The 56673-nt window shown below is 56.4% G+C and carries 57 protein-coding genes (2 of these 57 only partly in view); 14 read left to right on the plus strand and 43 right to left on the minus strand.

Features of this window, described 5'->3' with window-relative positions; all coding sequences use genetic code 11:
• Both ACTJJA_RS13745 and tctD read right to left on the minus strand, forming a co-directional pair.
• Positions 1-945: the 5' portion of a sensor histidine kinase gene (locus ACTJJA_RS13745; protein ID WP_440668465.1), read on the minus strand. 465 nt of this gene lie to the left of the window's left edge; the window shows 945 of its 1410 coding nt (coding positions 1-945); the start codon lies at positions 943-945; the stop codon falls past the left edge of the window.
• Positions 932-1606 carry a transcriptional regulator TctD gene (gene tctD, locus ACTJJA_RS13750; RefSeq protein WP_440668466.1) on the minus strand — a complete coding sequence of 225 codons (675 nt, stop codon included), beginning with the start codon at positions 1604-1606 and terminating at the stop codon, positions 932-934. Before tctD ends, ACTJJA_RS13745 begins: the two co-directional genes overlap by 14 nt.
• Positions 1607-1757: 151 nt before the next feature.
• Here tctD and ACTJJA_RS13755 point away from each other — a divergent pair, with 151 nt between their 5' ends.
• Genes ACTJJA_RS13755 through ACTJJA_RS13765 form a run of 3 tightly spaced genes read left to right on the plus strand, consistent with a single transcriptional unit; the run spans position 1758 to position 4707 of the window.
• Entirely contained in the window at positions 1758-2738 is a 981-nt protein-coding gene (locus ACTJJA_RS13755; protein WP_440668467.1) for a Bug family tripartite tricarboxylate transporter substrate binding protein, read from the plus strand.
• 11 nt (positions 2739-2749) lie between these two features.
• On the plus strand, positions 2750-3181 hold the full coding sequence (locus tag ACTJJA_RS13760) for a tripartite tricarboxylate transporter TctB family protein (protein ID WP_440668468.1): 432 nt from the start codon (positions 2750-2752) through the stop codon (positions 3179-3181).
• Between the two features lie 11 nt (positions 3182-3192).
• On the plus strand, positions 3193-4707 hold the full coding sequence (locus ACTJJA_RS13765; protein ID WP_100165837.1) for a tripartite tricarboxylate transporter permease: 1515 nt from the start codon (positions 3193-3195) through the stop codon (positions 4705-4707).
• On the opposite strand, the gene menE is transcribed toward ACTJJA_RS13765, so the two are convergent.
• The 8 genes from menE to ACTJJA_RS13805 form a co-directional block, all read right to left on the minus strand.
• Entirely contained in the window at positions 4708-6069 is a 1362-nt protein-coding gene (gene menE, locus ACTJJA_RS13770) for an o-succinylbenzoate--CoA ligase (RefSeq protein ID WP_440668469.1), read from the minus strand. It abuts the gene before it with no gap.
• On the minus strand, positions 6066-7031 hold the full coding sequence (menC, locus tag ACTJJA_RS13775) for an o-succinylbenzoate synthase (protein ID WP_440668470.1): 966 nt from the start codon (positions 7029-7031) through the stop codon (positions 6066-6068). The genes menE and menC overlap by 4 nt, the downstream gene beginning before the upstream one ends.
• The gene (gene menB / locus ACTJJA_RS13780) at positions 7031-7888 is read right to left on the minus strand and encodes a 1,4-dihydroxy-2-naphthoyl-CoA synthase (protein ID WP_010433380.1); all 858 of its coding nucleotides are present in this window, start codon (positions 7886-7888) and stop codon (positions 7031-7033) included. The genes menC and menB overlap by 1 nt, the downstream gene beginning before the upstream one ends.
• Positions 7885-8661, minus strand: coding sequence for a 2-succinyl-6-hydroxy-2,4-cyclohexadiene-1-carboxylate synthase (gene menH / locus ACTJJA_RS13785; protein WP_440668471.1), 777 nt, complete (start codon positions 8659-8661; stop codon positions 7885-7887). Before menH ends, menB begins: the two co-directional genes overlap by 4 nt.
• Entirely contained in the window at positions 8658-10328 is a 1671-nt protein-coding gene (menD, locus tag ACTJJA_RS13790; protein ID WP_440668472.1) for a 2-succinyl-5-enolpyruvyl-6-hydroxy-3-cyclohexene-1-carboxylic-acid synthase, read from the minus strand. Before menD ends, menH begins: the two co-directional genes overlap by 4 nt.
• Before the next feature lie 88 nt (positions 10329-10416).
• Positions 10417-11712, minus strand: a complete 1296-nt coding sequence (menF, locus tag ACTJJA_RS13795; RefSeq protein ID WP_440668473.1) for an isochorismate synthase MenF — start codon at positions 11710-11712, stop codon at positions 10417-10419.
• A 95-nt stretch (positions 11713-11807) separates the two neighbouring features.
• Complete coding sequence (gene elaB / locus ACTJJA_RS13800; protein WP_029485146.1) at positions 11808-12113, minus strand: stress response protein ElaB; 306 nt, start codon at positions 12111-12113, stop codon at positions 11808-11810.
• A 53-nt stretch (positions 12114-12166) separates the two neighbouring features.
• Complete coding sequence (locus ACTJJA_RS13805) at positions 12167-12628, minus strand: GNAT family N-acetyltransferase (RefSeq protein WP_010433368.1); 462 nt, start codon at positions 12626-12628, stop codon at positions 12167-12169.
• Between the two features lie 71 nt (positions 12629-12699).
• Here ACTJJA_RS13805 and rbn point away from each other — a divergent pair, with 71 nt between their 5' ends.
• A complete protein-coding gene (gene rbn / locus ACTJJA_RS13810; protein ID WP_420984936.1) occupies positions 12700-13617 on the plus strand; it encodes a ribonuclease BN in 918 nt (305 codons plus the stop codon).
• Between the two features lie 64 nt (positions 13618-13681).
• A complete protein-coding gene (locus ACTJJA_RS13815; protein WP_440668474.1) occupies positions 13682-14686 on the plus strand; it encodes a chemotaxis protein in 1005 nt (334 codons plus the stop codon).
• 92 nt (positions 14687-14778) lie between these two features.
• Here the strand turns inward: ACTJJA_RS13815 and nuoN are convergent, their stop codons facing one another.
• From nuoN to lrhA, 14 genes are all read right to left on the minus strand, one after another.
• Positions 14779-16236, minus strand: a complete 1458-nt coding sequence (gene nuoN / locus ACTJJA_RS13820; RefSeq protein ID WP_010433361.1) for an NADH-quinone oxidoreductase subunit NuoN — start codon at positions 16234-16236, stop codon at positions 14779-14781.
• A 6-nt stretch (positions 16237-16242) separates the two neighbouring features.
• The gene (gene nuoM / locus ACTJJA_RS13825) at positions 16243-17772 is read right to left on the minus strand and encodes an NADH-quinone oxidoreductase subunit M (protein ID WP_089597916.1); all 1530 of its coding nucleotides are present in this window, start codon (positions 17770-17772) and stop codon (positions 16243-16245) included.
• A gap of 159 nt (positions 17773-17931) precedes the next feature.
• Positions 17932-19773, minus strand: coding sequence for an NADH-quinone oxidoreductase subunit L (gene nuoL / locus ACTJJA_RS13830; protein WP_440668475.1), 1842 nt, complete (start codon positions 19771-19773; stop codon positions 17932-17934).
• The gene (gene nuoK / locus ACTJJA_RS13835; RefSeq protein ID WP_006176506.1) at positions 19770-20072 is read right to left on the minus strand and encodes an NADH-quinone oxidoreductase subunit NuoK; all 303 of its coding nucleotides are present in this window, start codon (positions 20070-20072) and stop codon (positions 19770-19772) included. Before nuoK ends, nuoL begins: the two co-directional genes overlap by 4 nt.
• A complete protein-coding gene (gene nuoJ, locus ACTJJA_RS13840; RefSeq protein WP_010433354.1) occupies positions 20069-20623 on the minus strand; it encodes an NADH-quinone oxidoreductase subunit J in 555 nt (184 codons plus the stop codon). The genes nuoK and nuoJ overlap by 4 nt, the downstream gene beginning before the upstream one ends.
• Positions 20624-20633: 10 nt before the next feature.
• Positions 20634-21176, minus strand: coding sequence for an NADH-quinone oxidoreductase subunit NuoI (gene nuoI / locus ACTJJA_RS13845; RefSeq protein ID WP_010433353.1), 543 nt, complete (start codon positions 21174-21176; stop codon positions 20634-20636).
• Between the two features lie 13 nt (positions 21177-21189).
• Entirely contained in the window at positions 21190-22167 is a 978-nt protein-coding gene (gene nuoH / locus ACTJJA_RS13850; RefSeq protein WP_010433351.1) for an NADH-quinone oxidoreductase subunit NuoH, read from the minus strand.
• Positions 22164-24887 (minus strand): NADH-quinone oxidoreductase subunit NuoG, encoded by a 2724-nt coding sequence (nuoG, locus tag ACTJJA_RS13855; protein WP_126816631.1) that lies wholly within the window; start codon positions 24885-24887, stop codon positions 22164-22166. Before nuoG ends, nuoH begins: the two co-directional genes overlap by 4 nt.
• Positions 24888-24941: 54 nt before the next feature.
• On the minus strand, positions 24942-26279 hold the full coding sequence (gene nuoF, locus ACTJJA_RS13860) for an NADH-quinone oxidoreductase subunit NuoF (RefSeq protein ID WP_089597913.1): 1338 nt from the start codon (positions 26277-26279) through the stop codon (positions 24942-24944).
• Positions 26276-26776, minus strand: coding sequence for an NADH-quinone oxidoreductase subunit NuoE (nuoE, locus tag ACTJJA_RS13865; RefSeq protein ID WP_006176513.1), 501 nt, complete (start codon positions 26774-26776; stop codon positions 26276-26278). Before nuoE ends, nuoF begins: the two co-directional genes overlap by 4 nt.
• Positions 26777-26778: 2 nt before the next feature.
• Positions 26779-28581, minus strand: coding sequence for an NADH-quinone oxidoreductase subunit C/D (gene nuoC / locus ACTJJA_RS13870; protein ID WP_089597912.1), 1803 nt, complete (start codon positions 28579-28581; stop codon positions 26779-26781).
• Positions 28582-28670: 89 nt separating this feature from the next.
• Complete coding sequence (gene nuoB, locus ACTJJA_RS13875; protein ID WP_003861482.1) at positions 28671-29345, minus strand: NADH-quinone oxidoreductase subunit NuoB; 675 nt, start codon at positions 29343-29345, stop codon at positions 28671-28673.
• 15 nt (positions 29346-29360) lie between these two features.
• The gene (gene nuoA, locus ACTJJA_RS13880) at positions 29361-29801 is read right to left on the minus strand and encodes an NADH-quinone oxidoreductase subunit NuoA (protein ID WP_010433335.1); all 441 of its coding nucleotides are present in this window, start codon (positions 29799-29801) and stop codon (positions 29361-29363) included.
• 631 nt (positions 29802-30432) lie between these two features.
• Positions 30433-31371, minus strand: coding sequence for a transcriptional regulator LrhA (gene lrhA, locus ACTJJA_RS13885; protein WP_089597911.1), 939 nt, complete (start codon positions 31369-31371; stop codon positions 30433-30435).
• 938 nt (positions 31372-32309) lie between these two features.
• Between lrhA and alaA the strand changes: the two genes are divergently transcribed.
• Positions 32310-33524 (plus strand): alanine transaminase AlaA, encoded by a 1215-nt coding sequence (gene alaA / locus ACTJJA_RS13890; RefSeq protein WP_008500204.1) that lies wholly within the window; start codon positions 32310-32312, stop codon positions 33522-33524.
• A 118-nt stretch (positions 33525-33642) separates the two neighbouring features.
• Positions 33643-34242, plus strand: a complete 600-nt coding sequence (yfbR, locus tag ACTJJA_RS13895) for a 5'-deoxynucleotidase (RefSeq protein ID WP_010433329.1) — start codon at positions 33643-33645, stop codon at positions 34240-34242.
• A gap of 79 nt (positions 34243-34321) precedes the next feature.
• Here the strand turns inward: yfbR and ACTJJA_RS13900 are convergent, their stop codons facing one another.
• The 4 genes from ACTJJA_RS13900 to yfbV all read right to left on the minus strand — a co-directional run bounded on the left by ACTJJA_RS13900 (position 34322) and on the right by yfbV (position 37943).
• Positions 34322-36154, minus strand: coding sequence for an SLC13 family permease (locus tag ACTJJA_RS13900; RefSeq protein WP_440668476.1), 1833 nt, complete (start codon positions 36152-36154; stop codon positions 34322-34324).
• A 75-nt stretch (positions 36155-36229) separates the two neighbouring features.
• Positions 36230-36889: a sugar phosphatase gene (locus tag ACTJJA_RS13905; RefSeq protein WP_440668477.1), complete on the minus strand. Its 660-nt coding sequence runs from the start codon at positions 36887-36889 to the stop codon at positions 36230-36232.
• Between the two features lie 11 nt (positions 36890-36900).
• Positions 36901-37395: a YfbU family protein gene (locus tag ACTJJA_RS13910; protein WP_010433320.1), complete on the minus strand. Its 495-nt coding sequence runs from the start codon at positions 37393-37395 to the stop codon at positions 36901-36903.
• A 92-nt stretch (positions 37396-37487) separates the two neighbouring features.
• Positions 37488-37943 (minus strand): terminus macrodomain insulation protein YfbV, encoded by a 456-nt coding sequence (yfbV, locus tag ACTJJA_RS13915; protein WP_010433317.1) that lies wholly within the window; start codon positions 37941-37943, stop codon positions 37488-37490.
• A 337-nt stretch (positions 37944-38280) separates the two neighbouring features.
• Here yfbV and ackA point away from each other — a divergent pair, with 337 nt between their 5' ends.
• On the plus strand, positions 38281-39483 hold the full coding sequence (ackA, locus tag ACTJJA_RS13920; protein WP_010433314.1) for an acetate kinase: 1203 nt from the start codon (positions 38281-38283) through the stop codon (positions 39481-39483).
• A gap of 76 nt (positions 39484-39559) precedes the next feature.
• Complete coding sequence (pta, locus tag ACTJJA_RS13925) at positions 39560-41701, plus strand: phosphate acetyltransferase (RefSeq protein WP_440668478.1); 2142 nt, start codon at positions 39560-39562, stop codon at positions 41699-41701.
• Positions 41702-41806: 105 nt separating this feature from the next.
• Here the strand turns inward: pta and ACTJJA_RS13930 are convergent, their stop codons facing one another.
• From ACTJJA_RS13930 to ACTJJA_RS13950, 5 genes are all read right to left on the minus strand, one after another.
• The gene (locus tag ACTJJA_RS13930; protein WP_440668479.1) at positions 41807-42760 is read right to left on the minus strand and encodes a transketolase family protein; all 954 of its coding nucleotides are present in this window, start codon (positions 42758-42760) and stop codon (positions 41807-41809) included.
• Complete coding sequence (locus ACTJJA_RS13935; protein ID WP_262186786.1) at positions 42753-43583, minus strand: transketolase; 831 nt, start codon at positions 43581-43583, stop codon at positions 42753-42755. The genes ACTJJA_RS13930 and ACTJJA_RS13935 overlap by 8 nt, the downstream gene beginning before the upstream one ends.
• Entirely contained in the window at positions 43580-44971 is a 1392-nt protein-coding gene (locus tag ACTJJA_RS13940; RefSeq protein WP_089597908.1) for a PTS ascorbate transporter subunit IIC, read from the minus strand. Before ACTJJA_RS13940 ends, ACTJJA_RS13935 begins: the two co-directional genes overlap by 4 nt.
• Positions 44972-44992: 21 nt before the next feature.
• On the minus strand, positions 44993-45265 hold the full coding sequence (locus ACTJJA_RS13945) for a PTS sugar transporter subunit IIB (protein ID WP_003861447.1): 273 nt from the start codon (positions 45263-45265) through the stop codon (positions 44993-44995).
• Between the two features lie 80 nt (positions 45266-45345).
• Complete coding sequence (locus ACTJJA_RS13950; RefSeq protein WP_010433295.1) at positions 45346-45789, minus strand: PTS sugar transporter subunit IIA; 444 nt, start codon at positions 45787-45789, stop codon at positions 45346-45348.
• Positions 45790-46025: 236 nt separating this feature from the next.
• Here ACTJJA_RS13950 and ACTJJA_RS13955 point away from each other — a divergent pair, with 236 nt between their 5' ends.
• Positions 46026-47045, plus strand: coding sequence for a LacI family DNA-binding transcriptional regulator (locus ACTJJA_RS13955; protein ID WP_010433293.1), 1020 nt, complete (start codon positions 46026-46028; stop codon positions 47043-47045).
• Positions 47046-47048: 3 nt separating this feature from the next.
• Here ACTJJA_RS13955 and yfcD read toward each other — a convergent pair whose 3' ends face one another.
• The 3 genes from yfcD to yfcF are packed head-to-tail and all read right to left on the minus strand — an operon-like array spanning position 47049 to position 48923.
• Entirely contained in the window at positions 47049-47615 is a 567-nt protein-coding gene (yfcD, locus tag ACTJJA_RS13960) for an NUDIX hydrolase YfcD (RefSeq protein ID WP_010433290.1), read from the minus strand.
• 55 nt (positions 47616-47670) lie between these two features.
• Entirely contained in the window at positions 47671-48222 is a 552-nt protein-coding gene (yfcE, locus tag ACTJJA_RS13965; protein ID WP_440668480.1) for a phosphodiesterase, read from the minus strand.
• A gap of 56 nt (positions 48223-48278) precedes the next feature.
• The gene (yfcF, locus tag ACTJJA_RS13970; RefSeq protein WP_420984932.1) at positions 48279-48923 is read right to left on the minus strand and encodes a glutathione transferase; all 645 of its coding nucleotides are present in this window, start codon (positions 48921-48923) and stop codon (positions 48279-48281) included.
• Positions 48924-49062: 139 nt separating this feature from the next.
• Between yfcF and yfcG the strand changes: the two genes are divergently transcribed.
• The 4 genes from yfcG to ACTJJA_RS13990 all read left to right on the plus strand — a co-directional run bounded on the left by yfcG (position 49063) and on the right by ACTJJA_RS13990 (position 51591).
• Positions 49063-49692 (plus strand): GSH-dependent disulfide bond oxidoreductase, encoded by a 630-nt coding sequence (gene yfcG / locus ACTJJA_RS13975; RefSeq protein WP_440668481.1) that lies wholly within the window; start codon positions 49063-49065, stop codon positions 49690-49692.
• 75 nt (positions 49693-49767) lie between these two features.
• Positions 49768-50136, plus strand: a complete 369-nt coding sequence (gene folX, locus ACTJJA_RS13980) for a dihydroneopterin triphosphate 2'-epimerase (protein ID WP_010433280.1) — start codon at positions 49768-49770, stop codon at positions 50134-50136.
• A gap of 13 nt (positions 50137-50149) precedes the next feature.
• Positions 50150-51037, plus strand: a complete 888-nt coding sequence (locus tag ACTJJA_RS13985; RefSeq protein ID WP_440668482.1) for a TIGR01777 family oxidoreductase — start codon at positions 50150-50152, stop codon at positions 51035-51037.
• A gap of 44 nt (positions 51038-51081) precedes the next feature.
• A complete protein-coding gene (locus tag ACTJJA_RS13990) occupies positions 51082-51591 on the plus strand; it encodes a GNAT family N-acetyltransferase (RefSeq protein ID WP_440668483.1) in 510 nt (169 codons plus the stop codon).
• Between the two features lie 48 nt (positions 51592-51639).
• On the opposite strand, the gene hisP is transcribed toward ACTJJA_RS13990, so the two are convergent.
• From hisP to purF, 7 genes are all read right to left on the minus strand, one after another.
• Positions 51640-52413: a histidine ABC transporter ATP-binding protein HisP gene (gene hisP, locus ACTJJA_RS13995; protein ID WP_010433274.1), complete on the minus strand. Its 774-nt coding sequence runs from the start codon at positions 52411-52413 to the stop codon at positions 51640-51642.
• Positions 52414-52421: 8 nt separating this feature from the next.
• Positions 52422-53135 (minus strand): ABC transporter permease, encoded by a 714-nt coding sequence (locus ACTJJA_RS14000; protein ID WP_010433272.1) that lies wholly within the window; start codon positions 53133-53135, stop codon positions 52422-52424.
• Entirely contained in the window at positions 53132-53818 is a 687-nt protein-coding gene (locus ACTJJA_RS14005; protein ID WP_440668484.1) for a histidine ABC transporter permease HisQ, read from the minus strand. The genes ACTJJA_RS14000 and ACTJJA_RS14005 overlap by 4 nt, the downstream gene beginning before the upstream one ends.
• Positions 53819-53906: 88 nt before the next feature.
• Complete coding sequence (gene hisJ / locus ACTJJA_RS14010; RefSeq protein WP_010433264.1) at positions 53907-54689, minus strand: histidine ABC transporter substrate-binding protein HisJ; 783 nt, start codon at positions 54687-54689, stop codon at positions 53907-53909.
• Positions 54690-54914: 225 nt separating this feature from the next.
• Positions 54915-55697, minus strand: coding sequence for a lysine/arginine/ornithine ABC transporter substrate-binding protein ArgT (gene argT / locus ACTJJA_RS14015; RefSeq protein ID WP_440668485.1), 783 nt, complete (start codon positions 55695-55697; stop codon positions 54915-54917).
• A 290-nt stretch (positions 55698-55987) separates the two neighbouring features.
• Positions 55988-56557: a UbiX family flavin prenyltransferase gene (locus ACTJJA_RS14020; RefSeq protein ID WP_220119642.1), complete on the minus strand. Its 570-nt coding sequence runs from the start codon at positions 56555-56557 to the stop codon at positions 55988-55990.
• Between the two features lie 89 nt (positions 56558-56646).
• Positions 56647-56673, minus strand: the 3' end of a protein-coding gene (gene purF / locus ACTJJA_RS14025; RefSeq protein WP_010433256.1) for an amidophosphoribosyltransferase. Its footprint extends 1491 nt past the window's final position; only the last 27 of its 1518 coding nucleotides appear in the window; its start codon lies off the right edge, out of view; its stop codon occupies positions 56647-56649.

Here is a 56673-nt window from a genome sequence, read left to right on the forward strand (position 1 = left end):
CTCCCCCTGCTCTTTTCGCTTCACCGCCGAAAGCTGAAGCAGGCGTTCAGTCAGCACAATGGTGTTATCCAGCGTCACATTCATCGCCCGTAAACTCTCCTGCCACAGCGCCGGATCGTCCCGCGTCAGGGCTACCGAGACCTGCGTTTTCAGCACCGCAAGCGGGGTTTTAAGCTGGTGAGAGGCATCGGCATTAAAGCGCTCCTGCCGCGACAGCACTCCACGCAGTCGGTCAATATAGCGGTTGAAGGCCACAATCAGCAGACGCGTTTCTGACCAGGGCAGCAGCTCGGGCAGCGGAGACAGCAGCCCCGGCTCCCGACGCACCATGAGCGAGGAAAGCTGGCGCATCGGGCGCAGCACGCGACGCAACAGCCAGGCGGTTAAGATCAGCGTCAGCAGGACCAGCAGCCCCTGAGATACCCATGACGAAAAAAGCAGCTGGCTGGCAAGATAGCGACGGGACTGCAGCGTTTCAGCAACATAGATCTCCGCCATCCCGACGACGTTATCTTCGTTGATGGGCTGAAGCAGCTTCGCCACGCGAATCGCCTGCCCGCGATACTCGGTGTGATAAAACCATGCCAGCGCCGGGTAGAGCGTGGTGCGCGAGGTTGAAGGGGGCATCTTCGGCAGGTCGTCGTAGCCGGAAATCACCCGCCCGGTGGGGTCGACCACCTTGTAATACAGCCTGTCATTCATGTTGAGCTCAAAGCTGTCGAGCACCACCCAGGGCACATTCACCTGCAGCTTGCCGTTATGCACTTCAAGCCGCTCAGAGACCGTACGCGCCGACGATAACAGCGTGCGGTCGTAAGCCTGCGTCGCCGCCTGCAGGGCGCTGACGTAGCTATTAAACGCTGATAATCCCCATAACAGCAGCAGCGGTAACCCCAGAAACAGCAGAAGTTGCAGATAAAGGGACTGCGGTTTAGCCCACTTCATCGCCACACTCCAGCACGTAACCCAGCCCGCGCAGGGTGGTAATCTTCACCCCGCTGCCGCTCAGTTTTTTGCGCAGACGATGGATGTAGAGATCGATGCTCTCCGGGCTCACGTCGTCGTTCAGGCTAAACACCTGGTCGAACAGCTGCTGGCGGGAAACGGGCCGGGTCCGGCGGTGCATCAGCACCTTCAGCAGGGAAAGCTCGCGCGGCGTCAGGGAGAGCGGTTCATCGTGCAGCAGAAAAAAACCGTCATCGTCGTATTCCAGCTCGCCCAAAAGCTGACGCTCCTTGGTTCGCCCTTCGCTTCTGCGCAGCAGCGCGCGCAGCCGCGCATCAAGTTCTTCCAGTTCAAACGGCTTCGGCAGATAGTCATCCGCCCCGGCGTTCAGTCCTTTCACCCTGTCCGCCACGTTGCTGCGGGCAGTGAGAAACAGCACGGGAAGCGTCTGCCCGCGCTTTCGCAGGCGATGGACCACCTCCAGCCCGTCAAATCCGGGCATACCGATGTCCAGAATAGCGACGGCATAGTTTTCACCCTGCAACAGATGATCGGCCGCCCGCCCGTCGTTAACGCAGTCCACGGCAAAACCTCCCTGCACCAGCGCTTTCTCCAGCCAGTGAGCCAGCTCACGATTATCTTCCGCCAGTAAGAGACGCATATCACATCCTGTAAAGTTCGTGTCGCAGTGAAAGGGAAATGAAAGGTTAATGTTTTAACAATCACGCAACGGAACCGCTACAAGGTGGTTCACATAATCAGAAAAAAAGCCCCGTACCCGTACTCCCGGTTCTCCGGCGTGAGGATAAACGATGAAAAAACAATTACTTTCGACCCTTGCTGCAAGCGTATTGATGTTGAGTGCCTCTGTCGTCCAGGCGCAGGATGTCCCGTCCCGCACCGAATGTATCGCCCCGGCCAAACCGGGCGGCGGCTTTGACCTGACCTGTAAGCTGATTCAGGTCAGCCTGCTGGAGACAAAAGCCATCGAAAAACCGATGCGCGTCACCTACATGCCGGGCGGCGTGGGGGCGGTAGCGTATAACGCCATTGTGGCGCAGCGCCCTGCCGAAGCGGGCACCGTGGTGGCCTTCTCCGGCGGCTCGCTGCTGAACCTGTCGCAGGGCAAGTTTGGCCGCTACGGCGTGGACGATGTGCGCTGGCTCGCGACCGTTGGAACGGATTACGGCATGATCGCCGTTCGCGCTGATTCCCCGTGGAAATCGCTGAAAGACCTGCTGACTGCGATGGAAAAAGACCCGAACAGCGTGGTGATTGGCGCCGGTGCGTCGATCGGCAGCCAGGACTGGATGAAAGCCGCTCTGCTGGCGCAGCAGGCAAAAGTGGACCCACACAAGATGCGCTACGTCGCCTTTGAAGGCGGCGGCGAGCCGGTCACGGCGCTGATGGGCAATCACGTGCAGGCCGTCTCCGGCGATCTCAGTGAAATGGTGCCTTACCTGAGCGGGGATAAAATCCGCGTGCTGGCGGTCTTCTCGGAAAACCGTCTGCCGGGCCAGCTGGCGAACGTCCCTACCGCCAAAGAGCAAGGCTACAACCTGATCTGGCCGATTATTCGCGGCTTCTTCGTTGGGCCGAAAGTGACCGACGCCGAATACCAGTGGTGGGTGGATGCCTTCGCCAAACTCCAGCAAACCGATGAGTTCAAAAAGCAGCGCGATCTGCGCGGCCTGTTTGAGTTCAACCTCAACGGTAAGCAGCTGGACGAGTATGTCAAAAAACAGGTGAATGACTACCGCGAACAGGCGAAAGCCTTCGGTCTGGCGAAGTAAACGGAGGCGCTATGAGCGATCGTATTTTTGCCGGGATATGGCTGCTGCTCTGCATTGGCGGGTTGTTCGTCGCCTGGCAGATCCACAGCGAATACAGCTATGAACCGGTGGGGCCACGCCCCTTTCCGATGGGCATCATCGGCCTGATGCTGCTTTGCTCAGTGGCCCTGCTGCTGCGCCATCCGGATACCGTGGAGTGGCCGCCCAGACGCATTCTGCAACGTCTGCTGGTAATGGTAATTGTGTTGCTGATGTACGCGTGGGGATTTGAGTGGCTTGGCTTCCCGATTGCCACCGCTATCCTGACGATGGTGATCGGCATGTTGTTTAACGCCACGCTGCCCACAGCGGGGCTCTCGGGTGCGGTACTGGGCATTTTACTCTGGTACGCCTTCGACCGCCTGCTGGACGTGACCTTACCCCTTGGCGCATGGTTTAACTAACGGAGCACGCTATGGATACCTGGATTTACCTCTCTCAGGGGTTCGCGGTAGCGATGACCCCGGAAAACCTGGTGATCGCCCTGATCGGCTGCTTCGTGGGCACGATCGTCGGCCTGCTGCCCGGTCTTGGTCCGATTAACGGCGTGGCGATACTTCTGCCGCTAGCCTTTGCCCTGCACCTGCCAGCTGAATCCGCCCTGATCTTACTGGCGACGGTGTATATCGGCTGCGAGTACGGCGGACGCATCTCCTCCATACTGCTGAACGTGCCCGGCGATGCCGCCGCCATTATGACCGCGCTCGACGGTTATCCCATGGCGCAACAGGGACGCGGCGGCGTGGCGCTCTCCATTTCTGCCGTCAGCTCGTTCTTCGGTTCGCTGATTGCCATTGGCGGCATCATTCTGTTCGCCCCTGCGCTGGCCCAGTGGTCGCTGGCGTTTGGCCCGGCGGAGTATTTTGCACTGATGGTGTTCGCTATTGCCTGCCTCGGCAGCATGATGGCGCAAAACCCGCTCAAATCGTTTTTGTCCGCGCTGATTGGCTTAGGGTTAGCCACCGTCGGTGTGGATGCCAACACCGGTGTTTATCGCTTTACCTTCGACAGCGTTCACCTGTCCGACGGCGTGCAGTTTATCGTCGTCGTGATTGGCCTGTTCTCTGTCTCAGAAATCTTACTGATGCTGGAACATACCAGCAGCGGGCAGACGCTGGTGCGCAAAACCGGCCGCATGCTCTTTAATGCCAAAGAGGGGGCGCAGTGTGTAGGTGCTACCCTGCGTTCGTCGGTGATTGGTTTCTTCGTCGGCATCCTGCCCGGCGCGGGGGCGACCATCGCCAGCGCCATCACCTACATGACCGAGAAAAAGCTGAGCGGCAACAGCGACAGCTTCGGTAAGGGCGATATACGCGGCGTGGCGGCGCCAGAGGCGGCCAATAACGCCTCGGCCTGCGGCTCGTTTATCCCGATGCTAACGCTCGGCGTGCCCGGCTCCGGCACCACGGCGGTGATGATGGGCGCGCTGACGCTCTATAACATCACCCCGGGTCCGGCGATGTTCACCGAGCAGCCGGACATCGTCTGGGGCCTGATTGCGGCACTGCTGATCGCCAACGTGATGCTGCTGGTGATGAACATCCCGCTGATCGGTCTGTTTACCCGCATGCTGACCATTCCCCTTTGGTTCCTGGTGCCCGCCATTGCGGCGGTCTCTGCGGTTGGGGTGTACGCGGTGCACAGCACCACCTTCGACCTGGTGCTGATGGTGCTGCTCGGCGTACTGGGGTATATCCTGCGCAAGATGCACTTCCCGATGTCGCCGCTGATTTTAGGCTTTGTGTTGGGCGAAATGCTGGAGCAGAACCTGCGCCGCGCCCTCTCCATTAGCAATGGCAATATGTCGATACTGTGGGAGAGCAGCGTGACGAAGATCCTGCTGGCCATGGCGATCATGGTGATTGTGGTGCCGCCGGTTCTGCGCCTGCTGCGTCGACGCCAGCGCAAGCCTCAGCCGGACGTCGGCTAATTAGCCCCTCAGCAGGGCATTGACCCACTGTTTTAACGCCTGGCGGGAGATTTTTATCCCGCCATTTTTTAGCTCTGCGGGCAGCACCAGCCAGTGTACCGGCTGTTCAAAACGCGCCAGCCTGCCCTGGATCCAGTCAGGGAATTGCGCGATATCCGTTCCCGGCTCGCACTCCACCACCGCCACCGGACGCTGTCCGAACTCGGCGTCGTCCAGCGGGACGATAAACACCTGGCTTATCTGCGGATGCGTGGCGATAACGCGCTCCAGCGATTCGGGTTGGATCCCCTCTCCTCCGCTGAAAAAGAGGTTGTCCATACGACCTAAAATCGTCAGACGACCGTTGCGCCATTCCCCGCGATCGCGGGTGGCAAACCAGCCCTGCGCGTTAGTGAGCGGAAGAAGCGCACCGTCTCGCCAGTAGCCCGCCGCCATGCTTTGCGCTTTGATCCAGATTTCCCCCTCAACCAGCTTCACTTCCCGACCCGGCAGGGCGGTTCCCACATCCGGCTCGCCGTCCGCCGCTTTCGCGCAAACGGTAGAGGCGAACTCCGTCAGGCCGTAACCGCAGAAGGTACGAATGTCCTGCTCCCGCGCCTTTTCGGTCAGTTCAACGGGAATTGCCGCTCCGCCGAGCAGAACGGCTTTCAGCGCAACGTGGTGTTGAGTATGAAGCAAACGCCACAGCTGGGTCGGCACCAGCGACGCGTGCGTGCAGCCCTCCAACGCCTGCTCCAGCGGCTGCTTCTTGCGCACGGTCAAGCGCCCGCCCGCCAGCAGCCAGCGCCACAGAATCCCCTGACCAGAAACGTGAAACAGCGGCAGCGACAGCAGCCAGTCGTCGTCCCCGCCGTAAGGCATCAGCGCCAGCACGCCTTGCGCGCTCGCAAGATGCGCCGCGCAGGTGTGAACCGCCGCTTTTGGCAACCCCGTCGAGCCAGAGGTTAACGTCATGGAAGCCAGGCGATCCGGCTGCCACGCGGCCGCATATTCCCCTGCGAGTTCTGACAGGCTAAGGGCAGAGAGCCCGTCAAACGCGCCGTCCAGCACCAGCGCATGGCGCAGCGTCATCTGCGGGAGCAGGACGTCCAGCAAGGGGCGCGGAAGCTGGGGATTGACCGGCAGAATGCGCGCACCGCACTGCAGCAGCGCAAGCCACACCAGCAGCGTTTGCGGGTGGTTATGGGCGAGCAGCATAACGCCGTCGCCCTCCTGCACGCCCTGACGATGGAACCCGGCGGCAAGGCTATCGATGCGCGCACAAAGCTGTTGCCAGGTGAGAACATCGTCGTCCAGGCGCAGCGCGGGTTTTTCCGCACGCTGCGTGCGCCAGTGCCGCCACGGCCAGTCGGTAAAACTCATAGCAGCGGCTCCAGCGCCTCAACGTCGAGACACGGCAGTATGCTGTCCGGCCACTGACGAATAAGCTGCGTTTGCATCAAGCTTAACGTGTCGAGGCCAGGGATGGTCTGCGGCGTGAGCCAGGCCGCTATGCGCGCCAGCTGCATCAGCCCAAGGCTGGACTCAATGGACGAACTGATCACCGCCGTCAGCCCCAGGGCGTGCGCAGCCGCGACCTGCTCACGCACCTTGTCCAGGCTGCCGGTCAGCGTCGGCTTAATGACCACCGCATTCACGCCCGGCTCGGCGACAAATTCAAAATCGGCTTCGCGCAGGCTTTCATCCCAGGCAATCGCGATGCCCGTTTCACGGGCAAAGGCGCGGGAGTCATCCCGCGTTTTGCACGGTTCTTCCAGAAACGCGATGCGGTTGCGGTAGGCCGGGTTGACGTACTTCGCGAACTGCTGCGCCTTAAGCGGCGTCCAGGCGCGGTTGGCATCCAGCCGCAGGCGCAGGTCCGGTATCGCTTCCAGCAGCAGGTTGGCGACCATCCCGTCACGCACCGCTTCGTAAAGGCCAACTTTGATTTTCGCCACTTTCTCGCCGGGCATGGCGGAGAGCAGCGCGAACAGTTCGTCCGGATCGCCGGTACAGAGCGGCGCCGCGCGGTAGTTAGCTTCCTGAGGCAAGCTGCCGTCAAGCTCCGCCAGCGCACAGCTGATGCCGAATGCAGCGGAAGGCAGGTCCGGCAGGGCCGGATTAGCGCCTTCACGCCACGCGCGCGCCCAGGCCAGCAGCGCCGCCTGCGCGTCATCCAGCGACTCCAGGCTAAAGCCCGGCAGAGGTGAAATCTCGCCCCAGCCTTCCCGCTCGCCCTGCCGGAGATGCACGAAGAGTCCGTCACGGGTTTTTAACCGCCGCTCGCGCAGCACCACGCCCGCGTCCATCGGTATCTGCCAGCGGTAAACCTGAGCGCGACGCATTAAGGGTTCCGTTTGTATTTGCTGAAGTCCGGCTGGCGTTTTTCGTTAAACGCGTTGCGTCCTTCCTGACCCTCTTCGGTCATGTAGAACAGCATGGTGGCGTTACCCGCCAGCTCCTGCAGACCCGCCTGTCCGTCACAATCGGCGTTGAGGGCCGCCTTCAGGCAGCGCAGCGCCATTGGGCTGTTTTGCAGCATTTCGCGGCACCAGCGCACGGTCTCTTTTTCCAGATCGGCAATTGGCACCACGGTATTCACCAGGCCCATATCCAGCGCTTCCTGCGCGTTGTACTGACGGCACAGGAACCAGATTTCACGCGCTTTTTTCTGCCCAACGATGCGTGCCATGTAGGACGCACCCCAGCCGCCGTCGAAGGAGCCGACTTTCGGGCCAGTCTGGCCGAAGATGGCGTTTTCAGCGGCAATGGTCAGGTCGCACATCATGTGCAGCACGTGGCCGCCGCCGATGGAGTAACCAGCCACCATCGCGACAACCGGTTTTGGACAGGTACGGATCTGGCGCTGGAAATCGAGGACGTTCAGGTGGTGCGTACCCGCATCATCCTGGTATCCGCCGTAGTCGCCACGCACTTTCTGATCGCCGCCGGAGCAGAACGCTTTGTCACCTTCACCGGTCAGGACAATCACGCCGATGTTGTCGTCATAGCGCGCGTCGGCCAGCGCCTGAATCATCTCTTTCACGGTCAGCGGACGGAACGCGTTACGTACCTGCGGACGGTTGATGGTGATTTTGGCGATGCCGTCGGTGGACTTGTGGTAACGAATGTCGGTGTAGCCTTCGGAGCAGTCCTGCCATTCAACCGGGGCGTAGAGCATGTGTTCATCAGGATAGATCATAGAGTGTCCTTTGTTCGAAGACGCAGTATCTGAGCCAGACTCGCGGCAACCGCGCCGGGGTTTTCCCGGTGGGCGTTGTGTCCGGCGTGAGGAATAACCTGGCGTTCGGCGTTCAGTTCGGCGGCGATGGCCGAAAACTTCTCGTCGCGTTCACCATAGAGATAATAAAAAGGGGCGTTGCACGCGCTCAGCGCAGAACGCAGGTCGGGCTGCACGGCCAGCGAGGTGGCTTCAAGCATTGCAGCCAGATTCACACCGTTGTTCCGGCTACGCAGGGCAATCAGTTCGCCGCGCTGCGCATCCGTAAGAGAGGCAAACACCGGCTGCTGATACCAGTCGGCAAAGACGTCAGGGAGCGGTTCATCACGAAAACGCGTCGCCCAGCGGCGATCGGACGCCAGCCGCGCCTCTCGCGAGCCCGCATCCTGCAGCCCAGGATGACCGCCTTCTACGACAATGCCGCATAAGCCCTTTGGCTGCTGGCAAGCATGAAACATCGCAATGCGGCCGCCGAGAGAGTACCCCACCAGCCAGTAGTTAAGTATGTTGTAACTAAGTAAGGTGCTGGCAAGTAAATTGCTGAGATCGTTAAACCCGGCGACGCTGACACCGGCAGATTCGCCGTGTCCCGGCAGGTCGAGATACAGCCGGGGATATTCGCGCAATGACTCCCCGACAGCCTGCCACTCGCGGCAATCGCCGGAAAAGCCGTGCAGAAAGACAAGCCAGGGGTAACCCGGCTTACCGTTATGCTGCACGCCAGCCAGGGTCACAGGTGGCTCACCTGCGCCAGCAGATTTTGCAGCTTCTGCGCGCCGTCAGCATCGTTCACCACCAGCTCAATAAGCGTGGTGCCCGGCTGCCGCCAGGCGCTGCTTAACGCCGTATCCAGCTGTTCCCAGTTTTCAGGACGATGATACTTGAGGCTGAACATGGCGGCGGCATGCTCGAACTGCACGTTTTGCGGCATCAGGTAGAAGCGTTCGCGCTCGCTCTGCGGCGTCGGCAGCAGGGAGAAAATCTGCCCGCCGTTGTTGTTCACCACAATCAGCACAAAGGGCGCGGAGACCTGACGCAGCAGCGCCAGCGCGTTGAGGTCATACAGTGCAGAGAGGTCGCCCACAATCGTCAGCGTCGATTTCGCACTGGCGCGCTGCACGCCTGCCGCCGTGGAAATCAGCCCGTCGATGCCGCTGGCTCCGCGGTTGCTGTAAACCGGATAGCCTGCGGGCAGCTTAGAGAAGGCATCAATGAGGCGGACTACCAGGCTGTTGCCGACAAACAGCTGCCCCTGCTCGGGCAGATAGTGGCGAATACGGTGCGCAAGCTCGGCTTCACCAAAACCTTCGCACTGCGCGTTGGTGAGCTCCCACGCCTGGCGCGAGAGTTCCGGGATCGCCACCGCCCAGGGTTTACGCTTTTCTGCCGGATGCAGTTCCAGCCAGCTATCAATCTCGCTCACCAGACGACGACCGCGATGGTGCGCCGGGTCGAGCCGCCCCTCCAGCGGATCCACCAGCCAGTACTCTTCCGGTGTGCAGGTAGCCTGCCACTGCAACAGACGCTTCCCGGTGAGGCTGGAGCCGATCTGGACCACAATCTGTGCCTGCGCCAGTTCGGTGACCGCTTTGGCATTACCCAGCCAGAGATCGGCGCACGGCAGCGGCTGACCGGTCTGGGAAAGCACGTCGCCAATCAACGGCCAGCCGAGAGTTTGCGCCCATTCGGCGACCAGCTTGCCTTCAGCCGCGCTCATGCGACCGGCAATCACCACGCCGCGCTTCTGTCGCCAGAAGAACCAGTCGCGCTGTTTCGCGCTTTCCAGGTGCGTCTGCTCGCGCAGCCAGGGTTTTTCGCTCTCCCACCAGTCGCCGAGCTGCTGCTGCCAGGCCAAACCGGTGTCATTCAGTTCACCGTAGAGCGGCTCGGCAAACGGGCAGTTGATATGCAGCGCGCCGCTGCGCAGCGAGCCCATCGCGTGGTCAAGGGTCGAAACCAGCCAGCTTGCCGGAATATCCTGAGTTGGACGCGGCAACGAGACCGTCTGCGAAGGATGAGATGCGAAAATACCCGGCTGGCGGATCGCCTGATTGGCACCGCAGTCGATAAGTTCAGGGGGACGATCGGCCGTCAGCAGGATCAATTTTTCACCGGTTAACCCGGCTTCGATGAGCGCCGGATAGAGGTTCGCTACCGCGGTTCCGGAGGTGACAATCACCGCGACGGGGGCGCTGCTGGCTTTCGCCAGCCCTAAGGCCAGATGACCCAGACCGCGCTCGTCAAAATGGGTGTGGTGAATAAAGGCCCGGTTTTCAGCCGCCGCCAGCGTCAGCGGCGTGGAGCGGGAGCCCGGTGCAATACACACGTGCCTGACGCCATGGCGGGTCAGGGCTTCGAGGATCACCGTCGCCCAGCGTCGGTTAAAAGAACTTACTGACATGAGTTTGTCCGGTATCAAGAATGCGACACAGTATAAATAATAGAAAAATTTGGAATTTTGATATGAATCGGGAATGCGCGAATCAGTATTAATCCCTAAGGAGCAGAGAACGCAGCCCGGCGGCTTTGTTTTCTATCTCCTGCCACTCCTGTTCCGGGTCAGACCCGCTGACGATACCCGCCCCGGCGTAGAGCCGCAGCGCCGCGCCGTGGACGCGTGCAGAGCGCAGCGCCACGCAGAATTCGCTTTGCTCAGGCGATAAATACCCGGCCGATCCGGCATACCACTCGCGGTCAAAAGGTTCCACATTCTGGATAAACGCACGCGCCGCCTGGCGCGGTAGCCCGGCCACCGCCGCCGTCGGCTGCAGAACGTGCAGGCACTGTTCATCGTCAGCGTGTTTGAGCTCGGTCCAGATACAGCGCCGCAGATGCTGCACCTTCCGCAACCGCACGACCTGCGCTGGCAGCACCTCCAGCGTTTGAGTGTGATGCTGCAAGCGCTCGCAGATGTCCTCTACAACCAGCATATTCTCACGCTGATTTTTATCGTCTTTCATCAGCCAGTCGCCCAGACGCCGGGCCTGAGCGTCATCCGCGTGGCTGGCGACGGTGCCAGCCAGCGCTTCGGTGCGCAGCAACGTGCCGCGCCGACGCCACAGACGCTCGGGCGTAGAGCCCAGAAACGCGTTGCTGGCATCGAAAACCATGCAGAAGTGGTAGCAGTTCAGGTTGAGCGCGCGGCTGGCTGCCATCAGGGCAGCGGCATTTACCGGCTGATGGCATTGCAGATCGGTGGCGCGGGCGAGGACCACTTTTTCAAAATCACCGTGCGCGATAGTCTCCGTTGCCTGACGTATAAGGCGCAGCCATTCCGGTTTTTGCGGCTGGTGCGTTTCGCCTTCCACCTGAACGGACAGCGGGCGGATCGGTTTGGCGTCCTGAAGACTGCCTAAAAACCGCTGTGCCACCTGCGCATCGTCCTGAAGGGAACACTCACTCCACAGCTGCAGGCGCAGGGTGGCAACGCCGCCTGAACGTCGCCAGAGCAGGCGCGGTAAAAACAGGCTGCCCTTTTCCGGAGTAAAGGCGTTCAGGCCGCAAATGCGGGTGTCACTGGCTGCATGCTGCGTATGCAAAAACTGCGAGGCCAACGCAAGAGAAGAAAAATGGATAACGGCACCCAGCGCGGCCAGCTCTTCATCGCCGCTACGCTGCTGCCAGTAAAATTGGGGATAGCATTGCTGAGCACCCAGCCAGGCCAGGGGATCGAATGCGTCGTTTAACGGGAAAGAGACGTCGAAATGACGTAAACCGGGTGTTGCGGGTAACGCTTGCGCCAGCCGTGTGCGCAGTTGCTCCAGCGCGAGGAATATCGAATGCACGCGAACCTCTCCCTGTTAAAACCTCGTATTATACGGGGTACCATAAGAAATATCAGTACCCACGTATAGGGAGTGGTTAACCGTTTAAAACGCTGTTAACGACGGGCTAAGAGCAGCCCCAGTACCAGCCCGACGGCAGCACCGGCACCAATGCCTTGCCACGGTTTTTCATGCACGTAATCATCGGCACGATAAACCGCTTTTTTCGCGCGATAGTAGTAATTATCAGACGCATGGCTGACGCGGTTTTTCACTTCATGCAGTGCTTTTTCGGCACGCGCTTTAAGCTCAATATATTTCTGATCGGCAGGGTCGCCGGACGAACGTAACACCTCTTCCAGCGTCTCGCTCAGCAAGGCCAGGTCGTCGTCGATACGGGTATCCCAGGATTGAAATGACATATTTTTCTCCATGTTGTTACACCAGTCCGCTAACTATAGCCAACGACTCGCCATTACGCCTGCTTCGTTTCCCTCGCCATGCCGATATGCGGAATGCCATCTTCGTCATACACATCCGTCACTGGCGCAAAGCCAAAGTGCCCATAAAAGGATTGAAGATGCGCCTGCGCGCCGAGGTATAACGCCTTGTCTGGCCACTGTTTTTCGCACGATGCCAGGGTTTTCTCCATCAGCTGATAGCCCAGTTTTTCACCGCGCGCTTTATCGCTGATGATGACGCGGCCAATCACCACCGGCTCGAAATCGTCGTCGCTTTTCAGAATCCTCGCATACGCCACCAGCTCGTTTTCGCGCCAGCCGAGGATATGACGGTTCTCGCCGACGAGGTCATCGCCATCGATGTCCTGATACGGGCAGGTTTGCTCAACAACAAAGACTTCGCAACGCAGCTTCAACAGGGCATACAGTGAATGAACGGTGAGTTCGCTATGGTGTAAATCTTGCCACTGGATCATGTCTGTCTCCTTCCTGGGGTTCATCACGTTATACTAGACCCCTCCCCGTTCGGCAAAGGGCTGATTGCGTTATGGAACTGATTTTTCTGGGTACGTCCGCTGGCGTGCCAACCCGCTCACGAAACGTGACGGCGATCCTGCTGGATCTTCATCACCCCACCCGCGGCGGTCTGTGGCTGTTTGACTGCGGTGAAGGCACGCAGCACCAGCTGCTGCGTACCGCTTATCATCCGGGCAAGCTGGATAAAATTTTTATTACCCATCTGCACGGTGACCACCTTTTCGGCCTGCCCGGCCTGCTCTGCAGCCGCTCGATGGCCGGTAATGCCAACCCGCTGACGATTTACGGGCCGGCGGGTATTCGGGAATTTGTTGAAACGACGCTGCGCCTGAGCGGCTCGTGGACGGATTATCCGCTCGACGTGGTGGAGATCGCCGAAGGCCTGGTCTTCGACGATGGCGCGTATACCGTCACTGCCCAGCCGCTTAATCATCCGGTTGAGTGTTACGGCTATCGCATTGAAGAGCACGACAAACCCGGCGCGCTCGACGCCGCGGCCCTCATCGCTGACGGCATAAAGCCAGGCCCGCTGTTCCAGCGCCTTAAACAGGGAGAAACCGTCACGCTGGAAGACGGGCGCGTGGTGAACGGTCAGGACTACCTCGCGGCGCCGCAGCCGGGGAAAAAGCTGGCGATCTTTGGCGATACCGCGCCGTGCCCTTCCGCCCATCTGCTTGCACAGGGCGTAGATGTGATGGTGCATGAAGCGACGCTTGAAACGGCGATGGAAGAGAAAGCCAACAGCCGGGGCCATAGCTCGACGCGTCAGGCGGCGCAGCTTGCCCGTGACGCGGGCGTCGGGAGATTGATCGTCACTCACGTTAGCTCTCGCTACGACGCGCGGGGATGTGCAAGCCTGCTGGCAGAGTGCCGTCACGTGTTCCCGGCGTGTGAGCTGGCGGAAGATTTCACTCAGGTCAGCGTTTAGTCCTTCATTTTTCTCTCAGGATGCCGATAACGATTAAAAGGTCAGCATTTCTCTTGAGGGTAGAATGGATAATTTCCAGAAAGATATTGATGACAGGGCGAATCTGACCCTGTCGAACCGTTTTGAACTGTTGCTGTTCCGTCTTGGCACCTCTCTGAACGAAAATAAGTCCGAGCTGTTTGGCATTAACGTGTTCAAGCTTCGCGAAATTGTGCCGATGCCGGAGTTCACCAAACCCGCGGGCATGAAGTCTCCGCTGATGGGGATGGTGAATATTCGCGACCAGGTGATCCCGGTGATTGACCTGGCCGCCGTGGCCGGATGCAAGCCGACGACCGGACTGAACATTCTGCTGATCACCGAATACGCCCGCAGCGTGCAGGCGTTTGCCGTGGAGTCCGTTGAGAACATCATGCGTCTCGACTGGAAGCAGGTTCACGCGGCCGAAACCGCCGTCAGCGGGCGCTATATCACCAGCATCGCCTGTCTGGACGAAAAGACCGATACCAACGATCTGGCGATGGTGCTGGACGTTGAGCAGATCCTGTACGACATTACCCCGGCTAACCACGATCTGCACGCGACCAATCTGAAAACCACCAAATTCAACATCAAACCCGGTGCCGTCGCGATTGTCGCGGAAGATTCCAAAGTGGCACGCTCAATGCTGGAGAAAGGCCTGCAGGCGATGGAAATCCCCGCGCAGCTGCACATTACCGGCAAAGACGCATGGGAGAAAATTGGCATACTGGCGGCACAGGCGCAGGCTGAAGGGGTTCCCATCACCGATAAAATCGCACTGGTGCTGACCGACCTGGAAATGCCAGAGATGGATGGTTTTACGTTAACGCGCAAAATCAAAACCGATCCGTTCCTGAAGGATATTCCGGTGGTGATCCACTCGTCTCTGTCCGGCAACGCCAACGAAGACCATATTCGCAAAGTGAAGGCCGACGGGTATGTGGCGAAGTTTGAGCTGAACGAGCTGTCGTCAGTGATTGAGGAAGTGCTGGACCGCTCGATGAAGAAGATTGACGGGCCGTTGATTAGCAGGAAGCAGCTGGCTTAAGTCTGGTGCGGGCTGGTGCCCTCACACCGTCCCTCTCCCACGGGGAGAGGCCGAAAACCATAAAAAAACCCGCCGAGGCGGGTTTTTTGTTTTTACATTAATGGCATCGCTCGCTGCACGATATCAATCAGCGGCTGCGGATAGATACCGAAGATCAGCACCAGCAGCGCAGAGATAAGCACCACGATACCACCGGCGCTGTACTGCCAGTTGGTCGGTGCATCGCGGTTAAGCTGCTGAGGCGCGCTCAGGTACAGGCTCACGGCCACGCGCAGGTAGTAGTAGAGGCCAATCGCGGAGCCGATAACGACACCCGCCGTCAGCCACCACAGACCCGCATGAACACCGACTGCCAGCACGTAGAACTTACCGATAAAGCCCAGCGTCATCGGGATACCCGCCAGCGAGAGCATCATTACGGTCATCACAGCAGACAGAATCGGACGGTGCCAGAACAGACCACGGTAGGAGAACAGTGAATCCGCATCCGGACCACGGTACGGGCTGGACATCAGGCTCACCACGCCGAACGCGCCGAGGCTGCTGAACAGGTAACCCGCCAGATACACGCCCACGGCTTCCATCGACATCTCGCCGCTCTGCAGCGCAATCAGCGCCACCAGCAGGTAACCCAGGTGTGAGATAGACGAGTAGCCCAGCAGACGCTTGATGTTGGTCTGGCTCAGCGCCATCAGGTTACCGAAGATGATAGAGACGAACGCGATAATGCCCAGCACCACGCGAACCGCTTCGCTGTCACCTACCGGTGCGTACAGGAACAGACGCATCACCACACCGAAGATAGCGATTTTGCTCGCTGTCGCCAGGAAGGTCGACACCGGAGCCGGTGCGCCCTGGTATACGTCTGGCGTCCACAGGTGGAACGGCACCAGAGAGAGCTTGAAGCCGAGACCAACAATCATCATGCCCAGACCCGCCAGCAGCAGCGGCTCGTGCAGCATGCCGTCGCCGAGGCTCTTGCCGATGGCCAGGAAGGAGAGATTACCCGTCTGTGCGTACAGCAGCGCGATACCGAACAGCAGGAACGATGAGGCAGCAGCGGACAAGATGGTGTACTTGATCGCCGCTTCCAGAGAGCGTTTCTGGCGGAAGGCGTAACCAATCAGACCGAACAGCGGGAGTGAGATCAGCTCAATACCGAGGAACAGCGCGGCCAGGTGGTTCGCGTTCGCCAGCAGAATGCCGCCCAGTGCGGCAATCAGTACCAGCAGGTAAAACTCTTCTTTGTTGTCGTTGTAGCCTTCAAGCCACGGGTACGCAAAGGTGCAGGTTGCCAGGCTCGCCAGCAGAACCAGACCGGTGTACAGCATGGCGTAACCGTCAACGCGCATCAGCGGCGTGACGTCCATCGCGCCCGCCTGGCCAACAAACCAGAGGGAGACTAACGCAGCGTTCAGACCCAAAACGGACAGGGTCGCATTCAGGAAGTGATTGCGTCGCCACGCAATGGAGAGCATCACAACCACCACCGTCAATCCGACGATCAGCAGCGGTAGCAGCGCGATCAGTTGTTGTGGAGTTATTGTCATGGCGAATTACGGCCTTGTAGTAGAAGCAGAATTAACAAACCACTGCTGGATGTTGCCCATCGCGCTATGCGATGTATCCAGAATCGGCTGCGGATAGAAGCCCAACAGCACCAGCAGTACGACCAGCAGCAGGATGATGAACAGCTCACGCAGCGACATCCCCGGCAGTTCTTGTGCAGCAATTTCGCTCTTCGCTTTACCGAAGTAAGCGCGGTGCAGCATCGCCAGCGAGTACACGGAAGCGAACACCAGACCAAAGGTGGAGATGACGGTAATCATCGGAACCACTTTGAAGCTGCCGAACAGAATCATAAATTCGCCGACGAAGTTACCGGTGCCCGGCATACCCAGGGTGGCAACCGCGAAGAACATAGAGAGCGCTGGCAGCCATTTCATTTTGCCCCACAGGCCGCCCATCATACGCATGTCGCGAGTGTGCAGACGTTCGTACAGCTGACCGCACAGGATGAAGAGACCCGCAGCGGACAGGCCGTGCGCAATCATCTGAATGACCGCGCCCTGGTACGCCAGCTGGCTGCCGGTGTAGATCGCAATCAGCACGAAGCCCATGTGGGAAACGGAGGTGTAGGCAATCAGACGCTTGATGTCGTACTGCGTGAAGGCCATCCACGCGCCGTAGAAGATACCGATCACGCCGAGCCACATGGCAATTGGTGCGAATTCAGCGGAGGCATTCGGGAACAGCGGCAGTGCGAAACGCAGCAGACCGTAGGCCGCCGTTTTCAGCAAGATGCCCGCCAGGTCAACGGAACCCGCCGTCGGTGCCTGAGAGTGCGCGTCTGGCAGCCAGCCGTGCAGCGGAACCACCGGCATTTTCACCGCGAAGGCGATGAAGAAGCCCAGCATCAGCAGGTATTCCACGCCGTGAGACATCGGGGTCTTCAGCAGCTCTTCATAGTTGAAGGTCCAAACACCGGTCGCATTGTAATGCACGAACACCAGCGCCAGGATGGCAATCAGCATTACCAGACCGCTCGCCTGGGTATAGATGAAGAACTTGGTTGCCGCCGTGATACGCGTTTTACCGTCGGACGCCTTATGGCCCCACAGCGCGATCAGGAAATACATCGGCACCAGCATCATCTCCCAGAAGAAGAAGAACAGGAACATGTCGATGGCAAGGAACACGCCGATCACGCCGCCCAGGATCCACATCAGGTTCAGGTGGAAGAAGCCCTGGTATTTTTCGATTTCTCGCCAGGAGCAAAGTACCGCCAGAACGCCGAGCAGACCGGTCAGCACCACCATCAGCAGCGACAGACCGTCAATCGCCAGGTGGATCGTAATGCCGAAACGTGGGATCCACGGCAGGATAAACTCCGACTGCCACTGCGGAATGCCCGCAGACTGGGTCAGTGAGTAACCGCCCTGCAACCAGAGTTGCAGGCCAAGCGCGAGCGTCAATCCCATAGTGATCAGCGCGATCCAGCGCGGCATCTTCACGCCAAAGCGTTCAGTCTGCCAGCACAGGAAGCCGCCGATGAAGGGAATTAATATTAGCCAGGGTAGTAACATGGCGATTTTTATTCCTTGTTAAAGTCCCTAAGGGACCGATTTTCAACAAATTCGACAAAATTCACGCGTTAGTGCGGTTTGTTGTGTCGGGTGGCGCTTACGCTTACCCGACCTACGCTCTCGTAGGCCCGGTAAGCGCAGCGCCACCGGGCAAAACCACTATCGCAACACCATCAGCAGCGCCAGCACGACAACCGCACCGATGCTCATGGATGCCACATACCAGCGCAGATAACCGTTCTCGCTGTACAGCAGGCCTTTACCTGCAAAGCGGGAGAGGATCGCCGGGATATTCATCAGGCTGTTCAGCGGGTCGCGTTTTACCAGCCACGCGATGCCCAGGAACGGCTTAACGAAGATCATGTCGTACAGCCAGTCGAAGCCCCACGCGTTGTACCACCAGGTGCCCAGCAGACGGCCCGTCGCACTGTTGGCAACGGCAGTCACCAGCGTACGTTTACCCAGCCACAGCCATGCAGCAATCAGGATGCCCGCGATAGCAACCACGCCGGAGGTGATTTCAAGCGTCAGAACGCGACCGTGCTCAAGCTCGGTTGTCGCCGGGAGTACGCCCTGCAGCGGTGGCACAATCATCGCGCCAACGAAGGTGGAGAGTACCAGCAGCACAATCAGCGGCAGGTGATGGGTGATCCCCTTCCCTGCGTGAGCGTGAATTTGTTCTTTACCGTGGAATACGATGAAAATCATACGGAAGGTATACAGGGAGGTCATGAACGCACCGACCAGACCCGCAACCATCAGATTGATATGACCATTCGCCATGGCACCCGCAAGGATTTCGTCCTTACTGAAGAAGCCCGCGGTGATCAGCGGCAGTGCCGCCAGCGCCGCGCCGCCCACCAGGAAGCAGACGTACACCAGCGGGATAGACTTACGCAGTCCGCCCATCTTGAAGATGTTCTGCTCGTGATGGCAGGCCAGGATCACCGAACCGGATGAGAGGAACAGCAGCGCTTTAAAGAACGCGTGCGTCATCAGGTGGAAAATGGCTGCGTCCCACGCCTGAACGCCCAGCGCCAGGAACATGTAACCAATCTGGCTCATGGTGGAGTACGCGAGAACGCGTTTGATGTCGGTCTGCACCAGTGCGGCAAAGCCTGCCAGCACCAGCGTCACCGCACCGACGATACCCACCAGATGCAGAATTTCCGGGGTCATCAGGAACAGGCCATGGGTACGCGCAATCAGGTAGACACCCGCGGTGACCATGGTCGCAGCGTGGATCAGCGCGGAGACAGGCGTTGGACCCGCCATCGCGTCGGCCAGCCATGTCTGCAGCGGCAGCTGCGCGGATTTACCCACAGCACCACCCAGCAGCATCAGCGTTGCCCACCACAGCATATTGTTGCCTGCTTCGAAGTGCGCCGGTGCCAGTTCCACCATTTCGCGGAAGTTCAGCGTGCCCAGTTCGTTATAGAGAATGAACAGCGCGAAAGCGAGGAACACGTCACCCACGCGGGTCACGACGAACGCTTTCATGGCCGCTGCGCCATTCTTCGGATCGGTGTAGTAGAAACCGATCAGCAGGTAAGAACACAGACCCACGCCTTCCCAGCCCAGGTACATCAGCAGCAGGTTATCGGCCAGCACCAGAACCACCATGCTGGCGATAAACAGGTTGGTGTAGGCGAAGAAGCGGGAGTAGCCCTCTTCACCGCGCATATACCATGAGGCGAACATGTGGATCAGGAAGCCCACGCCGGTGACAACGGAGAGCATGGTCAGAGACAGACCATCCAGCACCAGGTTGAAACCGATGTTGAAATCACCGACCGACATCCACGTCCACAGCGGCACGCTGAAGGGCTGACGTCCGTTGTTAAAGAAGTCGATACCCGCATACGCTGTGACCAGCGCAGCCAGACCGATTGAGCCGATACCCACGGTCGCAGACAGATTCTCAGACCAGCGGCCGCGAGAAAACGCCAGCAGCACGAAGCCAATCAGCGGAAAAATAATGGTTAAGGCAAGCATGTTCATCCACGCAACTCACTTACTGAATCGATGTTCAGGTTCTGGCGGCGACGATGGAGCTGCAGCAACAGCGCCAGGCCAATACTCGCTTCGGCAGCCGCAAGGCTGATGGCGAGAATGTACATCACCTGACCGTCGGCCTGGCCCCAGTAGCTCCCGGCGACCACGAAGGCCAGCGCGGAGGCGTTAATCATGATTTCCAGACCAATCAGCATAAACAGCAGATTGCGGCGGATAACCAGACCGGTTAAGCCCAGAACGAACAAAATCGCAGCGAGGATCAGTCCATGTGTTAAGGGGATCATGCGCGCTCCTCCGTTTTTCTTTTCGCGCGGTCATCAGTGCGGTTGCTCAGCACCTCGCCAACACGCTCTTCACGGCCGACGTGGAAGGCAACAACCAGACCTGCCAGCAGCAGCATTGACGCCAGTTCAACCGCCAGAACGTAAGGGCCAAACAGAGCAATACCGACTGTCTTAGCGCTGATTGGCGTACCGTCGATGCCCTGATCGTTCACGCCCAGAATGGCGTAAACAATCACCACCAGCATGATGGCCGACAGAATTGCCGGACCAATCCACACCTGCGGTTTTAACCACTGACGTTCCTGCTCAATTTCAGAACCGCCCAGGTTCAGCATCATCACCACGAACACGAACAGCACCATGATGGCACCGGCGTAGACGATGATTTCCAGCGCACCGGCGAAGTGCGCGCCCAGCGCAAAGAACACCCCGGAAATGGCCAGCAGCGAAATGATTAAGTACAGTAGCGCATGCACCGGATTGGTGTGCGTGATCACTCGCAGCGTAGCCAGGATGGCGATAAGGCCACAGATATAAAAAGCGAATTCCATTGCCCTCTCCTTACGGTAACAGGCTCTTGACGTCGATAGGCTTAGCTTCGTTCTCTGCTTCGCCCTTATCTTTGCCGTCGATTGCCATACCCGCCATCCGGTAGAAGTTATATTCCGGGTATTTGCCCGGACCGGAAATCAGCAGATCCTCTTTCTCGTACACCAGGTCCTGACGCTTGTACTCACCCAGTTCGAAGTCTGGAGTCAGCTGAATCGCCGTGGTTGGGCACGCTTCTTCACACAGACCGCAGAAGATGCAGCGTGAGAAGTTGATGCGGAAGAACTCAGGGTACCAGCGGCCATCTACCGTCTCGGCTTTTTGCAGAGAGATACAGCCTACCGGGCACGCTACCGCACACAGGTTACAGGCAACGCAGCGCTCAGAACCGTCCGGATCGCGCGTCAGCACGATACGGCCACGGTAGCGCGGCGGCAGATATACCGGCTCTTCCGGGTACATCTGGGTTTCGCGTTTGGCAAACGCGTGCAGGCCGATCATCCAGATACTGCGTACCTGGGTGCCGAAACCTACTAATAATTCTTTTAAGGTCATGGTCTAAAGCCCCTTATGGCTGCTGCCAGAGAATGACAGCCGCCGTTACCAACAAGTTGACGAGCGTCAGCGGCAGGCACACTTTCCAGCCGAAGGACATTACCTGGTCATAACGCGGACGCGGTAAGGACGCACGAATCAAAATGAACATCATCATAAAGAACGCGGTTTTCAGCGCGAACCAGATGAACGGCGGTAAGAACGGGCCATGCCAGCCACCAAAGAACAGCGTTACCATCAACGCGGAAATGGTGACGATACCGATGTACTCGCCCACGAAGAACAGACCGAATTTCATACCGGAATATTCAATGTGATAACCGTCGGCCAGTTCCTGTTCGGCTTCTGGCTGGTCAAACGGGTGACGGTGACACACCGCCACGCCCGCGATAGCAAAGGTAATAAACCCAAAGAACTGCGGGATAACGTTCCAGATGTCGGCCTGGTTGTTGACGATGTCGGTCATGTTAAATGAACCGGCCTGCGCCACCACGCCCATCAGGGAGAGACCCAGGAACACTTCGTAGCTCAGCGTCTGCGCGGAAGCACGCATTGCACCCAGCAGCGAGTATTTGTTGTTACTGGACCAGCCTGCGAATAGCACCGCGTAAACCGCGAGGCCTGCCATCATCAGGAAGAACAGAATGCCGATGTTCAGGTCAGCGACCACCCAGGTCGGGCTGACCGGAACGATAGCAAACGCCAGCAGCAGCGAGGTGAAGGCGATCATCGGTGCCAGAGTAAAGATCACGCGGTCCGAGAAGCGCGGGATCCAGTCCTCTTTAAAGAACATCTTGATCATGTCCGCCACAAGCTGGAGTGAACCACCCCAGCCCACGCGGTTCGGTCCGTAACGGTTCTGGAACAGACCGAGCAGACGACGTTCACCAAAGCTCATGAACGCGCCGCAGGTGACCACCACCAGCAGAATCACAACCGCTTTCAGAATGCTCAGCAGGATGTCGATAAGATCCGGCGTTAACCAACTCATGCTTTTGCCTCCTGCAGGTTATCAAGACGCGCACCCGCCAGTACCGGCGCGATGCCAGGCATACCCATTGGCAGACCCACCTGCCCTGCTGTCAGACCTTCAGAAATAATCAGCGGCAGGCTGATTGTCTGGCCGTCATAGCTAAAGGCAATGTTCGCGCCCGCGTTAACGCCAAGCTTCGCGGCATCCGCCGGGTTGAGCTTAATGTATGGCTGCGGCATGCGGGTCTGGAAGACCGGTGAACGCTGGGACAGCTCGTCGCTACCGAACAGATGGTAGTACGGCGCGATACGCCAGTTGCCATCCTGGGCCTGGAAGCTCGCCGGTACGGTGGTGAAGAAGTCCAGACCGGTTTCGGAGGCTTCAATCAGACGCACGCCCGGATCGCCGTGGCGCAGGGAACCACCCACTTCAGCCTGGAACTTGTTCCATGCCTGCGGGGAGTTCCAGCCTGGCGCCCATGCGAATGGGATTTGCGAACGCGGCGCAGACGGCTGGTTGTTCCCTTCCATTGAGAAGGCGAACATCGTGTCTTTATCCTGCGGCTGGCGCGGTTCGTGTACGCTGATATTGGCGCGCATTGCGGTACGACCGCTGTAACGGTGCGGTTCACGCGCCAGTTTCTGGCCGCGAATGCGGAAGCTTGCTTCAGGCGCGGCATCTTTAATGCCTGCCAGCTGAGGCAGTTTTTCGACGACCGCGTCGATAACGTGGTCGAGCTGCGTCCAGTCCACTTCACGGCTCTGCACGGTGCTGTGCAGGGAGTGCAGCCAGCGCCAGCTTTCCAGCATCACGGTGTTGCTGTCGTAGTACGCCGGGTCATAAACCTGGAAGAAACGCTGTGCGCGGCCTTCGTTGTTGATAACGGTACCGTCGCTTTCTGCGAAGCTTGCCGCAGAGAGCACCAGGTGCGCTTTATCCATAATCGCCGTGCGCTGATGGTCAATCACCATCACCAGCGGCGCTTTGGAGAGCGCGGCGTCAACGCGAGCAGCAGAGGCATGGCGATGCAGATCGTTTTCCAGCACCACAACGGCGTCAGCAGAACCGGATTCCAGTTCGCTTAACGCTGCTTCCAGCGAGCCGCCGCCAATCATACCCAGACCGATGCTGTTCACCGCACGGGCAATCATGGTCACACCGACGTCCGCTCCGCGGCCTTTCAGGGCTTTGGCAACGTTGGCTGCCGCCTGAATGATCTCGGCGCTACCGGCGTTGGTCCCGGAAATAATCAGCGGTTTTTTCGCACCGGCCAGGGCCTGAACAATCACGTCGACCTTGTTCTGCAGGTCACGATCCAGCTCAACGGCCGGAGAGTTGCTGTCCAGCGCGTGGGCAATCGCAAAGCCAAGACGCGCCTGATCTTCAACCGGTGCGCAGTAGGTCCACGCCGCGATATCGTCCAGACGGGTATTGTCAACGTTGGTCACAAACAGAGGATGCTTCGCGCGCTGACCGATGTTCAGGATTGCCGCAATCTGCCAGTCGGCCACTTTCTGCGCCGCTGCCATTTCACGTGCTTTACCCTTCACCGCCTGACGAACCGCCAGAGCCGCGCGTGCGCCGGTCTGCGTCAGGTCTTCACCCAGCACCAGAACCGCATCATAAGATTCAATTTCGCGCAGCGCAGGGGTGTGGACACCGCCTTCACGCAGCACTTTCAGTACCAGCTGCAGACGTTCCTGCTCGCCCTGAGCGATACCGGTATAGAAGTTTTCCGCCCCAACCAGCTCGCGCAACGCGAAGTTGCTTTCGATACTGGCGCGCGGGGAGCCGATACCGATCACTTTCTTCGACTGGCGCAGAATATCTGCCGCACCCTGCATCGCCTGTTCAGCGTTCAGGGTAATGAAGTCGTCGCCACGGCGCTGAACCGGCTGACGCGGACGGTCTTTCAGGTTGACATAGCCATAGCCGAAACGACCACGGTCGCAGAGGAAGTAGTGGTTAACGGTACCGTTATAACGGTTTTCGATACGGCGCAGTTCGCCGTAACGCTCACCCGGGCTGGTGTTACAGCCGAGGGAACACTGCTGACAGATGCTTGGCGCAAACTGCATGTCCCATTTACGGTTGTAACGCTCGGAGTGGGTTTTATCCGTGAATACGCCGGTCGGGCAGATTTCTACCAGGTTACCGGAGAATTCGCTTTCAAGCGTACCGTCTTCCGGACGACCGAAGTAGACGTTGTCATGTGCGCCATACACGCCCAGATCCTGACCGTCTGCGTAGTCTTTGTAGTAACGCACGCAACGGTAGCAGGCGATGCAGCGGTTCATTTCGTGAGAGATGAACGGCCCCAGATCCTGATTACGGTGGGTACGCTTGGTAAAGCGATAGCGACGGAAGCTGTGACCGGTCATGACGGTCATATCCTGAAGGTGGCAGTTACCGCCCTCTTCACAAACCGGACAGTCGTGCGGGTGGTTGGTCATCAACCATTCCACCACGCTTTCGCGGAACTGTTTCGCTTCTTCGTCATCAATCGAAATAAAGGTGCCTTCGGTGGCTGGCGTCATACAGGACATCACCAGGCGACCACGCGTGTCTTCCGCGTTTTGATATTGCTTCACCGCACACTGGCGGCAAGCACCGACGCTGCCCAGCGCCGGATGCCAGCAAAAGTACGGAATATCGAGGCCAAGAGACAGACAAGCTTCCAGCAGGTTGTCCGCCCCGTTGACTTCGTATTCTTTGCCGTCTACATGAATCGTAGCCATTAGCATGCTTCCAGTTGTCTCGAATTGCTTCGAGCGTTAATCAAAATTCTGTTTTTACCAGCGCGCTTTCAGCAGGTTCGGCTGAATACCATTGATTGAATGGGTATTGCTGAACGGCTGCTTGATGCCTGCTTCGAATTCGTCGCGGAAATATTTAATCGCGCTCTGCAGCGGCTCTACGGCACCCGGTGCGTGGGCACAGAAGGTTTTGCCTGGGCCTAAGAATCGACACAGTTGCTCAAGTGTCTCGATATCGCCAGGCTGGCCTTCGCCACGTTCGATTGCACGCAGGATCTTCACGCTCCACGGCAGACCGTCACGGCACGGTGTACACCAGCCGCAGGACTCGCGGGCGAAGAACTCTTCCAGGTTACGCACCAGCGAGACCATGCCGATCTCGTGGTCGACGGCCATCGCCAGCGCCGTACCCAGACGGCTGCCTGCTTTACCAATGCTTTCGAATTCCATCGGCAGATCGAGGTGGGCTTCGGTCAGGAAGTCAGTCCCTGCCCCACCCGGCTGCCAGGCTTTGAATTTCAGGCCATCGCGCATGCCGCCCGCGTAGTCTTCAAGAATTTCGCGTGCGGTGGTACCGAACGGCAGTTCCCAGACGCCAGGATTTTTAACGCGACCAGAGAAGCCCATCAGCTTGGTACCGGCATCTTTGCTTGAGGAGATGCCCTGATACCACTCCACGCCGTTGGCGAGAATAGCCGGAACGTTACACAGGGTTTCGACGTTGTTTACGCAGGTCGGTTTACCCCATACGCCGGAGCTTGCCGGGAACGGTGGCTTAGAGCGCGGGTTCGCACGGCGGCCTTCCAGAGAGTTAATCAGCGCGGTTTCTTCACCGCAGATGTAACGCCCGGCACCGGTGTGCACGAACAGTTCGAAGTCAAACCCGGTGCCCAGGATGTTTTTCCCAAGCAGACCCGCTTCGGTGGCTTCGGCAATCGCGCGACGCAGGTTTTCTGCCGCTTCGATGTACTCACCGCGCAGGAAGATGTAGCCACGGTACGCTTTCAGCGCAAACGCGGAGATCAGCATGCCCTCCACCAGCAGGTGCGGCAGCTGCTCCATCAGCAGGCGGTCTTTATAGGTGCCCGGCTCCATTTCATCGGCGTTACACAGCAGGTAACGGATGTTCATGGATTCGTCTTTCGGCATCAGGCTCCACTTCAGACCGGTGGAGAAGCCCGCACCGCCGCGCCCTTTCAGGCCAGAATCTTTTACCGCGTTAACGATGTCGTCCGGCGCCATGCCGCCAAGGGCTTTACGCGCACCGGCATAGCCGTTTTTGCTTTCGTATTCTTCAAGCCATACCGGCTGTTTATCATCGCGCAGACGCCAGGTCAGCGGATGCGTCTCAGCAGTACGAATTACAGTTTTCATTTGTACTGCTCCAGCAGGTCAGGAATCGCTTCCGGCGTCAGATGGCTGTGAGTGTCCTCATCAATCATCATGGTCGGCCCCTTGTCGCAGTTACCCAGGCAGCAGGTCGGCAGCAGAGTAAAGCGTCCATCGAACGTGGTCTGGCCCGGCTTGATATTGAGCTTCTTCTCAATCGCAGCCTGAATGCCCTGATAGCCGGTGATGTGGCAGACAACGCTGTCACAATAGCGGATCACATGGCGGCCAACCGGCTGACGGAAGATCTGGCTGTAGAACGTGGCTACGCCTTCTACGTCACTTGCCGGAATACCCAGCACTTTTGCGATCTCGTAGATCGCCCCATCCGGCACCCAGCCACGCTGTTTCTGTACGATTTTCAGCGCTTCAATGGACGCCGCACGCGGGTCTTCGTAGTGGTGCATCTCGTGCTCAATAGCGGCACGTTCTGCTTCACTCAGCTCAAAAGCCTCGGTCTGTGGTTGTTGATTCTCGTGCATAATTAGCGGTCCACATCTGACATAACAAAATCGATACTACCCAGATACACAATCAGGTCGGAGACCAGACTGCCGCGAATGGCGGCCGGGATCTGTTGCAGGTGCGCGAAGCTTGGCGTACGCACGCGGGTACGGTAGCTCATGGTGCTGCCGTCGCTGGTCAGGTAGTAACTGTTGATACCCTTGGTCGCTTCAATCATCTGGAAGGATTCTTGCGCCGGCATGACCGGACCCCAGGAAACCTGCAGGAAGTGGGTGATCAGGGTTTCGATATGTTGCAGCGTGCGCTCTTTCGGCGGCGGCGTAGTCAGCGGGTGATCCGCTTTGAACGGGCCTTCCGGCATGTTGTTGAGGCACTGCTCAAGGATGCGCAGACTCTGGCGCAGCTCTTCCACTTTCAGCATCACGCGGGTGTAGCAGTCGGAAACACCGCCGCCCACCGGGACTTCAAAGTCGAAGTTCTCGTAGCCAGAGTAAGGACGGGCTTTACGCACGTCGAAATCAATACCGGTCGCACGCAGACCTGCACCTGTCGTCCCCCACTCCAGCGCTTCTTTCGCGCCGTAGGCAGCAACGCCCTGAGAACGACCTTTCAGGATGGTGTTACGCAGCGCGGCTTTCTCGTAAGACGCCAGACGTTTTGGCATCCAGTCGAGGAATTCACGCAGCAGACGGTCCCAGCCGCGCGGCAGATCGTGTGCCACACCGCCGATGCGGAACCAGGCCGGGTGCATACGGAAACCGGTAATTGCTTCCACCAGATCGTAGATTTTCTGACGGTCGGTAAAGGCGAAGAATACCGGGGTCATCGCGCCGACGTCCTGAATGAACGTGGAGATGTACAGCAGGTGGCTGTTGATACGGAACAGTTCTGACAGCATGACGCGAATCACGTTAACGCGATCCGGCGTGGTGATACCCGCCAGTTTCTCAACGGCCAGCACATATGGCATTTCGTTGACGCAGCCGCCGAGGTACTCGATACGGTCGGTATACGGAATGTAGCTGTGCCAGGACTGACGCTCGCCCATCTTCTCAGCACCACGGTGGTGGTAGCCGATATCAGGCACGCAGTCGACAATCTCTTCGCCGTCAAGCTGAAGAATAATACGGAATGCACCGTGCGCAGACGGGTGGTTTGGACCGAGGTTGAGGAACATGAAGTCCTCGTTTTCGGTACCGCGCTTCATGCCCCAGTCTTCCGGCTTGAAGGTCAGCGCTTCCATCTCCAGGTCCTGCTTGGCTTTGGTCAGCTCAAACGGGTCGAATTCGGTTGCACGTGCCGGGTAGTCTTTACGCAGCGGGTGGCCGGTCCAGGTCTGCGGCATCATGATGCGCGTCAGGTGCGGGTGGCCGTCAAAGGTCATGCCGAACATTTCCCAGGTTTCACGCTCGTACCAGTTCGCGTTCGGGAAAAGTTTGGTGATCGTCGGCAGATGCATGTCGTTTTCAGACAATGCCACCTTGAGCATGATATCCGTATTACGGTCTATTGAGATCAGGTGGTAGAAAACGGAAAAATCCGCAGCAGGGAGACCCTGGCGGTGAGTACGCAGACGTTCATCCATGCCGTGTAAGTCAAACAGCATGACGTAAGGTTTCGGCAATTTCTTGAGGAAATCGACCACTTCCAGTAATTGTTCACGCTTCACCCAAACAACGGGTACCCCGGTGCGGGTGGCCTGAACAGTAAAGGCATCCGGCCCAAAACGGTTGCGCAGTTCGCCAACGACTGGGTCATCGAGATGATCCCGTGTCTGCCAGGCGGCTTCTTGCGCGGTTAAGTCGGTCATATTGTTCACCATTGCAAATGGTCCGTGGTGACTGTTAAGCCTGGCTTCGCGCTATTTGAGTAGTGATATGCGAAGGTGTTCTCCAGGCCCACAGGCGCAAATTAAATTTCGTCAGGCGTACGCAGGTTGGTGACGGCAATACGTTCACCACGTTTACGCTCGCGCTCGGACTGCATGTTCGCGCGATACACCCCCTGATCGCCAACAACCCACGACAGTGGGCGACGTTCTTTACCGATAGACTCCTGCAGCAGCATCAGCGCCTGCATGTAAGCTTCCGGACGCGGCGGGCAGCCCGGAATGTAGACATCCACCGGGATAAACTTATCTACGCCCTGCACGACGGAATAAATGTCGTACATACCGCCAGAGTTTGCACATGCGCCCATGGAGATAACCCATTTTGGCTCCAGCATCTGGTCATAAAGACGCTGAATAACCGGGGCCATCTTGGTAAAGCACGTACCGGCCACCACCATCAGGTCAGCCTGACGTGGGGAAGCACGCAGTACCTCTGCCCCAAAACGCGCAACGTCATGCACCGCAGTGAATGACGTCACCATTTCAACGTAGCAGCAAGAAAGGCCAAAGTTGTAAGGCCAGATGGAGTTCTTACGACCCCAGTTGACCATATCGTGCATGGCATGTTCGAGCTTGCCCATGTACACGCTTTTATTGACTTCTTGCTCCAGGGGGTCGGTTACGATCTCCTGTTTTTGCAGGGGGTAACGGTCATTCTCACCGTTAGGATCTATGCGGGTGAGCGTATAATCCATCTTATTGCCTCGCTGTTACTGCTGACGATTAGAGATACTGTTTTCCGGGTTGATCTGCTCACGGCGTGAACGCGCAGGCGTCCAGTCCAGCGCGCCAATACGCACCAGATAAACCAGACCGGCCAGTAACACTAAAATGAAAATTGCGGCCTCGACAAAGCCCACCCAACCACTTTCGCGAATGGAGGTCGACCATGCGAAAAGGTAAAGCGCTTCAACGTCGAAGATGACGAAGAACATGGCTACCAGGTAGAACTTGGCAGACAGGCGTAAGCGAGCGGTACCTACGGAATCAATACCTGATTCGAAAGGTGTGTTTTTGTGCCTTGCGCGGGCGCGACCGCCCAGGAACCAGCCGCCGACTAACATCAGGCAGCACAGGCCAATGGCTACAATAAGAAAGATTGCGAATGCCCAGTGATGAGCGATGACTTCTGTGGATGTTGACATACTCATTGCTTACTCATCAAAAGTGATACCGACGACACTGCTCTTGCTGGCAGATGGGCATCACATCGATTCATGGGGAGGAACAAATAACCTTACACTAACTGTCAGAAATGAGACATAGACAGCAAAATGATGGGGTTTTTTACTCCTTTCTATAACCTTTTGTCAACTTTAACAAAGGTTTCTTCACATTAAATGACATCAAGCGATTCTCATTAACATTTCATGCCCTTTTAACCCTGGTGGGTACATGACTTTACGTCAAATGCATGTTGTTGAATCGTGTCCGTTTTGGAAGTAAAAAAAATAACCCTCCTATTTTGACAGGATTTGCCAACGATTCCTCCCCCCAAATAGGAGTATTTTCTTGATCTGAGACACGCTTTTGTTAATTCAATCAAGAAACCGGCAACATATTTCCTGTTTTTTTAACATTGAACGGGGAAGCGGCAAGTTAGAACGGAAAACGAACACGATTTAACCAAAAGCATGTATTTTATTGATATTTAAAACTTATCTGATGAAACCCTGTATTCGGAAAGGGTATCTTTGCCAAAAAAAAACCACTTCACGCGAAAATCGCGCGAGTGGCTCTTTTTTACACTTACAATTTGTTACGAGAATTTTGAGTGTTTGATCACTCAAAGTCCCCTTCAACGATCAGGGAGTCATCCCCCCCTTCCGGAGTAACATGCTCGTATTGCCAGGGGTTATGGTAGTTTTCCATCGCCTCAAACACGACTTTCGCCAGCTCGTTATTGCTGGTGGCGTTGTGGCATAACAGATACTCCGTATCCGGCAACGCAGGAAGACCATCACTTTTACCCAACACGCGGAGATCCGGACTCATCATTTCCACCGGACGCGCTGTTACGCCGAGTCCCGCTTTCACGGCAGCTCGAACAGCGGGTAGCGTTGAGGCCACATAGGCCAAACGCCACGGAATGTTGGCCTCGTTGAGCGCCGACAGCACCATATCCCGGAACGGACTTGGATCATCCAGTAAGACCAGTGGAATGGGCTCACCTTGTTGCAGTACATATTCAGCCGCGCAATACCAATGCGTTGGAGAAGTCCGCAGCGTCAGACAATCAAATTGCCCAGGACGATGCGTCGTGACCACCAGATCCACTTCATTCTCTTTGAGCATCTCAATCATAAAAGCATTACGCTTTACGCTAACATCCAGCGCAAGCTTCGGATAAACCGAACTGATACGATTGAGAAGAAACGGCAATATCGTATCCGCTGACTCATCAGATGCGCCTAATGTTAACACCCCCTGGAGGTTGCTAAACATTAAAGACATACATGCTTCATCATTAAAGCGAAGTATTTTCCTGGCATAACCCAGTAGCTGGATACCGTGTTCCGTTAAGAGCTTATTACGTCCATGACGTGCAAAAAGCTCTTTACCGACCAGTTGCTCCAGCCGCTGCATTTGCTGGCTAACGGCAGACTGGGTTCGGCAAACTGCGGCAGCAGCTGCTGCAAAAGTGTTGAGATCGGCGACCGCAACAAACGTTCTCAGCAGATCGAGGTCGAGATTCATTATCGGACGATTTGCATTTATCATATCTATTCACTTTCAGGTTGCTCGTGCGGAGCTGCCCGGGTTGAAGCTGTGTGTAACAGTTAAGCAATTCCCTCTGAAGGTTTCCCTCGCATCCCGGCCCGGCAGACTGCCTGACAGATAGTTATTGTGCTGCTGTATATCAACAGTCAGAAAGCACGTTTCATGACGTTATTTTTATTCTCTTAAACGTTCAGAATATTTAGATGTTCGCAGGTTTCTGTAAATTACATTAAAGGTATGACACCTTTACGGCCATCTTTATCGCAGCGCGGTTAACGTAGCAGGATGTGTTCGGCACACACCAGCCAGAGATAAATCCAACAATAACAATCAATTAATTTAGAAAAGCGGATCCAGATATACAAAACATAGGGCTCTGGCGCCTGCTTTCCTGAAAGACATCTTAACCCAAATCCACTTTATTTATAAGTCTTATTGCAATATTAAGGATTAAGAGGGACTGTTAAGCCCCTCAACTAATTTTATTAAAATTAACTAAAGTTGCATTTTGTTGGTTAATAATAAATAAATTTTAATTTAGATTAAGACCATTCATTAATAACACTTAACATTAATTTCACATGAGTAACTTTTAGCCTAAGCATACTATTCCAACAGTCTGTCGCGAAGCATCTGATTTTACGAAAAGTCACTTAGGGGAACTTCTTACTGCGTATTGGGCACTCTTTTTATTTTTAACAGCACAATGTGAAATTTAAATCAAAATAAACAGCACAATCAACTTAAGAACATACTTATCACATTACTTTAGCACAACAGAACTCACTACAAGCAGTGAAATAGATTCCACAGGAATTGACGCATTGTACAAAATCTTCTCCTGTACACCCTTCAAAACGAAGCGAGGGGGGAGTACATTGTTCCGTGCAGACTTCCACGGCAGGGAGTGGCAATAATAGCGAAAAGGTTAAAGGTTCATGTCCCCTATCGAAAAATCCAGCAAACTAGATAACGTCTGTTACGACATCCGCGGCCCGGTTCTGAAAGAGGCCAAACGCCTTGAAGAGGAAGGCAATAAGGTTCTGAAACTCAACATTGGTAACCCTGCGCCATTTGGTTTTGAAGCGCCGGATGAAATTCTGGTTGATGTGATCCGCAACCTTCCTACTGCACAAGGCTACTGCGATTCAAAAGGACTCTATTCCGCGCGTAAAGCCATCATGCAGCACTATCAGGCGCGCGGTATGCGTGACGTAACCGTTGAAGATATCTATATCGGCAACGGCGTCTCTGAACTGATTGTGCAGGCGATGCAGGCACTGCTGAACAGCGGCGACGAAATGCTGGTACCTGCGCCGGACTACCCGCTTTGGACGGCGGCCGTGTCGCTGTCGAGCGGTAAAGCCGTTCATTATCTCTGTGACGAGTCCTCTGACTGGTTCCCGGACCTTGATGATATTCGCGCGAAAATTACGCCTCGCACGCGTGGCATCGTGATCATTAACCCGAACAATCCGACGGGTGCGGTCTATTCGAAAGAACTGCTGATGGAGATCGTCGAGCTCGCCCGCCAGCACAACCTGATCATTTTTGCCGACGAAATCTACGACAAAATCCTGTACGACGCGGCACAGCACCACTCGATCGCCGCGCTGGCCCCGGATCTGCTGACCGTCACCTTTAACGGCCTGTCTAAAACCTACCGCGTAGCCGGTTTCCGTCAGGGTTGGATGGTACTGAACGGTCCGAAAAAGCACGCCAAAGGCTACATTGAAGGGCTGGAAATGCTGGCGTCGATGCGTTTATGTGCCAACGTTCCTGCACAGCACGCGATCCAGACGGCGCTCGGCGGTTATCAGAGCATTAGCGAGTTTATCGTTCCCGGTGGTCGCCTGTATGAACAGCGTAACCGCGCGTGGGAATTGATCAACGATATCCCGGGCGTCTCCTGCGTGAAACCTAACGGCGCGCTCTATATGTTCCCGAAAATTGACGCTAAGCGCTTCAATATTCACGACGACCAGAAGATGGTGCTCGACTTCCTGCTGCAGGAAAAAGTGCTGCTGGTTCAGGGTACGGCGTTTAATTGGCCGTGGCCGGATCACGTGCGCATTGTGACCCTGCCGCGCGAAGATGACCTCGAAATGGCCATCAGCCGCTTCGGGCGCTTCCTCTCTGGATACCATCAGTAACGTTGCCTTTCTGCCGGGTGGCGCTGCGCTTGCCCGGCCTACAAAATCCGCAAATTTGCATCTTGCCTCCCCTCCCCGCACAATGAACGCCTGTCGCAGTAAAGACAAAAGGTAACCTATGAGTCAGAGTCATTTCTTTGCCCACCTCTCCCGCCTGAAGCTGATCAACCGCTGGCCGCTGATGCGCAACGTCCGCACGGAAAATGTTTCAGAGCACAGTCTGCAGGTTGCGATGGTCGCTCACGCGCTGGCCGCCATAAAGAACCGCAAATTTAACGGGCAGGTCAACGCTGAACGTATTGCCCTGCTGGCGATGTACCATGATGCCTCGGAAGTGCTGACCGGCGATCTGCCGACGCCAGTGAAATATTTCAACTCGCAGATTGCGCAGGAATATAAGGCGATTGAAAAGATTGCTCAGCAGAAGCTGATCGATATGGTGCCGGATGAATTACGCGATATCTTTGAGCCGCTTATCGATGAACATCAGTACACGGAAGATGAAAAGTCGCTGGTGAAGCAGGCCGACGCGCTGTGTGCCTACCTGAAATGTCTGGAAGAGCTGTCTGCAGGGAATAACGAGTTTTTACTGGCGAAAACGCGTCTGGAAAAAACGCTGGAGTCCCGCCGCAGCGAAGAGATGGATTATTTTATGCAGGTATTTGTGCCGAGCTTCCATCTGTCGCTGGATGAGATTAGCCAGGATTCACCCCTCTGACTGTCGCCCAGCGGCGCTGCGCTTGCAGGGCCTACGGTTTGTAGGCCGGGTAAGGCGCAGCCGCCACCCGGCAATATTCTCAGAACGGGAACAGGACCGGAATTAACACAACGCACACCACCATTACCAGCACGGTGAACGGCACGCCAATCTTGACGAAATCGCTGAATCTATAATTCCCGGGCCCCAGCACCAGCGTATTCACCGGTGAAGATACCGGCGTCATAAATGCCGCGGAGGCCGCCATCGCCACCATCATCGCGAACGGATACGGCGACACGCCCATGGATTTCGCCATCGCCAGCGCAATAGGCGCCATCAGTACCGCCGTCGCGGTATTGGAGATAAACAGGCCGATGGAGGCGCACATGATAAACAGACAGACCATCATCATGTACGGCCCATACCCGCCGCCAACGTCCATTAAGCCTTTAACGATCAAATCCACCCCGCCGGTTTTTTGTAACGCCAGCGCAAAGGGCATCATCCCGACAATCAGAATAATGCTCGGCCAGTGAATGGCTTTATACGCGCTTTCAGCGTCAATGCAGCGGAATTTCCCCATCAGCAGACAGGCGATGATAGCCGCGACCGGATTGGGGATTTCATCGGTCAGCATAAGTGCCACCATCAGCACCAGACAGAAAATCGCGTGAGGTGCCTGGCTATGCGCCGGGGACGCATCGCTCTCTTCAACCGGCATATTGAGCACCACAAAATCACGCCCTTTTTGCCCGAGTTGGCTAATCAGCTTCCAGTTACCGACGACCAGAAAGATGTCACCCAGCAGGATCGGCTCATCCACCACTGCGCCTTCCATCGCCACGCCATCGCGCTTCAGTCCCACGACGTTCAAACCATAGCGGGTGCGGAAGCCGACTTCGCGCACGGTTTTCCCCAACAGCTCCGATTCCGGGATCAGCGATACTTCGGCCATACCGACGTCCAGCGCCTGGTCGGAGAAATACTCGCCGCGCAGCACCATCGGTTCCAGCAACTGTTCGCTGCAAAACTCACGCAGGTCTACCTCTGCGGCGGACATATCAATCAGCAGAACGTCCCGCGCGCGGAATTCCGACACCCCGTTAACATTGACAATCACCCGGCGGAAACGACGCCAGCGCTCCACGCCGATGACGTTCGCACCGTAGCGTTCACGGAGCTTAAGATCGTCCAGCCGCTGGCCAATCATCGGTGAGCCGGGGCGAATAGCCAGACGGCGCGCTCGCCCGGTGAGACGGTACTCTTTAATCAAATCGCGAAAGGTGCGTCGCTTCCAGCCCTCTTTGCTTTTATCCTGATTTTCGCCTTTCAGGGCAAAACGGGTCAGCAGCATGTAGACCACGCCCAACACCAGAACGACCAGCCCAATCGGGGTAACGCTGAAAAAACTGAAGCCCTGGAATCCTTCGCGGATCAGCTCACTGTTGACGACCAGGTTTGGCGGCGTCGCCACCAGCGTCATCATGCCGCTGATCAAACCGGCAAAGCTCAGGGGCATCATCAGGCGCGATGGCGAGATTTGCATCCTCATGCAGACGCTCAGCACCACCGGAATAAAGATGGCGACCACGCCCGTTGAGCTCATAAACGCCCCCAGTCCGGCAACCGTCACCATCAGGTAGATCAGCATTTTGGTTTCACTGCTGCCCGCCACCTTGACCAGCCACGTTCCCATGATGGTCGCTACGCCGGTGCGCACCAGTCCGTCACCAATGATAAACAGGGCGGCGATGAGAATAACGTTGGGGTCGCTAAACCCGGAGAATGCCTCGGGTAGCGTGAGCGTGCCGCTCAGCACAAACGCGACGATGACAAACAGGGCGACGGCATCCATGCGCACCTTGCCTGTAGCGAAAAGAATGATGGCGATTAACAGCAGGCTCAGGACCCAAATCAGTTCACCGTTCACAACCTATCCTTGTCAGTGGAAGATAAAGAATTCTGCCATAAAAAAGCCCCAACAATGTGGGGCTATATCATGGGATTACATTTTTAGCGAGACGGTTACAACTCCGCCGGGTCCCTTCGTGATGTTAATCGCGGTCAGTGTATTCAGCACAAAATCCGCCTCACTCAACCGGGGAGAGTCCGCCGGGACGTTAACGGCGATCACGTGGCTCCCTGCGTTAAGCCCGGCCAGCACGCCGGCTGCTGCATCTTCCACCACCACGCAGTCCGCCGGTGCAAGGCCCAGCAGCTCTGCCCCAAGCAAGAACGCATCCGGCTCTGGCTTGCCGCGCTTGACGCGCTCTGCAGTAATGAACACTTCTGGCTTCGGTAAACCCGCCGCCTTATGGCGAGCATGGGCTACGGGAATGGAGCCGGAGGTCACAATGGCCCACGGAATATGTGCTTCGTTCAGATGTTCAAGCAGCTCGCGCGCGCCCGGCAGCGCGGTGATGCCTTCCGTATCGGTAGCCTCAATGTTCTCGAGGTATTTGAACTCTGCCTGAATCTCTTCCTCAGTACGTCCCGCTAAGAAGTGTCGCAAGGAGGTAATGGCCTGTTTGCCATGGATGAAATTCAGTACGTCCTGATGGTCGATGCCGTGCCTGTCGGCCCAATGGCACCATGAACGCTCCACTACCGGCAGCGAATCCACCAGCGTACCGTCCAGATCAAACAGAAAACCTTTACACTGCACATGTACCTCCGTCAGGCATTAATGATTTGTTGAATTTCGTTGCTGCTTAAATGGTACTGGCGCGGGCAGGAATGCCATACGCCCAGCATGCGCTGGTATTTTTCCCACATTGGGGTTTGCGCGTTAAAGCCGTGAGTACCCGCATCAAAATGGGTATAGCGCCCTTCGGTGTTCACCATAAAGCGAACGTAGCTCAGGTAGCGCGCTTCCGTTGCGGCATCAAAGCCTAAGAAGGTTACGCGGCGCTCGTCAATGGACTGGCGATCTTTGAGATTCGTCCAGGACACATGCAGCGCATGATACATCTCCATGATGTCGATCACGATGCGGCAGGTCTCTTCTTTCAGTTCGCCAAACTCGCGATCCAGTTCGCGCATCTGTAAACCAAACCCGCGTTCGACGATAGTTTGCAAGCGGCTGTAGCGTTCTGCGTTATCGGGATCAAGCATAGTCATCATCTTGTACTGGTTAGACAAAATCAGACGTTGGGCATGGGTCATTTCCATCTTTCGACTCCTGTAGCGCATTGCACTTTAAAAAAAAGACACGGTAACTGTTTGTTACTGTGCCTTCTTTTATTCGTCGTTTCGATGATCAATCACAAGTCATCAAGGAATGTTTTATCAAGTTGCTTAAAAGCGCGCTTGAGCGTGTCAGCCAGCGCCTGGTAATCCGGCTTGCCTTCGACCGGTGCCAGCGCCTGACCGGCTTCCTCAAGTTTTCCACGGACTTCATAAAACCAGTGTAAAATTGTAGGCGGCAGCGGCGTAATTGAGCGTTTCCCCAGCCACCATAGCCCCTGCATCGGCAGGCTCAGCGCAAAAAGCGCGGTGGCGACGGCGGGTCCAAGCTGGCCGCCGAGGGCAATTTGCCAGCACAGGGTAAAGATGGCAACAGGGGGCATAAAGCGAATCGCAAAGCGCGTGGCGCGGATAGTGCGGTTCTCTATAAACATCGGCGCGAGGCGCTTTTCCAGTGGCCACGTCTTCGCGTAATGCTGCCCCCGACGAAACAGACTAAAGAAATTCACGGATGGGTTTTCGGGTGTCGACATGGCTGTACCTCAACTTCACATATAAAAATTAAAATTTTTGTGCAAAACCACAACAGGCTATGACAACGTTCAAAATATTTTGTCATCGCTACCCCGTATCGGGTATCCTGTGCCAGCCTGATAAGGCCGTAGACGAGAACCGTTAACTCGTCAAATTATCGCATATTATGCCATTGTCTGAAAAATGTTCAAAATGGCATAAAATCATAGGTATTTCTTTCATCATGCCGGAATGTTCGCCTGGCATGATGTTAATCATAAATGTCTGGGTCATCATGCGTTACGCTTTTAGACTCACTGACGTTTTTTTAGCCACGTATCAATAATAGGTACTTCCATGTCGAGTAAGTTAGTACTGGTTCTGAACTGCGGTAGCTCCTCACTGAAATTCGCCATCATCGATGCGCTCAACGGTGACGAGTACCTCTCTGGTTTGGCCGAATGTTTCCATCTGCCTGAAGCACGTATCAAGTGGAAGATGGACGGCAGCAAACAAGAAGCGGCTTTAGGTGCAGGCGCCGCTCACAGTGAAGCGCTGAACTTTATCGTTAACACTATTCTGGCACAAAAACCAGAACTGTCTGCTCAGCTGACTGCGATTGGTCACCGTATCGTCCACGGCGGCGAAAAATACACCAGCTCCGTCGTGATCGACGAATCTGTGATTCAGGGCATCAAAGACTCTGCGTCCTTCGCGCCGCTGCACAACCCGGCTCACCTGATCGGTATCGCTGAAGCGCTGAAATCCTTCCCGAATCTGAAAGACAAAAACGTGGCCGTGTTTGACACCGCGTTCCATCAGACCATGCCGGAAGAGTCTTACCTGTATGCCCTGCCGTACAGCCTGTACAAAGAGCATGGCGTTCGTCGTTACGGCGCACACGGCACCAGCCACTTCTATGTGACTCAGGAAGCCGCAAAAGTTCTGAACAAGCCGGTTGAAGAAGTGAACATTATCACCTGTCACTTGGGCAACGGTGGTTCTGTTTCTGCTATCCGCAACGGTAAATGTGTTGATACCTCTATGGGTCTGACCCCGCTGGAAGGTCTGGTGATGGGTACCCGTTCCGGTGACATCGACCCGGCAATCATCTTCCACCTGCACGACACCCTGGGCATGAGCGTTGACGACATCAACAAAATGCTGACCAAAGAGTCTGGCCTGCTGGGTCTGACCGAAGTGACCAGCGACTGCCGTTACGTTGAAGACAACTACGCAGAGAAAGCAGACGCTAAACGTGCAATGGACGTTTACTGCCACCGTCTGGCGAAATACATCGGTTCTTACACTGCACTGATGGAAGGCCGTCTGGACGCGGTAATCTTCACCGGTGGTATTGGTGAGAACGCGGCTATGGTTCGTGAACTGTCCCTGGGCAAACTGGGCGTTCTTGGCTTCGAGGTTGATCACGAGCGTAACCTGGCTGCCCGCTTCGGCAAGTCTGGCTTCATCAACAAAGAAGGTACCCGCCCTGCTATCGTTATTCCAACTAACGAAGAGCTGGTCATCGCGCAAGACGCGAACCGTCTGACTGCCTGATTCCACACCGCCAGCAATGCTGGCGGTGCTGTTTTGTAACCCGCCCAATCGCGGCGGTAACGAAAGAGGATAAACCGTGTCCCGTACTATTATGCTGATCCCTACCGGAACCAGCGTCGGCCTGACCAGCGTCAGCCTTGGCGTGATCCGTGCTATGGAACGCAAAGGCGTTCGTCTGAGCGTCTTTAAGCCAATCGCCCAGCCGCGTGCCGGTGGCGATGCGCCAGACCAGACCACCACCATCGTTCGCAAGAACTCCAATCTGCCAGCGGCTGAACCGCTGAAGATGAGCCACGTTGAATCTCTGCTGTCAAGCAACCAGAAAGACGTGCTGATGGAAGAGATCATCGCCAACTACCACGCTAACGCGCAAGACGCAGAAGTGGTGCTGGTTGAAGGTCTGGTCCCGACGCGCAAACACCAGTTTGCCCAGTCTCTGAACTTTGAAATCGCGAAAACCCTGAACGCAGAGATCGTTTTCGTCATGTCTCAGGGCACTGACACCCCAGAGCAGCTGAACGAGCGTATCGAACTGACGCGCAGCAGCTTCGGCGGTGCGAAAAACACCAACATCACCGGCGTGATCGTGAACAAACTGAATGCGCCAGTGGATGAACAGGGCCGTACTCGCCCTGACCTGTCCGAGATCTTCGACGACTCTTCTAAAGCGAAAGTCATCAAAATAGATCCGGCTAAGCTGCAGGGGTCCAGCCCGCTGCCAGTACTGGGTGCGGTGCCATGGAGCTTCGATCTGATTGCCACCCGTGCAATCGATATGGCGCGCCACCTGAACGCCACCGTGGTTAACGAAGGCGACATCAACACCCGCCGCGTGAAGTCCGTGACCTTCTGTGCGCGCAGCATTCCGCACATGCTGGAGCACTTCCGCGCAGGTTCCCTGCTGGTCACCTCCGCAGACCGTCCAGACGTGCTGGTTGCAGCCTGCCTGGCCGCGATGAACGGCGTGGAAATCGGTGCGATCCTGCTGACCGGTGCCTACGAGATGGACCCACGTGTCAGCAAGCTGTGCGAACGCGCGTTCGCCACCGGCCTGCCGGTCTTCATGGTGAACACCAACACCTGGCAGACCTCCCTGAGCCTGCAGAGCTTCAACCTGGAAGTACCGGTTGATGACCACGAGCGTATCGAGAAAGTTCAGGAATACGTTGCGGGCTACATCGACGCAGACTGGATCGAATCCCTGACGGCGACCTCCGAGCGCAGCCGCCGTCTGTCTCCTCCAGCATTCCGTTACCAGCTGACCGAGCTGGCGCGTAAAGCGGGCAAACGCGTTGTTCTGCCAGAAGGCGACGAACCACGTACCGTTAAAGCAGCGGCTATCTGTGCAGAGCGCGGCATCGCGACCTGTGTGCTGCTGGGTAACCCGGATGAGATCACCCGCGTAGCGGCGTCTCAGGGCGTTGAGCTGGGCGCTGGCATCGAAATCGTTGACCCTGAAGTGGTTCGCGAAAGCTACGTTGCCCGTCTGGTTGAGCTGCGTAAGAGCAAAGGCATGACCGAAGCCGTTGCGCGCGAACAGCTGGAAGACAACGTGGTGCTGGGCACGCTGATGCTGGAGCAGGACGAAGTTGACGGTCTGGTTTCCGGTGCGGTTCACACCACGGCGAACACCATCCGTCCACCGCTGCAGCTGATCAAAACTGCACCGGGCAGCTCTCTGGTTTCTTCCGTATTCTTCATGCTGCTGCCTGAACAGGTTTACGTTTACGGCGACTGCGCGATCAACCCGGATCCAACCGCAGAACAGCTGGCGGAAATCGCTATCCAGTCCGCAGACTCTGCGATTGCCTTCGGTATCGAACCGCGCGTTGCGATGCTCTCCTACTCCACCGGCACCTCAGGTGCAGGTAGCGACGTAGAGAAAGTGCGTGAAGCGACCCGTCTGGCGCAGGAAAAACGTCCTGACCTGATGATCGACGGCCCGCTGCAGTACGATGCTGCGGTAATGGCTGACGTTGCGAAATCCAAAGCGCCGAACTCGCCGGTTGCCGGTCGCGCTACCGTGTTCATCTTCCCGGATCTGAACACCGGTAACACCACCTACAAAGCGGTACAGCGTTCTGCAGACCTGATCTCCATCGGGCCAATGCTGCAGGGCATGCGCAAACCTGTGAACGACCTGTCCCGTGGCGCGCTGGTTGACGATATCGTCTACACCATCGCTCTGACCGCGATCCAGTCTTCGCAGCAGCAGTAAGCTAAAAGCCCGGTGGCGCTAGCGCTTACCGGGCCTACGGTTTTGTAGGCCGGATAAGCGAAGCGCCATCCGGCAAGAAAGGCGACTACAGAGTCGCCTTTTTTATTACAGCAACTCTCTCGCCGACGACACAATGTCATGTGCCGTCAGGCCATACTCCTTCTGCAGGAAATCCTGCGTACCTACCTGGCCGTAACGCTCCTTGACGCCCACCCGTCGCATTGGTACCGGACAGGTTTCCACCAGCACTTCCGCCACCGCCGATCCCAGCCCGTTGTGAATGCTGTGGTTTTCACAGGTGACGATGCGCCCGGTTTTCTCGGCGTAGTTTTTCACCAGCATCCGGTCGATGGGCTTCAGGGTAAACATGTCGATAACCGCCGCGCTTACGCCCTCCTGCTCAAGCTGGCGAGCCGCCTCCAGCGCTTCCGCCACCATGATGCCATTGGCGATCAACGTAATATCACTCCCCTCGCGCAGCACGTTGCCTTTGCCAATGGTGAAGGTTGAGCCCGGGGCGTAGACGCTCGGCGCCTGTTTACGAATGGTCCGCACCCAGTAGAAGCCTTCGAGGTCGATAAGCTGGCGCAGCACGTCCTCGAACATCACTGCGTCGGTCACCTCCAGCACCACCGAGTGCGCCAGGCCGCGTACGATACCCATATCCTCAAATGACATATGTGTCCCGCCGTTGTGGCAGGCCGTCACGCCCGCGTCCGACGCAATCACCTTCACGTTGTTACGCTGGTAGTCCAGAGACATAAACAGCTGATCGAAGCAGCGGCGGCTGGCAAACGCGGTAAAGGTGTGCACGAACGGCTTACGTCCGGTAAGCGACAGCCCCGCCGCGGTGCCGATGACGTTGGCCTCCATAATGCCGCAGTTAATCACGTGCTGCGGATAATCGCGCGCGACGCCGTCCATCGCCATCGAGCTCATCAGGTCGGCTTCAAGGGCGATAATTTCGCTCCCCGCCTCAATCTGTTTTGCCACAAAGCCCGCGTAGATCTTACGCATCTCAACGGCGTCTTTCTGTCGTGGCGGTGCAACCTTAATCATGTGAAGCCTCCAGTTGGCGAATCGTCTCGTTGAGGGCCGCTTTGCTCTCCGCGGTCAATCGCAGGTGGTGCGAGTTGCTGAGCTGCTCCAGATACGGCACACCCTGCCCTTTGATGCTGTCGAGGATGACAACGAATGGACGCGCTTCGGCCTCGGGGACCCGCGACGTTACCGCCAGCAGACCCGGAATGTCGTCGCCCTTCACCGTCGCCACGTCAAAGCCAAAGGCGCGGAATTTTCCCTCCAGGTCGAACGCGCTGATGATCTCGTCCAGCTCGCCGTCGAGCTGCTGCTTGTTCCAGTCCACGAACACCGTCAGGTTGTTCAGGCGATGGTGGGCGATAAACTGGAAGGCTTCCCAGCATTGTCCCTCATTCAGCTCGCCGTCACCGACGATGCAAAACACCCGATTCGGTCGCCCCGCCAGCTTGTGCGACAGCGCCATACCGCCCGCAATGGAGATACCCTGTCCCAGCGAGCCGGTGGTGGCGTCCACGCCGCGCGTTTTCAGGCGGTCCGGGTGGCTTGGCAGGCGCGTACCGTTCTGGTTCAGAGTGCTCAGCTCTTCAACGGGGAAGTAGCCCTTGATCGCCAGCGTGCTGTAGAGCGCCGGGCCCGCGTGTCCTTTCGACAGGACGAAATAGTCTCGCTCTGGCCAGTCCGGGTCCGCCGGGTCGATTTTCATCACCGCGCCGTACAGCACGGCCAGGGTTTCAACCACCGACATACTGCCGCCGTAGTGGCCAAAGCCCAGCTGCGTCAGGGATTTCAGCGTCTCAAGACGGATCTGACGCGCGAGTTCGGTTATCTCTTTCTCATTCATGATTTGGCTCCGGTGTTTTCCTGCGCGTTACCGCCTGCAGGTTTGTTTTTCGCGAAGACGTTGTACGCCACCAGCAGCGCGAACAACGCCACAACCAGCCCGGTAATGGCAAGCGGCGACAGGAAGCGCGCCAGGTTGCCGAGCACAATCCCGACGGCACCGAAATCAGCGTCCGAGAAGGTGGTGTTTGCAAAACCAATTGCGCCCAGCACCGGCAGCAGCAGAACCGGCAGGAAGGTGATCAGCAGGCCGTTAGCAAAGGCGCCAATCATTGCCCCGCGACGTCCGCCGGTGGCGTTACCAAACACGCCCGCCGTTGCGCCGGTGAAGAAGTGCGGTACCACGCCCGGGAGGATCAGCACCCAACTGAACTGGCCGCAGATGAACAACCCCACAATCCCGCCGAGGAAGCTGAACAGGAAGCCAATCAGCACCGCGTTTGGCGCATACGGATACACCACCGGGCAGTCCAGCGCGGGGCGCGCGTTGGGAACCAGTTTTTCCGAGAAGCCGGTAAAGGCCGGGACGATTTCCGCCAGTATCAGCCGTACGCCCTGCAGGATGATGAACACGCCTGCCGCAAAGGTGATCGCCATGATGATGGCGTAGACCAGGTAGTTCTGGCCGCCGCTGAAGGTCGCCTCTACGTACTCACGTCCGGCGCTCACCGCCAGGATGAGGTAGATAATCATCATGGTCAGGGAGATGGAGATCGAACTGTCGCGCAGGAAGCTCAGGTTCTTCGGCAGGTTCATCTCTTCCGTTGAGCGGGAGCCCTTACCGACCTTGCTGCCAATCCAGCCGGACAGCACGTAGCCCAGCGTGCCGAAGTGGCCGAAGGCAATCTCATCGTTGCCGGTTATGCGCTTCATGTAGCGCTGCGCAATCGCCGGGAAGAAGGCCATGATCAGGCCGAGGATCAGCGAGCCGGTAAAGACCAGACCCACGCCCTCAAAGCCCGCCACCGTCAGGATCACGCCAATCATGCACGCCATGTAAAAAGTGTGGTGACCTGTCAGGAAGATGTATTTCAGGCGGGTAAAGCGCGCGACGATAATATTCGCCACCATCCCAAAGGCCATAATCAGCGCGGTCGAGGCACCGTATTTTTCCAGCGCAATCGACACAATCGCTTCATTGTTTGGAATAATGCCCTGAATAGTAAAGGCGTGCTCAAACATTCCGCCCAAAGGATTTAACGACCCCACCAGCACCGTGGCGCCGCCGCCCAGCACAATAAAGCCGAGAATAGTTTTAATTGTTCCTTTCACCACGTCCGAAAACGCTTTTTTCTGCGCAACCAGACCGATTAAGGCAATTAATCCCACCAGCACCGAAGGGACTTTTAAAATATCAACAACGAAATTCAGCGTTTCAAGGATAAACATATCCACCTCGCCTAATCAGGGTTATTGTCTTTCGAACCAGGCACGCAGCTGCGCTTCAAGTTCGTTGATGTCGATGATGTTGTTGATCACCACCAGCTGGCTTTCCGGCACGCTGGCGCTGGCCGCAATGTCTTTTGCCATCACGAACAGGTCGGCTGCGCCAGGCGTGGCAGACGAGAGATCGGAGTGTTCAACCTCTGCCTCAATTTCCAGCTTTTTAAGTACCTTTTTGATATTCATTTCGACCATAAAACTGCTGCCGAGACCGGACCCACAAATAGCCATGATTTTCATTGTTGTTCCCTTATTTTGAGTAGAGTACGCCCCACCACGCTGACGCGTAATGTTGTGAATAATCGGATTAAAGAATTAAATCAGAAGCGGTCAATAATGGTTTTTATCTCCTCCCGCGTATTCGCCTGATGTAATTCAGCCATATCCTCATCGCTGGAAAATAATTCTGCTAGCGCTGAGATCATTTCGATATGGCTATGTTTGTCCGGTGCCGCCAGCATGACTATCACGTCGACGGGGTCAAACTCACCGGCACCGAAAGAGACGCCTTTTTTCAGTTTTAATAATGACAGGCCGAGTCCTTTCGCCCCTTCTTCCGGCCGCGCATGCGGCATCGCCAGCCCTGGTGCCAGCACGTAATAAGGACCCAAAGTATGATGCTGCTCGATGATGGCCGTGATGTATTCCGGCGAAATCACCTGCAAATCCAGCAGCGGCTTCGCACACAACTCCAGCGCCTGCGGCCAGTCCTCTACGCTCTCCTGCAGCGTGATGGTTGTATCATATATCCATTTTTTGAGCACTTTGCCCTCCGGCTACAACGCTAAAGATGAGCAAACTTTATTCAACACCTCAATGAATGACTGCGATCAGGATCACAAAGATAGCGCTACCAAGAGTTAACATGCAGAAATGTGATAGCGCTATCAAATTGCAATCACGGTGCTAAATCACAGCAAAAAAAGGGATTTAAGGCGTATACTGCCTTTCACGTGAAGCGAAGGATGAAAGTAGTCGCGCCCTGTTAGCAGGAAGGTGTATGTCTCTAACCCGAAAACGACGCAGTACCGGTAAGGTGACGCTGGCCGATGTCGCACTGCTTGCCGGTGTGGGCACAATGACCGTGTCCCGTGCGCTCCGCACGCCCGAACAGGTTTCCGATAAACTGCGAGAAAAAATAGACGCTGCGGTGCAGGAGCTGGGCTACATGCCTAATCTTGCGGCCAGCGCGCTGGCGTCAGCCTCTTCATGGACGATCGCAATGGTTGTTCCTAACCTCTCTGAAGCCGGTTGCTCAGAGATGTTCGCCGGGCTACAGCAGGTGCTGCAACCCGCCGGTTATCAGATCATGCTGGCAGAATCCCAGCATCGTCTTGAACAGGAAGAGAAATTACTGGAAACGTTGCTGGCGTCAAATATCGCCGCCGCCATTTTGCTCAGCGTCGAGCACACGGATACCGTGCGCCACTGGCTGAAAAATGCCTCCATTCCAGTGATGGAAATGGGGGCGATGCGCGCCGATCCGATTGATATGAATATCGGCATTGATAACGTCGCCGCCATGTACGAACTGACGGAAATGGTGATTCAGCGCGGCTATCAAAATATCGGCCTGCTGTGCGCAAACCAGGAGCAGTGGATTTTCCAGCAGCATTTGCAGGGCTGGTACAAAGCCATGCTTCGCCACCATTTGTCGCCGAACAGAGTGATTAACGCCGCCATGCCGCCAAATTTCTCCACGGGCGCGGCACAGTTGCCGGAATTCCTGCTGGCCTGGCCGGAGCTGGATGCGCTGGTGTGCGTCTCGGACGAACTGGCCTGCGGGGCACTCTATGAATGCCAGCGTCGACGCATTAAAGTGCCGGACGATTTAGCAGTGGTAGGCTTTGGCGATAGCGACGTGAGCCGCGTCTGTCAGCCGCCGCTGACGACCATGGCGGTACCGCATCGTAAGATTGGAATTGAGGCCGGGAAAGCGTTGCTGGAACGTCTGAATGATGGAGACTGGCGCGACCATAAACCTATCGCGTCCAGCCTCTGTCTGCGGGAAAGCTGTTAAGGCTTACTCAGCCTCTTCCTCTTTTTCCGCTTTGCTTTCTGGCTTAGCGGATTCGTTTTTAGCGTTGCGCGTCATCCACAGCGCCAGTGCTTTTAAGGAGTCCGGGGTGAATTCGTCGCAACGCGCGGTGATCTCTTCCGGCGTCATCCAGCAGACTTCGCTCACTTCCTCTTCCTGCAGGGCGAAAGGCCCGTGAGAGACACAGCTAAACAGCCCGCCCCAGACGCGACAGTTTTCGTCCTCGAAATAGAACTGGCCGTGCTCGGCAAACGGCACGCCGGCGATACCTAACTCTTCTTCTGCTTCGCGACGCGCGGAATCCAGCAGCACTTCATCTGCCTGCACAACGCCGCCCGCCGTGGCATCCAGCATACCGGGGAGAAAATCTTTGGTGTCCGTGCGGCGCTGGACCAAAATCTTGCCCATGCCGTCATGCACAACGATGTATGTTGCACGGTGACGCAGACGCTCCGCGCGCATTTGTTCGCGGCTGGCCTGCGCGATCACTTCGTTCTCTTCGCTGACAATGTCAACCCACTCAGTACTTGCCAAATGATTCTGCTCCACCATCGGGAAACCTTCTCGTCTAAGCGCTCTTTCGGCGCGTTTGCAGTTGAGGTGTAACTTACGGATTAATCGCTATCTGCGCAATAACTTGCTGATCATTAAGTGCGATAACGCTCAGGGTATTTCCGTCCAGCATGCCATAGCTCGCCGGATAACCGCCTTTCGGAATGCTGACCGAACCGGGGTTAAAGTGATAAATCTCACCGCGTTTTTCCGCTACCGGAATATGAGTATGACCATAAACCAGGACATCGCCAGCGGCGAGTGCCGGAAGGTTATCCGGGCTAAAAAGATGACCGTGAGTCAAAAAAAGACGGCTCTTTTCCAGCAGGACCTGCTGCCAGGGCGCGGTGTTGGGAAAATGCAGCAGCATCTGGTCAACTTCACTGTCGCAGTTACCGCGTACCGCGATAATATGCGAGGCATGCTCATTCAGTTTTTCCGCCACCTGCGCGGGTGCATAACCTTCCGGCAACGCATTTCGCGGGCCATGGTTTAACACATCGCCTAGCACCACCAGCCACTGTGCCCCGCTTTCGGCAAACAGAGAAAGAACGCGCTCGGTAGCGGGCAGCGATCCATGGATATCCGACGCAAACATCAGTTTCATCAGTCACTCCTCAGGAAAACAGACTGCCCCTATCATACCTGAAGCGCCAGGGCTTATCAGCCCGCGCGCTTAGCGGAGAGTGCCACATAGCGCTGTACGGAAGCGCGCTGCCACTGGAATGCAGCATAATCCACCAGCAGTTGAGGAACCTCGTCGCCATTGAGGATCAGACGGTTCAGCATCAGCGCCAGATCGGTATCCGCAATGCACCACTCGCCGAAGAGATTCGGGTTGCCGTGCGCCAGCAACGCAGACGCGGTCTCAATCAGCTTTTGCGCACTGGCGCTGCCCTCCGCGCTCAACGCGGGCTTTTTCACGGCTGCGAAAACCACGTCAGTGGAACGTTCAACGCGGATCGGTACCAGATCGCTACGCAACCACGCCTGGATCTGCCGTGCACGGGCACGCTTTTGCAGATCGTGAGGATAAATGCGCTCCCACTCCGGCGGCGCAAAGCGATCTTCAAGGTATTCATCGATCGCCGATGATTCGCTCAATGCAAAACCGTCAATCTCCAGCACCGGCACGCGTCGGGTCAGGTCGTAACCCTGCCACTGCGGTTTCAGGTGTTCGCCACTGTCCAGATCGATGGTCTTCAGGGTGAAAGACAATCCTTTTTCCGCCAGAGCGACGTAAACGCTCATCACATAGGGTGAAAAGTAACAGGTATCGGACCACAACGTTATCGCAGGCTGGTTCATAACTTCCTCATTGGCTGAACGGTTTTCACTCAACATATAATCTCTTTGGCTCGCTGTCACTTGATGAAAACTCACGATTTACAACAGGCACCTATACTGTTTTTTATGGCATCACTTTTCACACTGACAGGAGTTGAGAATGATCGACCTTTACTATGCCCCTACCCCAAACGGCCATAAGATCACCCTTTTTCTGGAAGAAGCCGAACTGGAGTATCGGATCATTCGCGTGGATATCAGCAAAGGCGATCAGTTCAGGCCGGTCTTTCTGGCGATATCGCCCAACAATAAAATTCCAGCCATTATTGATAATCTGCCTGCCGACGGCGGCAGGCCGTTAAGTCTGTTTGAATCCGGGGAGATTTTGCTCTATCTGGCGGAGAAATCCGGCAAGCTGCTGAGCGGTGAACTGCGTGAGCGTCACCACACCCTGCAATGGTTTTTCTGGCAGTCGAGCGGCCTCGGGCCGATGCTGGGGCAAAATCATCACTTTACCGCCTACGCCCCGCAGCCCATTCCTTATGCTATAGAACGCTATCAGGTTGAAACCCAGCGATTATATGGCGTGCTAAATCGTCGGCTGGAGAAAACGCCGTGGCTTGGCGGCGATCATTACAGCATTGCCGATATCGCCTGCTGGCCGTGGATCAACACCCATGAAAAACACCGAATTGACCTGGCGACATACCCTGCCGTGAATAACTGGTTTGAACGGATTCGGACCCGCCCTGCGACCGAGCGCGCCATGCAAATAATCCAGCAGATTTAGACCACTGCCCCGTTGGGTGCATGACGCGCTCTCATGTATTATGGGCAGCAAATACTGACACGGAGAAGACCTGCAATGTCACAGCATGACGCAATTATACGTATAAAAAATTTACGCTTACGGACGTTCATCGGTATCAAAGAGGAAGAGATTGCCAACCGGCAGGATATTGTCATCAATGTGGTTATTCATTACCCCGCAGACAAAGCGCGGGCCAGCGAAGATATCAATGACGCGCTGAACTACCGCACAATCACCAAAAACATTATCCAGTACGTGGAGAACAACCGCTTCTCTTTGCTGGAAAAATTAACTCAGGATGTGCTCGACATCGCACGCGAACATCACTGGGTCACTTATGCTGAAGTCGAGATCGATAAACTTCACGCCCTGCGTTACGCCGACTCCGTTTCCATGACGTTAAGCTGGCGACGCCAGGCATAAACCTGGAGGTTGTATGAAGATTCTGCTGACCGGCGGTACGGGCCTGATTGGCCGTCATCTCATTCCCCGTCTGCAGGCGCTGCATCACGAGATTACCGTGGTGACGCGTAGCCCGGAGAAAGCACGTCAGGTGCTGGGGGCAGGTGTCGACATCTGGAAAGGTCTGGCTGAGCAGCAGAATCTGGACGGCTTTGACGCCGTCATCAACCTCGCGGGTGAACCCATTGCCGACAAGCGCTGGACCGAAGAGCAGAAGCAGCGGTTGTGCAGCAGTCGCTGGACTATCACCGAGAAGCTGGTCGAGCTGATTCGCAACAGCCATACGCCGCCATCGGTGCTCATTTCAGGCTCTGCGACGGGCTATTACGGCGATCTCGGCGAAGTAGTGGTGACCGAAGAGGAGCCGCCGCATAACGAATTTACCCATAAACTCTGCGCCCAGTGGGAGCGTATCGCCTGCGCGGCGCAGAGCGATCGTACCCGCGTCTGCCTGCTGCGTACCGGCGTGGTGCTTGCGCCGAAAGGCGGCATTCTGGGTAAAATGCTTCCTCCCTTCAAGCTGGGGCTCGGCGGGCCAATTGGCAGCGGGCGTCAGTATCTGGCGTGGATCCACATCGACGATATGGTCAACGGCATTATCTGGCTGCTGGATAACGATCTGCGCGGGCCGTTTAACATGGTTGCGCCCTATCCGGTGCGTAATGAACAGTTTGCCCACGCGCTGGGGCATGCCCTGCATCGTCCGGCGATTTTACGCGTGCCTGCGACGGCGATCCGGCTGTTGATGGGGGAATCATCGGTGCTGGTGCTGGGCGGGNCGCTGCCAAAACGTCTGGAAGCGGCCGGGTTTGCCTTCCGCTGGTATGATTTAGAAGAGGCGCTGGGGGATGTGGTGCGCTGAATATGTTACAGTGATACGCCATGTTCCGATGAAATGGCGTAACAATGGCAACCATCACCACTCCCCGGCTTCACCTCACCCCTTTCGAACCCTCTGACTGGGCGTTCTTCCGTTCGCTGCGCGAAAACCGCGACGTCATGCGCTATATGGCCGCTATTGCACCCGAAAAAGAGACCCGACGCGTGTTTGCCGCGCGCCTGATGGCGGAGCATGTTTTCGTGATCCGCTTTCGGGATGACGATACGCAGCTGGGCGATATCGGCCTGCAAATCAGCCCTGAGAACCGTGAAGAGGCGGATATCGGCTATACGGTTGTGCCTGCCGCGCAGGGAAAAGGCATCGCCAGCGAGGCGCTGCGCGCGGTATGTGACTATGCGTTTAACCAGACCAGCGTAAAAGCGATTAACGCGTACGTGCTGGCGGATAACGGCGGTTCGGTGCGCGTGCTGGAGAAAGCGGGGTTTGTGCGTACGCAGGTGCTGGAAAAGGCGTATGAGATTGACGGCGTACGGTATGACGACTGGGTATATCGGCTGGAGTGTGGTGCGGTATGATGCCCTCACCCCGCCCCTCTCCCACAGGGAGAGGGAGAAGGGCAAAACCTACTTCAACGATCCCTTCAGGAACTGCTGCAAACGCGGGCTTTGCGGGTTCGCTAACACCTCGTCCGGATGCCCCTGCTCTTCAATTTTCCCCTGATGCAGGAAAATAACGTGGTTGGAGACGTTACGGGCAAAGCCCATCTCGTGCGTCACCACCACCATCGTTTTACCTTCTTCAGCCAGCTTCTGCATGATGCGCAGCACTTCGCCAACGAGTTCCGGGTCCAGCGCGGAGGTCGGTTCGTCGAACAGCAGCACTTCTGGCTCCATCGCCAGCGCGCGGGCGATGGAGACACGCTGCTGCTGACCGCCGGAGAGATGCACCGGGTACTTCATCTGCTGGCGCTCGTCGATACCCACTTTCGCCAGGTATTTCACCGCGCGCTCGCGGGCTTCCTGCTTGCTCAGCCCCAGTACCTGAACCGGCGCTTCCATCACGTTCTCCAGCACCGTCATGTGGCTCCAGAGGTTGAAGTGCTGGAACACCATCGTCAGGCGCGTGCGCAGCAGGCGCAGCTGATGCTTATCTGCCACCTTCAGCTGGCCGTCTTTATCGCGCACCAGATTGATATTCTGTCCGCTCACCACGATCGAGCCTTCGCTCGGCTTTTCGAGGAAGTTAATGCAGCGCAGGAAGGTACTTTTACCCGAGCCGGATGAGCCGATAATACTGATCACATCGCCTGCGTTAGCCTGCAGCGACACCCCTTTCAGCACTTCATGTTCGCCGTAGCGTTTGTGCAAATCAATAACGTTTAATTTGTTCTCAGCCATCATCTTTCTCAGTGCGTCGAAGGTTTTATATGCTGCAACCAGCGTTTTTCAGCCTTACGGAACAGGCTAATCAGAACATAAGAGATAATTAAATAGAGCACGGCCGCAATGCCAAACGCAGTAAACGGCTGATAGGTCGCGGAGTTAATATCGCGCGCAATTTTGAGCAGGTCCGGCACCGTCGCGGTGAAGGCCAGCGCGGTGGAGTGCAGCATCAGAATCACTTCGTTGCTGTACGCAGGCAGCGCAATGCGCAGCGCCGACGGCAGAATGATGCAGCGATAGAGCTTCACCGACGAAAAGCCGTACGCCCTCGCCGCTTCGATTTCACCGTAAGGGACAGAGCGGATCGCCCCCGCAAAGATCTCAGTGGTATAGGCGCAGGTATTGAGCGTCAACGCCAGCACCGTACAGTTCAGACCGCTGCGGAAGAACGCATTGAGCATCTCAGTGCCTTTTACGATCTCCAGCGTGTACATCCCCGAATAGAACACTAGCAGCTGCACGTACAGGGGCGTACCGCGAAACACATAGGTGAACAGCCAGATCGGGAACTGGATAAATTTGTTGTTCGACACGCGGCCAATGGCGAGAAACACCGCCAGAATACCGCCCATCACCACGGAAGAAATCAGCAGCCAGAGCGTAATCGCCACGCCGGTAAAGCGGTAGCCATCCGTCCACAGCAGGGATTTCCAGTATTCCTGAATAATCTCAATCACAGGTCAGCCCTCTTCACACCCACGGAGTAGCGACGCTCGAGCAGAAGCAGCACACCATTGGAGACCGTCGTAAACGCCAGATAAATCACGCCACAGACTACCGCAAAGTAGAAGGGCTCCCAGGTACTCTTGCCCGCCAGCTGAGTCGCTTTGACGACGTCTTCCAGACCAAGCAGCGAGACCAGCGCTGTCGCTTTGAGGATAACCTGCCAGTTGTTTCCGATGCCCGGAAGCGCATAGCGCATCATGGCCGGGAACATGATCCGGCGAAACGTTTGTGAGGAGGTAAAACCAAATGCGGTTGCCGCTTCAATGTGCCCTCTCGGGACGGCCATGTAAGCACCACGGAAGGTTTCCGTGAAGTAAGCACCGTAGATAAAGCCGAGGGTAATAATACCGGCTACCATCGGGTCGATATCGATCTGTTCCATGCCGACGGCGTCGGTAATACCGTTCAGCGCGATCTGCAGACCGTAAAAAATCAGCAGCATCAACACCAGATCGGGTACGCCGCGAATAAGCGTGGTATAGCCTTCGAATATGAGCGCCAGGGGTTTATTCGCCGACAGCTTTGCCCCTGCGCCCGCCAGACCTATCAGCACCGCCAGTACCACGGAGCTGATAGCCAGCTCAAGGGTGACAAGCGCGCCTTGTAAAATAACGCCAGAAAATCCGTACAGCATACCGCGTGCCCTGTCGTGTCGTGAGTGGTGGAACCGTGTCTTTTCCCCTCCCTGAGTGGGAGGGGCCGCACGTTATTTGACGGGGCGATTAGCCGCCGTAAACATTAAAATCAAAGTACTTTTTCGCCAGCTTGTCGTAGGTGCCATCAGCACGCATTTCGGCGAAGGCTTTGTTCAGCGCTTCACGCAGCTCGTTGTCTTCTTTGCGCAGGCCCATACCGGTGCCCACACCAAACAGCTTCACGTCCTTAATAGACGGGCCGCCAAATTTGTAATCTTTACCCACCGGCGTTTTCAGGAAGCCTTCGCTTGCCGCGACTTCATCCTGGAATGCCGCATCAATTCGGCCTGCCGTCAGGTCAGCGTAGATATTTTCCTGGCCCTGATAAGAGACAATTTCGATCCCCTTCGGCGCCCAGTGTTCGTTGCCGTAGGTTTCCTGCGTGGTGCCCTGCAGCACGCCGACGCGTTTGCCCTTCAGCGACTCAAGGGTAGGCTGAATGTCTGAAGACTTAGCCACCACCAGACGAGAATCCGCTGCGTAGAGTTTGTCGGTGAAGGCAATCTCCTGCTGGCGTTTTTCAGTGATGGAAAGAGAGGACATGATGACGTCGATTTTTTTCGCTTTCAGCGACGGGATCAGGGCATCCAGCGGGTTCTCAACATAGGTACATTGCGCTTTAATACGTTTGCACAGCTCATTGGCCAGATCGATGTCAAAACCCACCAGTTCACCCTTCGCATTCTTCGATTCAAAGGGGGCATAGGTAGGGTCAGTACCAATACGAATTTTTTGCGGAACGGCGGCGAATGCCGCGGTGGCGCTGGAAAAGGCCAGTACCAGAGAGAGTGACAACACGAGTTTTTTCATATCTATCCTCAACAAACTGTCTTCATACGGTTTTTTACGACGACGGGGTGCGGTTAATGTGCCATTAATCCACGCTGTCAGGCAAAGAATAATGCCTTTAAGGCGGGATTTTTTGCATTATAAATGCGTAAGTATGCACACGACGACCCAATATGGTGCACACGCTGCACCATATCGGATCACCCACACCAGCGACGCACCAGGTCAGTGCATCACCGTTATGCGTTAGTCACCGTAGACATTGAAGTCGAAGTATTTCTTCGCCAGTTTGTCATAGGTACCGTCTTTACGCAGCTCAGCGAAGGCTTTGTCAAAGGCGGCTTTCAACTCGGTATCGTCTTTACGCAGGCCGATACCGGTGCCATCACCAAAGTATTTTTTGTCTTTCACGGACGGGCCCGCAAAGGCGTACTCTTTACCGGCTGGCTGCTTCAGGAAGCCTTCGCTCGCGGCGACTTCATCCTGGAATGCGGCATCCAGACGGCCTGCTGCCAGGTCAGAGTAAATCAGATCCTGGTTCTGGTAAGCCACCACGTCTACGCCCTTCTCACGCCAGTTGGCATTAGCAAAACCTTCCTGCGTCGATCCCTGAAGCACGCCGACATGCTTGCCTTTCAGCGAGTCGATGGTCGGTTGAATCGGGGAGCCTTTGGCGGCAATCAGACGAGAATCCGCAGCGTAGAGCTTGTCAGAGAAGGCGATCTCCTGCTGACGTTTTTCGGTGATGGAGAGAGAAGAGATAATGGCGTCGATTTTTTTGGCTTTCAGCGACGGGATCAATGCGTCAAAATCGCTGCCCACCCATGTGCATTTCACCGCAATGCGTTTGCACATTTCATTTCCCAGATCGATATCAAACCCTACGAAATCGCCTTTCGCATCCTTGGAAGAGAATGGCGCGTAGGTTGCGTCAGTACCGATACGAACCGTCTTTGGCAGTGCTGCGTAGCTACCTGCTGCTGCACTTAACCCCACGAGCAAAGACAGAGCCAGAACCGTCTTCTTCATACATTTACCCTCAAGTACCGTGATTTTATTATGTATTGTGTAGTGTGTTGTGTTGCAGGCTTCTCTTGCAGGTCTTATGCCACATTCCCGTCTGGTCAAAAATTCGACGTTAAATATGTTAATAAAACGTTGCGATATTGCCTTAGTGGTGAAAGATAGCAGGTCTGCCGAACGAACCGGAGAGGGAAGAAGGGAAAAAACGAATTAAATGTCGAGGATATGATCGCCGTTGCATAATTGCCCTGAAACAGGGCAACTTGTCTTTTCATGCACCTTGTTTGTGCACAAATTCAGGCACCCTGCCAGCGGATGAAGAGGTCTTCCGGCAGGTCAATATCAAACTGGTCCAGCACGCGGTTAACGGTCTGGTTGATGATGTCATCCAGCGTTTGCGGGCGGTGGTAGAACGCGGGGACCGGCGGCATGATGACAGCCCCAAGTTCAGCCGCCTGCGTCATTAAGCGTAGATGTCCCAGATGCAGCGGTGTTTCCCGCACGCAGAGAACCAGTGGACGACGCTCCTTCAGCACCACATCCGCGGCGCGCGTCACCAGGGTATCGGTATAGCTGTTCACAATGCCGGAGAGCGTTTTAATTGAACAGGGCAGGATGACCATGCCCGCCGTTTTAAACGAGCCTGAAGAGATACTGGCCGCGATATCGCGGGCATCGTGGACGACATCCGCCAGCGCCTGAACGTCACGCAGGGAAAGGTCGGTTTCAAGGGAAAGGGTCTGGCGCGCCGCCTGGCTCATCACCAGATGGGTTTCCACATCCGCTACGTCACGCAGCACCTGCAACAGACGTACGCCGTAAATCGCGCCGCTGGCACCGCTGATCCCAATAATGAGTCGTTTCATGATTTTTGCCCTTACTGATTCAGGGCAGACTGTGCAGGATTTTGCGGGGAGTTGCAAGTGAGGGCGTATGCCCCCACCTGCCAGAAGCATCAACCTTCGTTGTGCATCTCTAAGCT

Origin of the sequence: Enterobacter sp. 22452 (genome assembly GCF_052045065.1) — a bacterium.
Lineage (GTDB): Bacteria > Pseudomonadota > Gammaproteobacteria > Enterobacterales > Enterobacteriaceae > Enterobacter > Enterobacter mori.

What these genes read in the sequence shown, in the direction of transcription:
- tctD (WP_440668466.1), bottom strand. Translation starts at nt 1,606, where the DNA reads ATGCGTCTCTTACTGGCGGAAGATAATCGTGAGCTGGCTCACTGGCTG.
- ACTJJA_RS13755 (WP_440668467.1), top strand. Translation starts at nt 1,758, where the DNA reads ATGAAAAAACAATTACTTTCGACCCTTGCTGCAAGCGTATTGATGTTG.
- ACTJJA_RS13760 (WP_440668468.1), top strand. Translation starts at nt 2,750, where the DNA reads ATGAGCGATCGTATTTTTGCCGGGATATGGCTGCTGCTCTGCATTGGC.
- ACTJJA_RS13765 (WP_100165837.1), top strand. Translation starts at nt 3,193, where the DNA reads ATGGATACCTGGATTTACCTCTCTCAGGGGTTCGCGGTAGCGATGACC.
- menE (WP_440668469.1), bottom strand. Translation starts at nt 6,069, where the DNA reads ATGAGTTTTACCGACTGGCCGTGGCGGCACTGGCGCACGCAGCGTGCG.
- menC (WP_440668470.1), bottom strand. Translation starts at nt 7,031, where the DNA reads ATGCGTCGCGCTCAGGTTTACCGCTGGCAGATACCGATGGACGCGGGC.
- menB (WP_010433380.1), bottom strand. Translation starts at nt 7,888, where the DNA reads ATGATCTATCCTGATGAACACATGCTCTACGCCCCGGTTGAATGGCAG.
- menD (WP_440668472.1), bottom strand. Translation starts at nt 10,328, where the DNA reads ATGTCAGTAAGTTCTTTTAACCGACGCTGGGCGACGGTGATCCTCGAA.
- elaB (WP_029485146.1), bottom strand. Translation starts at nt 12,113, where the DNA reads ATGTCATTTCAATCCTGGGATACCCGTATCGACGACGACCTGGCCTTG.
- ACTJJA_RS13805 (WP_010433368.1), bottom strand. Translation starts at nt 12,628, where the DNA reads ATGATCCAGTGGCAAGATTTACACCATAGCGAACTCACCGTTCATTCA.
- rbn (WP_420984936.1), top strand. Translation starts at nt 12,700, where the DNA reads ATGGAACTGATTTTTCTGGGTACGTCCGCTGGCGTGCCAACCCGCTCA.
- ACTJJA_RS13815 (WP_440668474.1), top strand. Translation starts at nt 13,682, where the DNA reads ATGGATAATTTCCAGAAAGATATTGATGACAGGGCGAATCTGACCCTG.
- nuoN (WP_010433361.1), bottom strand. Translation starts at nt 16,236, where the DNA reads ATGACAATAACTCCACAACAACTGATCGCGCTGCTACCGCTGCTGATC.
- nuoM (WP_089597916.1), bottom strand. Translation starts at nt 17,772, where the DNA reads ATGTTACTACCCTGGCTAATATTAATTCCCTTCATCGGCGGCTTCCTG.
- nuoL (WP_440668475.1), bottom strand. Translation starts at nt 19,773, where the DNA reads ATGAACATGCTTGCCTTAACCATTATTTTTCCGCTGATTGGCTTCGTG.
- nuoK (WP_006176506.1), bottom strand. Translation starts at nt 20,072, where the DNA reads ATGATCCCCTTAACACATGGACTGATCCTCGCTGCGATTTTGTTCGTT.
- nuoJ (WP_010433354.1), bottom strand. Translation starts at nt 20,623, where the DNA reads ATGGAATTCGCTTTTTATATCTGTGGCCTTATCGCCATCCTGGCTACG.
- nuoI (WP_010433353.1), bottom strand. Translation starts at nt 21,176, where the DNA reads ATGACCTTAAAAGAATTATTAGTAGGTTTCGGCACCCAGGTACGCAGT.
- nuoH (WP_010433351.1), bottom strand. Translation starts at nt 22,167, where the DNA reads ATGAGTTGGTTAACGCCGGATCTTATCGACATCCTGCTGAGCATTCTG.
- nuoG (WP_126816631.1), bottom strand. Translation starts at nt 24,887, where the DNA reads ATGGCTACGATTCATGTAGACGGCAAAGAATACGAAGTCAACGGGGCG.
- nuoF (WP_089597913.1), bottom strand. Translation starts at nt 26,279, where the DNA reads ATGAAAACTGTAATTCGTACTGCTGAGACGCATCCGCTGACCTGGCGT.
- nuoE (WP_006176513.1), bottom strand. Translation starts at nt 26,776, where the DNA reads ATGCACGAGAATCAACAACCACAGACCGAGGCTTTTGAGCTGAGTGAA.
- nuoC (WP_089597912.1), bottom strand. Translation starts at nt 28,581, where the DNA reads ATGGTGAACAATATGACCGACTTAACCGCGCAAGAAGCCGCCTGGCAG.
- nuoB (WP_003861482.1), bottom strand. Translation starts at nt 29,345, where the DNA reads ATGGATTATACGCTCACCCGCATAGATCCTAACGGTGAGAATGACCGT.
- nuoA (WP_010433335.1), bottom strand. Translation starts at nt 29,801, where the DNA reads ATGAGTATGTCAACATCCACAGAAGTCATCGCTCATCACTGGGCATTC.
- lrhA (WP_089597911.1), bottom strand. Translation starts at nt 31,371, where the DNA reads ATGATAAATGCAAATCGTCCGATAATGAATCTCGACCTCGATCTGCTG.
- alaA (WP_008500204.1), top strand. Translation starts at nt 32,310, where the DNA reads ATGTCCCCTATCGAAAAATCCAGCAAACTAGATAACGTCTGTTACGAC.
- yfbR (WP_010433329.1), top strand. Translation starts at nt 33,643, where the DNA reads ATGAGTCAGAGTCATTTCTTTGCCCACCTCTCCCGCCTGAAGCTGATC.
- ACTJJA_RS13910 (WP_010433320.1), bottom strand. Translation starts at nt 37,395, where the DNA reads ATGGAAATGACCCATGCCCAACGTCTGATTTTGTCTAACCAGTACAAG.
- yfbV (WP_010433317.1), bottom strand. Translation starts at nt 37,943, where the DNA reads ATGTCGACACCCGAAAACCCATCCGTGAATTTCTTTAGTCTGTTTCGT.
- ackA (WP_010433314.1), top strand. Translation starts at nt 38,281, where the DNA reads ATGTCGAGTAAGTTAGTACTGGTTCTGAACTGCGGTAGCTCCTCACTG.
- ACTJJA_RS13930 (WP_440668479.1), bottom strand. Translation starts at nt 42,760, where the DNA reads ATGATTAAGGTTGCACCGCCACGACAGAAAGACGCCGTTGAGATGCGT.
- ACTJJA_RS13935 (WP_262186786.1), bottom strand. Translation starts at nt 43,583, where the DNA reads ATGAATGAGAAAGAGATAACCGAACTCGCGCGTCAGATCCGTCTTGAG.
- ACTJJA_RS13940 (WP_089597908.1), bottom strand. Translation starts at nt 44,971, where the DNA reads ATGTTTATCCTTGAAACGCTGAATTTCGTTGTTGATATTTTAAAAGTC.
- ACTJJA_RS13945 (WP_003861447.1), bottom strand. Translation starts at nt 45,265, where the DNA reads ATGAAAATCATGGCTATTTGTGGGTCCGGTCTCGGCAGCAGTTTTATG.
- ACTJJA_RS13955 (WP_010433293.1), top strand. Translation starts at nt 46,026, where the DNA reads ATGTCTCTAACCCGAAAACGACGCAGTACCGGTAAGGTGACGCTGGCC.
- yfcD (WP_010433290.1), bottom strand. Translation starts at nt 47,615, where the DNA reads ATGGTGGAGCAGAATCATTTGGCAAGTACTGAGTGGGTTGACATTGTC.
- yfcE (WP_440668480.1), bottom strand. Translation starts at nt 48,222, where the DNA reads ATGAAACTGATGTTTGCGTCGGATATCCATGGATCGCTGCCCGCTACC.
- yfcF (WP_420984932.1), bottom strand. Translation starts at nt 48,923, where the DNA reads ATGAACCAGCCTGCGATAACGTTGTGGTCCGATACCTGTTACTTTTCA.
- yfcG (WP_440668481.1), top strand. Translation starts at nt 49,063, where the DNA reads ATGATCGACCTTTACTATGCCCCTACCCCAAACGGCCATAAGATCACC.
- folX (WP_010433280.1), top strand. Translation starts at nt 49,768, where the DNA reads ATGTCACAGCATGACGCAATTATACGTATAAAAAATTTACGCTTACGG.
- ACTJJA_RS13990 (WP_440668483.1), top strand. Translation starts at nt 51,082, where the DNA reads ATGGCAACCATCACCACTCCCCGGCTTCACCTCACCCCTTTCGAACCC.
- hisP (WP_010433274.1), bottom strand. Translation starts at nt 52,413, where the DNA reads ATGGCTGAGAACAAATTAAACGTTATTGATTTGCACAAACGCTACGGC.
- ACTJJA_RS14005 (WP_440668484.1), bottom strand. Translation starts at nt 53,818, where the DNA reads ATGCTGTACGGATTTTCTGGCGTTATTTTACAAGGCGCGCTTGTCACC.
- hisJ (WP_010433264.1), bottom strand. Translation starts at nt 54,689, where the DNA reads ATGAAAAAACTCGTGTTGTCACTCTCTCTGGTACTGGCCTTTTCCAGC.
- argT (WP_440668485.1), bottom strand. Translation starts at nt 55,697, where the DNA reads ATGAAGAAGACGGTTCTGGCTCTGTCTTTGCTCGTGGGGTTAAGTGCA.
- ACTJJA_RS14020 (WP_220119642.1), bottom strand. Translation starts at nt 56,557, where the DNA reads ATGAAACGACTCATTATTGGGATCAGCGGTGCCAGCGGCGCGATTTAC.